Source organism: Bacillus sp. CH_70, assembly GCF_038007045.1.
GTDB classification, from domain to species: domain Bacteria; phylum Bacillota; class Bacilli; order Bacillales; family Bacillaceae_G; genus Bacillus_A; species Bacillus_A cereus.
Genome location: NZ_JBBOWL010000001.1, coordinates 1727915 through 1785585, shown reverse-complemented (window position 1 = coordinate 1785585; position 57671 = coordinate 1727915). Strand labels below are relative to the sequence as shown.

Below are 57671 nucleotides of genomic sequence, written 5' to 3'. Positions count from 1 at the left end.
CTTAGTGCGACTAGTTGATACACATCCGTTACAAACCCCATAAGCGTCATAATAATCGCCATACCGAGGCTAGCACGAATAAGCATCAATTTCCGTCCATGTATATCACCAAGCTTTCCCCATATTGGCGATACGATCGCACCCATTAAAAATGTTACACCAAATGCAAGTCCCGACCACTGTGCAATGCTTGAAGTGCCAGTTACTCCTAATTCCTCAATATAAAAAGATAAGAAAGGAATTACTAAACTCATACCGGCTGCAGTGGTAAAACAACCTAGCCAACAAATCATTAAATTCCGTTTCCAGCTGGCCATTTTCACACCTTCTTTCTTTAGATACCCATTCTACACCCTTTCTTGTAAAAAGTTTAGTAATTTGCTTTATATGCAAGATTTACTACAAAACCCGCTATTTCCCAGTAAAAACCACTACATCTCTACATCATTTTCATAATAAAACCAACTCCCCTAAATGAAGTTGGTTAATAATCCATTAAACCGTAACCATAAATAATTGAAACAATTACACCCACTACCAATATACCTGGAAGTAAATTTGCCACCTTGATTTTAATAATACTAAGCAAGTTCAATCCAATAGCAGATATCATAATGCCGCCCGTAGCCGTCATCTCCACTATAAATTGGTTCATTAATTCTTTCGGGACAAAACTATTAATTTGTGTTGCAAAAACTGCAATACCACCTTCATATAAAACAACTGGAATCGCCGAAAATACTACGCCAATTCCTAGAGTTGTCGTTAATATAATAGAAATAAATCCATCGATAATCGCCTTTGTAAATAAAATATCATGATTTCCGCGAATCCCACTGTCAAGTGCACCAAGTATCCCCATCGCGCCAATTGCAAAAATTAAAGTAGCTGTTACAAAACCTTCTGATATGCTACCTTTCCCTTTCGATCCAACTTTATTTTCTAGCCAATCCCCTAAATGTTTTAACTTTTCTTCTAATTGTAACCATTCTCCAATTACCGTACCAATCACTAAACTCAGTATGACAACAAGAAAGTTTTCACTTTTTAATGCCATTTGAAGCCCAAGCACAGTAACCGCTAAACCGATTGCGTGCATTATCGTCCCTTTCATACTTTCTGGAATCCTACTAAATAATTTACCAAGTAAAGTACCAAATATAATACAAATCCCATTTACAACTGCTCCTAATATAACCATTTCTCATTCTTCACCCTTCGAATTCTTTATTTCTATATTTTGGTTTATACATTGATTTACAGGTTATCTATATGTTAACTTAATATTGAGAATATTAACAAATGTTTTCCACTACATAACCCGCTATTTTTTGTAACTTTAATTACCTTTAATAGATTCAGTGTTAATTTAATTGCGGGATAATATTAAAAGGGAAGGTATATATGAAAACTTTACTAAAACGATTTTTGTTAATAGCCTTTTTCATTACACCGATTGTTTTATTAATCAATTACTCTTTTATTTCAAAAGCAAAAGACAAACCCGATTTGCAAAACAAATCTAGTAAAACCGCTTCAAAAAGCGAAAAGAAAATAGAAGACCAAGAAATCACACTCACCTTCTCTGGTGATACAATGTTTGATTGGCAATTACGTCCTATAATCGAAAAGAATGGGGCTGATTACCCATTCCAACATGTAAAAGAAGAAATAAAAAAAGCTGATATTTCTTTTGTGAATTTAGAGTCGGCATTTACAACGAAAGAAAAGAAAGCACCTGGGCAACTGTTTTGGATTAAAAGTGATCCATCTACACTACAAGCTATTAAAAACACTGGATATGACATCGTAAATATTGGGAATAACCACACACTTGATTATGGGCAAGATGGATTATTAGATACGATTTCTCACGTAGAAAAATTAAAGTTCCCTTACATTGGAGCCGGAAAAAATGCGAAAGATGCATATACAGCACGAGAAATGACCGTAAAAGGGAAAAAGTTTAAATTTCTTTCCTTCGTTCGATTTATGCCTGATTCTAATTGGGTAGCTGGTGAGAATAAACCTGGCGTTGCGAATGGCTATGATTTAAATCTTGTAACAAAAACAATTAAAGAACAAAAACAAGATGCAGACTATTTAATCGTCTATATGCATTGGGGCGTTGAAAAATCAAATCGTCCGGTAGAATACCAAAAGCAATATGTACCTAAAATGGTTGAAGCAGGAGCTAACGCAATTGTCGGAAGCCATCCACATTGGTTACAAGGGTTTGAGTATTATAATAAAGTTCCTATCGCTTACTCATTAGGTAACTTTTTATTCCCGAGTTATGTGAATGGGAAAAGCGCTGAAACTGGCGTATTAACTTTAACTTTTAAAGGAAAGGATGTCCAAATGTCATTCAATCCTTATATCATTCGCAACAACCAAGTTTCCCCTGTAAATGAGGGAGAAAAGAAAAAAGCTCTTCAATATTTACAAACAATTTCAACTGATGTAGAAATTGATGATACAGGGAAAATAAAAAACAAACGAAACTAGACAGCTCAAGATCTATTTCTCTGTAATATACTTTACAGAATAGGTGATAAACATGCTGAAAGACTTATTAGAAAATGTAAGTTTGTTAGAGAACGTTTATAAAATTTCTATAGCAGTTCTACTTTTATGTTCCTTTTATTCTGTGAGACTATTTAAAAAAATAAAGCGAGAGAGAAATCTTACTCCTTTTGAATTTACAATGCATGTAATCATTCGTATTGCGATACTCTTTTGGTTAGCTAGCTTTATTCTTCTTGAATTTAATGAGTACCTAGTTTAACTATAAAAAAGATAGAACAAGCACTATATTCCCTCGCTTGTATCTATCTTTTTTATTTATATTCTAACTCTTTCCTTCTATTAAATAAGCAAATCAAACAAAACAGGGTTTTTATTAAGTTCCATAAATTGAATATTATTTTCTTTAAAGCGAGTAATTAATTGCTCATAATCTTCTTTATGTTTTAATTCTACGCCGACTAATGCTGGACCATTTTCTTTATTATGTTTCTTAATATACTCAAAGCGCGTAATGTCATCTTCTGGTCCTAATCCTTTATCAAGAAATTCTCTTAGCGCACCTGAACGCTGCGGAAATTCAATGATAAAGTAATGTTTCAGTCCTTCATACATGAGCGAACGCTCTTTCATTTCTTGCATTCTATCAATATCATTATTTCCACCACTTAGCGTACATACAACTGTTTTACCTTTTATTTCATCTCTATATAAATCAAGCGCTGCAATAGAGAGTGCACCAGCCGGTTCAGCTACAATCGCATTTTTCTTATACAGTTCTAAAATCGTCGTACAAACTTTCCCCTCTGGTACTAAAATAATATCGTCAATTACATCTTTACAAGTTTCAAATGTTAACTTTCCTACTTTTTTAACAGCTGCCCCATCAACAAAGCTATCTATTTTCTCCAATGCTACATTTTCATTTTGAAGAAAAGCCTCTTTCATAGATGCAGCTCCCATTGGCTCTACACCAATAACCTTTGTAGTAGGACTAACACCTTTTACATATGTACCAACTCCTGATGCTAATCCACCACCACCGATTGCTGTAAAGATATAATCAACCGGTTTCTCCATATCATGCATAATTTCAACTGCCACTGTCCCTTGACCAGCAACTACATACGGATCATCAAACGGATGAACAAATGTCATTCTATTTTCTTCACAATAACACTGTGCTTCTTGGAAAGAGCTATCGAATGTATCACCAACTAATACAATCTCTGCGAAATCACCACCGAAAAATTGTACTTGTGATACTTTTTGTTTCGGTGTTGTTGTGGGCATAAATATTTTTGACGGAATCTTCAATAAATTACACGTATAAGCAACTCCTTGCGCATGATTACCAGCACTTGCACAAACAACACCGTTTTGTAACTTTTCTTTCGGTAAACTTTGAATCAAATTGTATGCACCACGAATTTTGAAAGAGCGAATTAATTGTAAGTCTTCTCGTTTTACATAAACGTCACAATCATATTTCTCAGATAAAACTGTATCACGTTGTAACGGTGTTTTAATAACGATATCTTTCATGCAATTATGGGCCATTAAGATATCTTCAATTTTCACTCTCTCCTTTACCTTTTGCACCATTATATATCATCCTTATCTCTTTTAAATTGGCTCAATCAAAATTCGGGATTTTCAGAACAGCCCCTGTATTCGCCGATGTTACCATTTGTGCATAACGTCCAAGCCAGCCAGTTTTCACTTTCGGTTCTGGTCGTTTCCATTCTTTTTTACGCTTTTCTAATTCCTCATCACTCACCCTTACTTCTAGCAAGCGTTCTTCAACATCAATACATACAATATCCCCTTGTTCAAGAAGTGCAATCATCCCGCCCGCTGCTGCTTCTGGTGAAATATGTCCTACTGAAATTCCACGTGAAGCTCCAGAAAAACGTCCATCTGTTAATAATGCAACCTCAGCACCTAATCCCATTCCAGCAATTGCTGATGTTGGTGCTAACATTTCTGGCATACCAGGGCCACCTCTTGGTCCTTCATAACGAATGACAACTACATCTCCTTTTTTCACTTTCCCAAGCATTATGCCAGCAAGTGCCTCATCTTGTGAATTAAAAATAACGCAAGGTCCTTCAAAACGCTTTACTTCTGTTGCACCGCTTTTAATAACTGCTCCATCTTTCGCAAGGTTGCCTTTTAATATACGCAATCCTCCTTCCTCACTATGAGGGTTTTCGAGAGAGTGAATAACTTCCTTATCTTTAATCTCTGCCTCAGCAATATTTTCTCTTAATGTTTGCCCAGTAGCAGTTATTCGATCAAGATGAAGTACTCCTTCTTTCCGGCTCATCTCTTTCAAAATTGCACTAATCCCGCCCGCACGATCAATATCTTCCATATGCCAATTTGAGGCTGGACTTACTTTACATAAATGAGGTACACGTCTTGAAACTGCATCAATACGGTTCATATCATAATCTAGTCCTGCCTCTTGTGCGAGTGCTAGCGTATGTAATACTGTATTCGTTGATCCGCCCATCGCCATATCAAGTGCAAAAGCATCGTCAATTGCTTCTTCTGTTACAATATCACGCGGCTTAATATCTCTTTCAATTAAAATTTTCAATTTCTCTGCTGCTTGTTTAATTAACTCTTCGCGTCTTGGATCAATTGCTAAAATACTCCCGTTACCAGGAAGAGCTAAACCTAACACTTCACATAAACAATTCATAGAGTTCGCGGTAAACATACCCGAACAAGATCCACAAGATGGACAGCCATGATCTTCAATATCTTTTAATTCTTCTTCTGAAATTTTCCCAGATTGATAAGCTCCTACTCCTTCAAAAACGGAACTCAGATCAACAACTTCCCCTTTAGATGTTTTTCCTGCTGCCATCGGGCCGCCTGAAACAAACACAGTCGGAATATTAATACGTAGTGCAGCCATCATCATACCTGGTGTAATTTTGTCACAGTTTGGGATACAAATCATGCCGTCAAACCAGTGTGCATTTACAACCGTTTCTACTGAATCTGCAATAATTTCACGACTCGGAAGAGAATAACGCATACCGATATGTCCCATCGCAATACCATCGTCAACTCCAATTGTATTGAATTCGAATGGTACCATACCTGCCGCGCGAACTGCCTCTTTTACAAGTTTCCCAAACTCGTTCAAGTGTTTATGCCCTGGAATAATTTCAATAAAAGAATTACAAATCGCTATGAAAGGTTTATCAAAATCTTCATCTTTCAAACCAGTTGCTTTTAATAAACTACGGTGCGGTGCTTTATCAAAACCTTTTTTAATCATGTCACTTCTCATCTTGTCAAATCCCCTCTTACATATTTTTCATTTATACTCTCTTACTCTATTTCTTTACTAATTCTTTCGGTGCATGAATCCAGCTCATCATTTCACGAAGCTCTGCTCCCACTTTTTCTAATTGATGATTTTGTTCTGCTTTTTTCATTGCGTTATACGTCGGACGCCCTGCTTGATTTTCTAAAATCCATTTCTTCGCAAATTCACCTTGCTGAATTTCTGTCAGAACACGCTTCATTTCCTTCTTCGTTTCATCTGTAACAATTCTCGATCCTGTTACATAATCTCCAAACTCTGCCGTATCTGAAATAGAATGGCGCATAGTCGTTAATCCACCTTCGTACATTAAGTCAACAATTAGCTTTAATTCATGCAAACATTCAAAGTATGCAATTTCAGGACGATATCCACCTTCCGTTAACGTTTCGAACCCGGCCTTCACAAGTGCAGTTACCCCGCCGCAAAGTACAGCTTGCTCACCGAATAAATCCGTTTCGGTTTCTTCTTGGAATGTCGTTTCAATTACCCCCGCACGTGTACACCCTACACCTTTTGCATACGCCAGTGCTACATGTAGCGCTGTTCCCGTCGCATCTTGATGCACTGCGACTAATGCTGGAACACCATTTCCTTCTTGAAATACACGGCGAACGAGATGACCTGGACTTTTTGGCGCGACCATCGCTACATCTACGTAACTTGGCGGATTAATTTGTCCGAAGTGAATGTTAAATCCATGTGAGAAAAGTAACATTTGTCCTTCACGAAGATTCTCTTCTACCTCTGCTTTATACACATGAGCTTGCTGTTCATCTGGCAATAACATTTGTACAACTTGTGCGGTTCGAACCGCTTCTGAAACAGACATTACTTCAAATCCATCCGCTTTCGCTACTTCATACGACTTACCAGGACGAACACCAACTACAACCTCTACACCAGAATCACGTAAATTTTGTGCTTGCGCATGACCTTGTGATCCATAACCAACTACTGCAACAGTTTTTCCTTGTAATAACTCTACATTTGCATCTTTTTCATAATATGTTTTCATATTCCATACACTCCTTATAATTTATTTACTTGCAGAACATCAATTAATTTTTTCAACTGACTAACAAGTAATGTCGCTTCATTTTCAGTACAAACTGCTGTGAGTTTCATTTCAGAAACACCACTAGTATCTCTTTCTTTTAAATGTAAAGAAGAAATATAATAACCACGCCGAGCAAAAATCCCACTTATACGTAATAAGACGCTTGGCTCGTTATGAATAACGAGTGAAAAAGTATGACTCATTCTTCCCACCTCTTCATAATCATTTCGTTATTCCCTTTGTTTGGCGGAACCATCGGAAATACGTTTTCACCTTCTTCTACACAAAAATCAACTACGACAGGACCTTCGTGAGCAAATGCTTCTAACATCACTTGTTTTGCCTCGGTTGAATTTGTTGCTCTTAATCCCTTTACTCCATAAGCTTCTGCTACTTTCACAAAATCTGGTGATCCAATTTTTGATTCTGATAAACGATTTTCATAAAACATTTCTTGCCATTGCCTTACCATCCCTAAAAATTTGTTATTTATGATAAATACTTTTACAGGGATGTTATTTTCAGCAATTGTTTGTAGTTCTTGAATGTTCATTTGAAAAGAAGCGTCACCTGCAATACAAATGACAAGTTCTTCTTTTTTAGCTAGCTGAGCACCAATTGCTGCTGGAAAACCAAACCCCATTGTTCCTAATCCTCCAGAGGTAAGGAACGTCCGAGGTTTTCTTGCTTTATAGAAGTGAGCAGCCCACATTTGATGCTGACCTACTTCTGTTGTGACAATCGCTTCACCATTCGTTAATTCACTTACTAAGTTGATTACATGCTGTGGTTTTAACTCAGATTCTTTTTGCTTATAAGAAAGTGGATATTCTTCTTTCCATGTCTTTATTTTCTGAAGCCATTCGTCTGTTTGTGTATAAATAGACATATGTAACAGCATGTGTAACGCTTTTTTTACATCACCAACAATCGGATGTTCTACAGTTACATTTTTATGAAACTCAGAAGAATCAATATCAATATGTACTTTTTTCGAGTGGGGAGAAAAAAGTTCTAATTTTCCTGTTACACGATCATCGAAGCGAACACCTAATGCAAGTAGTAAATCACAATCTGTTACCGCCATATTAGCAGCGTATGTCCCATGCATACCAAGCATCCCTAGAAACAATGGATCATCCGGTGGATATGCACCAAGTCCCATTAAAGTTGAAACGACTGGAATACGGTTCTCCCTTGCGAATTCGAAGAGTTCATCGGATCCACCTGAATGAATGACACCTCCTCCAATATAAAGAAGTGGACGCTTAGATTTTGAAATTGCTTTAGCCACCTCTCTAAGTTTCATGTTGTCTGGTACAAGTTCTGGTTTGTACCCCGGAATATCAACTTCTTCATTAAAGAAACTGGTGACTTTTGCATTTTGAACATCTTTTGGAATATCAATTAATACTGGTCCCGGGCGCCCGCTTTTGGCGATATAAAAAGCTTCTTGCACAATTCGTGATACATGATTCACATCACGAACCTGGTAATTATGCTTCGTAACAGGTACTGTAATTCCGACAACATCCGCTTCTTGAAATCCATCTTTACCAATTAAAGGCGTTGCAACTTGCCCGGTAATGACAACTAAAGGAATCGAATCCATATAAGCGTCTGCTAAACCCGTAACTAAATTTGTCGCCCCTGGGCCAGAGGTAGCAAAGACTACCCCAACCTTTCCAGAAGCTCTCGCATATCCTTCAGCCGCATGAATGGCAGCTTGTTCATGACGAGTTAAAACATGTTTCAAACCACTTTCGTATAACGCATCGTATACTGGTAAAATCGCTCCGCCTGGATAGCCGAAAACGGTCGTTACACCCAATTTCTTCAAACACTGAATCACGTGCCCAGCACCTGTCATTTCTTCATACTGTAATTTCTCATACGCTGTATACTGCTGCTTCATTTCCATTAACTCCTCTCCTTATTTACGCTAAGCTTTCCGTCAGCCCGGGAACACGTACTCCTCTTTCTCTCGTTAATTTTTTAAATTCTTCGGTCAATTGTTTCGTTACACTTCCTGGTTTCCCATCTCCAATTTCTCTGGAATCAACTTTTACAACTGGAATTAACTCCGCTGCTGTTCCTGTTAAAAATACTTCATCCGCTACATATACATCATGGCGAGTGAACGGTCTTTCCTCACATGGAATACTCAGTCGCTCACATAGCTCGATAACACTATTTCTCGTAATACCTTCTAATGCTCCTAAATAGGATGGCGGGGTTAATACTTTTCCATCTTTCACAACGAAAACATTATCACCAGAACCTTCACAAACATATCCTTGTTGATTTAACATAAGAGCCTCTAACACTCCTGCTTGTGCTGCTTCGATTTTTACAAGTACGTTATTTAAATAATTCATTGACTTAATACGTGGATCTAACGCATCTGGCGTATTACGTCTTGATGCAACAGATACAACGCTTAGCCCATTATCATAAAATTCTTGTGGGAATAACTTTAATTGTTCTGCAATGATAATTACGCTCGGCTTCACACAACTTCTCGGATCGAGCCCTAAGTCACCTTTTCCTCTTGAGACAATTAAGCGAATGTAAGCATCAGTATATTCGTTTTTTTGGAGTGTATGTAAAACTGCTTCTTCCATTTCTTCTACCGTCATTGGAATTGTTAGTAAAATAGATTTCGCTGATTCATACAATCGTTTCACATGTTCTTTTAAACAAAATACATTTCCTCCGTAACTACGAATCCCTTCAAATACACCGTCTCCGTATAAAAAACCGTGATCATATACTGAAACAACTGCCTTTTCTTTTTCTACAAATTCCCCATTCATGTAAATGTACTGGTTTCCCATCTCACATCGCTCCTCTTTTTTTCTCTATTTTTTGCAATCTATTTCTACATCGATTGCTGAGATGAGTATTTTTAACAGAATATTCAGTATATAAACCTTAAAAATATACTCGTCTCAACAATCGATTACTTACATACTTGTAGCAATCCATTGCTGAGACGAGGGAATCGTGGTACCACTCAGCTTCCTTATACTTCTCACGAAATATAAGCTCTGCAAGTCCAATTAGACTTTTGTTTTTCTATCGGGAACAACCCCGCTACTTTTTACTAGTTTTCAAAAGTAGTGCTCCAAGGTGATTTTCAATGAGTGAATTGTTACCACCCTCACAGCCTTGGGGCAGCTCTCTGAAACAATCTTTATCATTTACTCTCCTCTTCTACGCATTCTCTTCTTCTATTTTTAAAAATAAAAACTCTCGCCTCAGCAATCAACTACTACAATTTAGTAGCTTTGATTGCTGAGGCGAGAGTTTCGCGTTACCACTCAGCTTCCTTATACTTCTCACGAAATATAAGCTTTGTAGGTCCAATCAGACCTCCGTCCTTTTACCGGAGACGATGCCGCCGCCCTCTACTCAGTTTCCCTTTCGCAAGCGATGCTCCGAGGTGATCTTCAATGATTCGATTGTTACTACCCTCACAGCCTTGGAGTAGCTCTCTGAAACGATCATAATCATCTACTTTCCTCTTCTTTGCATATACAATATATAAAGTTAGAAAATTCTTAATTAACTTTTATTTGTTACACGTATTATAGGACGTTGTTCTTTTCCTTGTCAACATGTTTTTTCAAAAAAATCAAAATTCATTCTATTTATTTTTTCTCAAATCAAAATTGGAATGCATTACTTACATACACTCATATATTACTTAAGTATGTTTGCATTACTACATAAAGAAAAACTTATAAAGTTTATGAGGAGATGAGGAAACTATGTTAAAAGGGAAAGTAGCGTTAGTTACAGGAGCAAGCCGAGGAATTGGACGAGCAATCGCTAAACGTTTAGCAAATGACGGTGCATTGGTTGCTGTTCATTACGGTAATCGAAAAGATGACGCTGAAGAAACTGTTCATGAAATTCAATCAAATGGTGGCCAAGCTTTTTCTATCGGCGCAAATTTAGAATCCTTACACGGTGTAGAAAACCTTTATAAAGCTTTAGATACTGAATTACAAAAGCACACTGGTGAAACACAATTTGATATTTTAATAAATAATGCTGGCATTGGTCCTGGTGCTTTTATTGAAGAAACGACTGAACAATTTTTTGATAGAATGTTTTCAGTAAATGCAAAAGCACCATTCTTTATCATTCAACAAGCACTGCCACGTTTACGTGACAATAGCCGAATTATTAATATTTCATCCGCTGCCACCCGCATTTCTTTACCTGATTTTGTTGCATATAGTATGACGAAAGGCGCTATTAATACAATGACTTTTACGCTAGCAAAACAGCTTGGAGCACGAGGAATAACGGTGAATGCAATACTTCCAGGATTTATTAAAACAGATATGAATGCAGAACTCTTGAGCGACCCGATGATGAAGCAGTACGCTACTACTATTTCCGCTTTCAATCGCTTAGGTGAAGTAGAAGACATTGCCGATACTGCTGCATTCCTTGCTTCTCCAGACAGCCGCTGGGTTACTGGACAATTAATTGATGTGAGCGGAGGATCTTGTTTGTAAAAAACATATATTTTCAAATCTTTTTTATTGCGCAATAAAACAATTTATATAATACTATATAAAACATATACATTTAGGAGGATTACAGCAATGTCCGAAAAAACATACGAACTCGCAACCTTCGCAGGCGGTTGCTTTTGGTGCATGGTAAAACCATTTGATGAACTTCCTGGTATTCATAAAGTACTTTCTGGCTATGCAGGAGGTCATGTAGAAAACCCAACATATGAACAAGTAAAAGCTGGAACATCTGGACATTTAGAAGTTGTTCAAATTACATTCGATCCTTCTATTTTTCCTTATCAGAAATTACTAGACTTATATTGGCCACAAATCGATCCAACTGATGATGGCGGACAATTTTTTGACCGTGGTCCATCTTATCGTACCGCTATTTTTTATCATAACGAAACACAAAAAGGGCTTGCTGAAAAATCAAAACAAGCTCTTGCAGAAAGCGGTATGTTTAAAGATCCAATCGTGACTGAAATTCGTCCTGCTGCACCTTTTTACGAAGCAGAGGAATACCACCAACATTTCTATAAAAAGAATCCAGAGAAATATGCTACTGAGCAAAAAGAATCTGGGCGTGAAGACTTTATAAAAGAAAATTGGCAAAAAAAATAATAAAAACGCATCGTGCTTTTTGAGTACGATGCGTTTTTATTTTTGATAAAAGTACCATACAATTAATAGAACAATTGCTGTTAGTGACCAAAGTACTATCTCGTTTTTCACTCTATTCTTTTTCTTAGTCATTTCATTCCCTCCTAAAAACTATTGAACATATTCAATTTTTTCTTTGTTTAATTGTCCATCTTATATACGTGAATACATCCTTACAAATTCTAATAGCAAGACCACCAATAATTCCGATTGCAATGGAAATTACTAGCATCTGTCCAAAACTAAAAGAATTTGTGTACATTATGTAGAGAACGATACATATAAGTAAAACATCCGGTAAAGAAAGTAAAAACCTTTTAAGCATTCCTTTATCTCCTCTATACTTTTTAATTTATATCTTCTACTGTAATTTTGAAATAAAATTTGTTCAAAAATTCCATTTACACCCTCATTTTATGAAAAATAATAAGAATCCCTTTTCAAAAGAGATTCTTATTCAGCAGATTTAAGTTTAATTATTTTCTACATATCCTATTCCATAATTACCCCTAAAATAGAATAATATTACTAATGATTTATTGTAAATTGACTATTTGCCAGGCAACCGAATGTCGCGCCAGCTACCTACATCGCATTGGCCAAATTCATTATTACCTACCGCGATCACCGTGCCATCTGATTTTAGTCCGACTGTATGTGCACAACCAGCCGCTATCGCTACAATATCTCTCCAATCACTTACGTTACATTGACCATACTCATTCCAACCCACTGCCACCACGGTACCGTTTGATTTAAGTCCGATTGTATGATTCGTACCAGCCGCTATTGCTACAATATCTCGCCAGCCACTTACATCACACTGGTTATGTTTATCATTCCCCACTGCTGTCACCGTACCGTCTCGTTTAAGACCAACAGTATGAAGATACCCAGCCTTGACCGCTACAATACCTCTCCAGCTACTTACATTGCATAGACCATATCGATTATTCCCCACAGTCGTCAATGTGCCGTCCAATTTAAGACCGACTGTATGCCAGTCACCCGCTGTGACTGCCACAATACCTTGCCAACTGCTTACATTGCATTCTCCTTCTTTATTTCGGCCCACCGCTACTACCGTGCCATCCGATTTCAGGCCAATAGTACGACGCCACCCTGCCGCAACTGCTACAATATTATGCCAATCGTTTATATCACATTGTTCATGCTTATTCCAACCCACTGCTACCGCAGTACTGTCACATGTAAGACCGATTGTATGAGCATTACCCGTGTTCGTTGCCATATGAACATTGCCCACTGCGACTGCTTCAATATCTCGCCAGCCACTTACATTACATTCCCCTTCTTTATTCCGGCCCACCGCTACTACCGTGCCATCCGATTTCAGGCCAACTGTATGACAACGCCCCGCCGCTATCATATCTTTGGGCCATCGCTTCACTTTTTCTTTCGATAAAAGGTAATCCATGTTTTACCTCCTTGCATATAAGCAACTGTATCATAATAGATATTTTTATCAAATTTCATTATAAATCTACATTTACAAAGAAAGCTTATTTTACTTCTTCAAAAAATAAAAACCTCCAGTTTAAATACTAGAGGTTTTCTCGTTATTTCTTCAAGCGTTCAATAAAATCGTTCAATTTATCTAGCGATTTCATATTCTGATTGCAAGCTACACCATCTTTGCAAATGTAGTTTCCCTTTTTAACGAAAGTTCCTGGTACATCGCCTTTAATTTCAACTAAAAACATTCCTACTTCTTCATGTCCATGACATAACGAACAAATGCTTTTTTTATTTAAACTTTGGAACGTTCCTTGCAGACCAACAAATTTATTTTTATCATTTTTCGCTATAATAAATTTCCTGCTTGACCCCTTATCAATCCAGCTTAAATAAGATATTTCTTTCATATCCATTTCTTCCATATCAGGAAGTTTTAACTTTTTCGCTTTAGGAAATAATTTTTTTAATGTTTGTGCTGTAACTTCTTGAAACGGAATTACATACGGATTTATTTTCATTAAAAATGATTCTGCATCTTCTCTATTTTGAACTGTTAATACCGTATCAATTAACTCTTTCTGTTCATCCGTTAAATTCTCAAATACATGTATTATCTTTTCAATCGCAAGCGATTTTAACGCTTGAATTACACCTCTATCATTTGCCGTTGCATGCCCGTTTGCTAAAATATAAGCTTGTGATTTTATAAAATTATATTGATCACTTCTAATAAACGCTTCCATCTTTATCACTCCATACAAATTGTTGATCTAGTTTTATTGTATACAATGATTACGTTTTTTGATATGTAAAAGATAACTTAGAAACAAACATTACATATATCACTTATTCTCTACCGCTGCATTTCCTGACAAAAGAAGCCATCATCTGTTTTCCATTCCGCATATAATACGTCTTCAAATTTAGTAATTCCTTTTTGCTTTATTTGTTTATAAAGCCATCCTTCATCAAATCCCGCTTCCCTCAAATTATCCTTAACTACTTTTCCATCACTAATTAATGAAATTGGTAAGTATACAGGCTTATGTTTTAAACTTAAATCATTTATAGTAGGAGATTCGTATTTACTTTTTTTCAGAACGCTTATGTTTCCGTTCGGTTCCAATATCATATATTCAACTTCTCGGATTGAAAATATATCTTTTTGTTGCCTAAGCATTTGTTGTAATTGGTTTATATCCAAATGATTTACGCTTAATTGTTCACGATCAATCTTTCCGTTACGAATAATAATTGAAGGATACCCTTCAAAAAACCTTCTTGTTCCTCTTACTTTTTGTGTTATCACTTCTATAGTATAAATTAAAATTACCCAAACAAATACTGAATATAAAATAGACCATACTTTAATTTTAGGATCATATATTGAATTTCCAACGAGCTCACCTAGGACGATTGCAGAAATAAAATCAAATGGCGTTAGCTGAGATATTTGTGTTTTCCCTAATATTTTTGTAGCAATTAATAGAACAAAAAAACCAACTAAAAGCTCTATCGTTATTTGTCCAATATGATTCATATATGTTCACCTTTCTACTTTTCAAGTGCTCTGTATACCATTTAATAAAAAAACGGCACATTTTTTCTATTATCATGCCCGTTCACACCTCATATATCCAATACACATAAAACAAAAAGAGTCTGATTCAAAGTAATATATGAATCAGACTCTTTTCCTCTTATTTAGAATACACAATCTTTTTAATCGTTTCCCCAGAAAGAAAATATTCTTCTGCAAGTTGATGAATAGCAATCCCACTTTTAAACGCTTCTTTAATTGCTTTATTTCTTTCATCTAGTTGTTTTCTTCCGCCAGATCGTGTACCCCATTTATAATGTTTCGTTTCTTGTTTCGGAATGTAAATTGTTTCACCTTGTATATACTTTTGAATTTCGGTAATTAAACTCTCTGGTAAAACAGCATTAGCTTTTACGTATTTCATTTCTGCTCGCCCCTTATTTTTTATGGTTCATTTCAATAAGGTGCAAAGCCAAATATAAAAAATGATACGAGCTCATATAGGCGATTGTATATTACTTGTCTACCTCACGCAAAGTATCGCCATTTCCATACTTGGCTTTGCATGAGACGTTGCAGTGTCTGGCAATTGAATTATAATCGCCATATAAACACCTCCTAATATACCTTTTGCATTTTATTATATGATAAATTCCTTCTCCTTGCATCCACACCCTTCTTAAAGCACGAAATTACTTAGTTTGATATAATACTTTTTAACTGAATTAAAAATCATTGTGAGGTTACATTATGAAGAAAAAAATTATCATTACAATCGTTACACTATTCTTTATTATCACGGCATTATTCGGAACATACAAATTGATGAACGCAAGAAGCTTTCAATTATTTGGAGATTTAACACAACGCGTAGAAACAAATGAAAAAGTGATTGCTTTAACTTTTGATGATGGCCCTACTAACAATGTAAAACAAATATTACCGCTACTAGATAAATACAACGCTAAAGCTACTTTCTTTTTAATTGGAAATGAATTAGAGCAAAATTTATCGTTAGGAGAAGCTATCGCGCAATCTGGGCACCAACTTGGAAACCATACATATTCTCATAATAGAATGGTTTTCAAAACACCTTCTTTTATTAAAGATGAAATAGAAAAAACGAATTCATTAATCCGCCAAACAGGATTTACAGACGAAATTGATTTTAGGCCCCCTAACGGTAAGAAGTTAATAGGGCTGCCATATTATTTAAATAAAAACAATATCGAAACAATCACATGGGATCTTGAGCCCGATACTTTTTATAAATCTGCGGCTGATAAAATTAAATACGTTAATAAAAATGTAAAACCAGGTTCTATCATTTTACTGCACTCTATGTATGATGAGTCTAATGAAAATTTACAAACGATTGAAGGTATTTTAGATTCTTTATCTAAGAAGGGCTATCAGTTCGTAACAGTAAATGAATTGCAAAAAAGAGCAAAATAAAAAGGTAGCGTATCTTTGTATGATACGCTACCTTTCTTTTTATATAATGCCAAGTACATTTAAGAATACGATAATAATCGCAATTGGTGCGATATAACGAAGTAAGAATAACCATAATACGAATAGTTTATAACCTTTATTTTTACTTACACCTAGCTCTTTCATTAATACATCTTTCTTCATTTTTAAAGGAACAAAGATAGAAACTAATAATACACCAAGTGGCATTAATACGTTACTTACTGCATAGTCCGCTAAATCAAAGACTGTCTTCCCGAAAATCTTCAGATCACTTAATATACCGAATGATAATGCTGATGGTACCCCAACAACGAAGATTAATAACCCTACGATTAAGGCCATTTTTTCACGTTTCCCTTTACCTTTTGATGTTAACGATGCAACACTAATTTCTAACATCGAAATTGCTGATGTAATCGTAGCGAAGAAGAATAGTAATAAGAAAACAATGAAGAATAATTTTCCGAACGCCATTTTACTGAAAATAGCTGGCAACACGATAAATAATAGTCCCGGCCCTTGAGATGGTTCCATTCCAAATGCGAACACAACTGGGAAAATTGCAAGTCCTGCAAGTAATGTAATAACAAGAGTTAAGGCTACGATAGAAAATGCTGAACGTGGTAAGCTTTCTTCTTTCGGTAAGTACGAGCTATACGTTACCATAACGGCTACCCCGACAGATAATGAGAAGAACGATTGCCCCATTGCGTATAATATAACTTCTGATGTTACATGTGAGAAATCAGGTTGTAAGAAGAAACGAACGCCTTCTCCAGCACCATCTAATGTAAGTGCACGAACGATTAATACAAAGAATAAAACGAATAATGCTGGCATGAAATATTTATTTACTTTTTCAACACCATTTTGTACACCTTTACTTACGATGAAAATAGTAATCAGGATGAATAATAGCTGTGATCCAACTGCTAAATATGGATTGGAAATGATTTCACCAAACGTAGCTTCGTATGCTCCATTTCCTTCCCATAGTCTACCTGTAATTGCATTCCATAAATATAATAAAATCCAGCCTCCTACAACACTGTAGAAAGAAAGTAATATGAAACATGTTACAATTCCTAATTTACCTAACCAAGGCCATAACGTTTTAGGAGCAATCTCTCTATATGCATCGACAGCCTCTTTTTGTGTACTTCTTCCAATAACAAATTCAGCTAATAATAGCGGTAAACCAATTAATAATGTGAAACCGATGAAAATTAGGAAGAACGCTCCGCCTCCTCCAATGCCGGCCATATATGGGAATTTCCAAATCGCCCCAAGACCAATTGCCGAACCTGCTGCAGCTAATACGAAACCTAATTTCGATGTCCATTGCTGTGAATTCATTTGTTAATCTCCTCTCTATCTCTTTTTCTTTGTTACAATTCGGTATTTATATTGTTCTATCAATACTCTTTTCTAATACGTTCACTTCCTCCCTAATAAAAAAACGTCCCTACGTAAATACGTAGGGACGACAAAAATATCGCGGTACCACCCTAGTTGTGAAGAACACTAAGAAACCACCTAAATAAAAACGCCCCTACGCAAAAACGTAGGGACGATAAAATATCGCGGTACCACCCTAGTTATGAAGACACACCAAAGTTAGGACCTAAATAAAAAACGTCCCTACGTAAATACGTAGGGACGATAAATATCGCGGTACCACCCTAGTTGTGAAAAAATCTTCACCACTTTATTTGATAACGGTATAAACTACCGTCTTTCATTTCCTCATAATGTGAGATTTATGAAAGATGCTCCAGGACGAACTTCATGAATAATCTATATACTGATTCACACCAACCATCAGCTCTCTGAAATAGGGAGATATTCACTACTATACCCTTTCATTGCCCAAATATTATTTTCCGAATTGATTACTATCATTTTTATCACACATTAAAAATAGTGTCAACTTATATTTCGAATTTTTATGTATTACAATCTATTTCAAAATTCGAAATATAAGTTTTAGTTTAGAAAACAAGTAGCTTAGTACATAACGAATTCTAACAGGCAATAGAAAAAGAATTACGTATTATTGATACTTATTCAATAATACAAATCATCTAGAAACATAACCTGTCTCTCTGTATTCATTTTTTAAGAGTTTGATGGATACCAAGAAAATTTCGCATCACTATCCAGTGGTCTATTTTTCGTTTCTTCTTTAATTACACGAAACCATTCATTTAGAATTTGAGTTTTGGGCAATTGAGCAGCAAGGCTATCTTCCCAAATTATATGTGAGAACCAGGCTTTCGTTTCCCATTCAAACTGCAATTGTGCGAACGAAATTATAGGGTGATCAGCTCCACGAAATTGCTCATTTACTGCATTTGAAACTTCTGGAGCTTGCGGTAACAACTCGTTCTGAATTCTATTTCTTATCGTCTCATTTTCTAGCTGATTCCAGAAATACAATTGCCCATTTATTTGATAAAAAATATCAAATGAAGCCTCACCTTTCTTCAAATTCAATAACACGAAGGCACGTTCCACATCATTGTCAGCCGCTTTTACAGCATTAACAATTATATTTTGTGCCATTGATACCCAGTAACTAGTCGCTTCCTCTACCGGTGATTCAACATACAATTCTTCACTTAATTCATGAAGAGTAGCTTCTTGCTCATTTACTTTTTCAACTTTTTTAAAAAACCTATTAAAAAAACCCATAACTTCCCCCTTATTACTATTTTCTATTTCACAAAATAAAAAATAGATTTTTCTTGCTCATCCACATTTACTCCTGGCGCGTATGTATGAACTTGTTGCAACACTTCTTCTATTAGCAACTCTAACTCCTGCACACTATTATCTGGACTCCCTATTAATGTGTCCGCCATACGTTCATATAAATTTTCAGGTTTAATAGTCATTCGTTCCACATTATTAGGCATCCATTTAAACGCTGGATGATGTACATACATTTTATTCAAACCAAATAAAACACCGAATACGTTCCTTTGTACTTCGCAAATAACATCATAAAGCATAAGCCAATCTTTCCGTTTTAAAAGCGCCTTTCGATTGTGCCAACGATTACTTAACCATAGATTTTCTGAAATCATCCGTTTTGCTAGTTCATCTGGATATGCCGCTACTTTTTCTTTTAATTCATTCACTTTCCCTTCTCCATACAAACTAACACCATCATGAATGGATGATACAACACATTGTTTTTCATAACTTATATCATATTGATCCACCACATCCGAAATCACTTTCTCTACTGTCTCTGTTAAAAAGTTACTAATCTCTAATTTAATTCCCTCTTTCGTTAAATACGTTTCCGACCATTCTTCTTCCTCATACGGATGATACGATAATATTTTCCCATCAATATGATAAATAGGGGCCCTACGATCCTCATCTTCCGGCGGTGTTGACCATAAAATATGTAATTCTATATCTGAATGTTCATCTTCAAGCTTTCTAGCTACTGAACCCGCTAAAATAATAGCTTCTACTTTCGGATTTTTCCTATAAATCTCTGACATCTCTATCGCTTTCTCTTTTAATCCCATTTCATTTCCCCCTAAAATTGCAGTAATCCCCTATATTTTACTTATCCATTTCGATATTACAGCTTGCATTACCTTTTCAAATTCCTACTACATCATATTTCTATCCAAAAGCGCTGAATAACTTCACCAGTACGAGAAGAAACTACTTCATTTTCTAACACACCGCCAACCTTTTGAATCGTTTTAGCAGAACCGATATTGGATTCATCACAAGTTATTAATACTTTCTGCAATCCTAATTTTTGCGCTTCAGCTAATGCAAGTTGTAGTTGTTTCGTAGCGTAACCGTGGCGACGTTTATTTGGATGGACACTATATCCAATATGACCGCTTTCCCGTAATAATTCTGGATTTAATCTATGTCTAATATTCACAAAACCTATAAGTTCCCCTTTTTCAAAACTTAAAAACTGACTAGATGGCACTCGATTAGCTAGTAAATTTTCTCCTAGTTCTTGTTTACTCACTTTTTCAAACCATTCATCAAGAGAATCAAAGTTTTGTAAAGAACTACTTCCATGTGGTTGTTCCCCTGAGTTTAAAAACGCGTGTCTATACGCTGTAATATGCTCACTATATTCATGGGTTGGTTTTAATAGTTTCATTGTTCTTCTCCCCTCTTCATTCCATAAAACAAACACCTTAATAGCAGCTATTCACTATTAAGGTGCTTCTATCCTTTTTATTCAAATAACCCCATACTCAAATAACGTTCACCTGTATCAGGCGCAATACATAAAACTTTTTTACCAGCGCCTAGACGTTTCGCTATCATGATTGCAGCGTAAACAGATGCTCCAGAAGACGGCCCAACTAATAATCCCTCTTGTCTAGCTAAGTTTCTCATTGTCGTTAAAGCCTCTTCGTCTGCAATTTGAATAATTTCGTTATACACTTCTGTATTTAAGTTTTTCGGGATAAACCCTGGGCTTGTTCCTACTAGTTTATGAGGACCTGGCACACCACCTGATAAAACGGGTGATCCTTTCGGTTCCACTACTGCAATATATAAGTTTGGTAATTTCTCTTTTAACGTTTCACCAGTCCCTGTAATCGTTCCGCCTGTTCCTGCCGTCGCAACAAAAGCGTCCAGCTCTCCATCCATTTGTTCGTAAATTTCAAGCGCAGTCGTATAACGGTGAATATTCGGATTAGCTGGGTTTTCAAATTGTTGCGGAATAAAACTATTCGGTATTTGCTTTTGCAATTCTAACGCCTTCGCAATTGCTCCTGGCATTCTTTGTTCTGCTGGTGTTAAAACTACTTCTGCTCCGTATGCTTTCAATAAATTAATACGCTCTTTTGACATATTATCTGGCATAATTAAAATCGCTTTATACCCTTTAGCTGCTGCATTCATCGCTAAACCAATCCCTGTATTCCCGCTTGTCGGTTCAATAATTGTATCTCCTGGTTTGATGAGACCATTTTCTTCTGCAACGTGAAGTAAATTATAAGCAGCACGGTCTTTCACACTGCGCGATGGATTAAACATTTCTAGTTTCACATACACATCTGCTGCGTCTTCCGGAATAAATTTAGATAATCGGACGACAGGTGTATCTCCTATTAATTCCGTAACGTTTTCACACAATTTCATAGCGCATCCCCTATTCTATCGTTTTCTTATCACTTGGCAGTAACCATGAAGTGAGTCCAATTAATGGTAGACAACTACATAATAGCATAATAAATTGCAGGCTATATATATCTGCTAATTTCCCAAGAACTACTGCACCTAATGCTCCAAGTCCAAACGCAAGACCTACGATTAATCCTGACACCATTCCCACTTTTCCAGGTACAAGCTCTTGTGCATATACAACAATTACACTAAAACTACTTGAACTAATAAAACCAATACATAAAAATAACGGTACAACCCACACGAGCGAAACGTGAGGTAATAAAAGTGCAAGTGGAGCTGAGCCAAGCATTGAAAATACAATTATCTTTTTCTTACCGAATCGATCTGCTAACGGTCCTCCGAAGAAAGTTCCTAACACACCAGCAATCATAAATGCGAATACGAAATACTGTGCATTTTTTATAGATAAACCGTAATGCTCTATTAAGTAAAATTGATAGAAATTCCCGATACCAGCACCGTACCAAGAGCGTACAAAAGTAAGAAAAACAAGAAGTATAATAACGAATTTAATGTGTGTACTTACAATTGCATTTTCCGCCTCAAGCGCAGCTCTCTTTTTCCTTCTTACAGCGCCGGTTGCTAATTCATTTTTGTACCAATTCGATACGAAAATTAATAATACAATTCCTACTGCTGCAAATGCTGTAAAACCTAATGAACCAATTTGACCGAGCGGAACGAAAATTAGCGCTGTAAAAATTGGAGCTAAAGAATTCCCCGTGTTTCCCCCAACTTGATAAATCGCTTGCGCTAACCCTCGTTTTGCACCTGCCGCCATATACGCAACACGAGCGCCTTCTGGATGAAAGACTGCGGAACCTAAACCAATAAATAAAACAGAAATAATAACAATAATAAAGTTTGGTGCAAACGCGAGTCCAATCATTCCAAGCATACTTGAAAACATGCCGAGTGGTAATAAAAATGGTGACGGCTTCTTATCTGAATACATACCAAACACCGGTTGCATAATCGATGACGTCATATTTAATGCAAACGCAATCCACCCTACTTGCATATAGGATAAATTCATCGTTTTTTCCAAAATAGGAAACAACGCCGGCACAACTGCTTGCATCGAATCATTTAAAAAATGCCCAAAGCTAATCGCAAATAAAATTCGATATATTGTCGGTGTTTCTACAGTTTTTTTGTGTGAAACTGCCTGCATATGTGAATCTCCCCTTTCTGTACAAAATATATATTTATTACAGTAGGTGTAATAAATTCTGACTTTTGAAACATTTCCATTCTATACTGCTTTCATTTCTTTTTCCAGAAATATAACTTAACTCCCGTCATTGGCTTGCATCCTTGTAACTTTCAGCGGTAAAACAGTACAAAAAAAGACAACCCAATCACATACTGGGTTGCCTCTTACATTAAATTGCAAAATGCTTATACTTCTCGTAATCGCTCGTCTTACATTCTACCTCTAATTTCGTACCTTCGTTTTCGTAACTCGTAGATAAAACGTGTGCATGATTATTGAAATACGAAACTACCTGTCCTTGATCATATGGAATTAACATTTCACACTTCGTATATTCTTTATAAATATGGGAGCGAATCATTTCTACCAGCTCTTCAATGCCAACATGTTTCTTCGCTGATAAATAAACACGATCTTCTTGTACTTTCGGAATTTCAACATCCACCATATCTGATTTGTTATAAGCATAGATCGTTGGAATATTTTCTACTCCAATTTTCTTTAATGTTTCATTTGTAATATCAATTAATTGTTCATAATTTGGATTTGCGTAATCTACGACGTGAATAAGTAAATCCGCTTCCGCTACTTCTTCTAACGTTGAACGGAACGCTTTCACAAGATGATGTGGTAATTTACTTACAAATCCAACTGTATCTGTTAATAAGAATGATTTATTATCTGGTAAATCAATATTTCGTACAGATGTTTCTAACGTCGCGAATAACATATCTTTTTCAAATACTTGCTTTTCTTCTGTACCATTATAAATTTCAAGCATTGCATTCATCGTCGTTGACTTTCCTGCATTCGTATAACCTACTAATGCTACAACAGGTATTTCATTTTTCTTACGTTGCTTTCGCTGCGTTTGACGCTGGGCAACGAGCGCTTCTAAATCTTTATTCAAAACTGAAATTTGTTCTTCAATTTTACGACGGTCTAACTCTAACTTCTTCTCACCGACACCTTTATTTTTCGTACCAACGCCGCCACTCTGTCTCCCTAACGATTCACGAAGACCGATTAAACGAGGCATCATATACTGAAGGTGTGCTACTTCTACTTGTAGCTGTGCTTCTTTCGTTTTCGCACGTTGCGCAAAAATATCTAAAATTAAAATGGTACGATCAATTACCTTACAATCTAAATCCTCTTCTAAATTTCGAATTTGTGAAGGAGATAATTCATCATTAAAGATGACCATATTCGCATCTATTTCTTGTACATACGCTGCTACTTCTTCAATCTTTCCTTTTCCGATATAATGCGATGGATTTACTCGTTGTAAATTTTGCGTTACTTGCCCAATTACCTCTACATCACAAGCTTCCGCAAGATTTGTTAACTCTTCCATCGAATATCCAAAATCATCTTCATTACCTAAATTTACTCCAACTAAAACTGCTCTTTGTAATACTTCTTCCATATATTTATTCCTCCATTTCGATTACGTAAAATAAAAAACACAGGTCGCTGCCTGTGTTTTCGTAAACGGATAAGGGTTCACCAAAGAAATAGAAGAAAGCTATGCTTTCATCCTATTTTATAGTCAAAAAGTCCCAAGATTGTATACGTATCCACAATAAGTGTTCACCTATACAATCCCATTCTATTTATAAAGGCAAAACAAAAAGAGGGCGTATTCGTCCCTCCCTCTTTTTCACATATAAGCTTAATAAAGGGTTCCTTTAAAATAGGCAGACCAATCCCGTTCACTCTGTACACAGACAGAGCCTTTGAGCGCTATTCAATTATTGGCACAAAGTATTGAGACGTAATCTGATTAAGATCAAAGGAAGCCCCTCCGTTCATTTTAAGTTACATAAAGTGTAGCATAAGTAATTCGCTTTCACAAGGTTTAACAACCTATATCACACTAAAGAAAATCTTTATATTTTTACTTTAATCGTCATTTTTTGCGAGTTTTTCTCACAATAAAAATAACAAAAACAATCATCAATAACAAACCAATGGAAATAATAGCAACTTGCCGCCAATTTAAACCGCTCACCATCTCACCTTTTAAATCCACTTTCTTCGTCGGAACAGACTCTTTTGCAATTTGACTTAAAGCTGCTTTGTCCGCCCCTGCCTCATCCAATCTCTTCGTTCCACTACAACTATTTGTGTATAATTGTTTTTCTGATCCTCTTTGAGTAGAAAATACTAAGTACTCTCCTCCTTCTACAAAGCGAAACATACAATCACCACCCTTTGTATATACGATAATTTGCGAAGAAGTTGTCCCTTTCCAAATTTTCTTCACTTCAAATAACACTTCAGTTCCAACCCCTTCTTTCCTTCCAACCTCAATTACTTTTCCCTCAAACACTACATCGTTTTTTTGAAATGCATCTTCTGTTGATACTTTAATACAATCACAAGCATAAGATTTCTCAGGAAAAATAATAAGAATAAAGCTACAAATGATGACGACAGGAAACATGTGTAAAATCCTTTTCAAGGAGCTTAACTCCCTTCATTATCAATTTTAGAAACTTCTCGTATATTATTTTTACAGCACTCGCCAAATTCCTTCATAGTAAGTTAAGTATTATCGTTTTAATACAACAAAAATCTTTATTGACATTTTTATAACCTGATATTAGTATCAGGTTATAAAAATAAAAGTTAGGAGATGTTCCTATGCATTCTAAATCTCGTATTACTGCAATTGGTACTTATGTTCCAGATCAAATATTGTCTAATAACGATTTAGAAAAGATGGTCCATACGAATGATGAATGGATTGTACAAAGAACAGGAATAAAGGAAAGAAGAATCGCTAGCGACGAAGAATACTCCTCAAACTTAGCCATTAAAGCAATTGAAAATTTATGTACAACATATAAGAAAAACTTAGAAGATGTCGACTGTATCATTGTCGCTACTACTACTGCTGATTACGTTTTCCCTAGTGTTGCTTGCCAAATACAACAATACTTCAACATACCTCATACACTAGCTTTTGATTTAAATGCAACTTGTGCTGGTTTTACATATGGACTACACGTCGGTAATAGCTTAATCACTTCTGGATCACATGAAAAAGTACTTGTCGTAGCGACAGAGATATTATCTAAAGTTACTGATTATACCGATAGAACGACCTGTATTTTATTCGGTGATGGTGCTGGAGCTATTTTATTAGAAAGAGATGAAAACACCCAAAGCTTTATCGCTGCTCACATGGGAACAAACGGTGATGGCGGCATTCATCTATATAGAACAAACTTATCTACTACTATGAATGGCACATCACTGCAAACAAATGAAAAAATCGTTCAAAATGGAAGAGAAGTATATAAATGGGCAACACGCACAGTACCAAAAGGCATAAAAAATTTATTACATACCGTAAATATGCAAGTAGATGATATAGACTGGTTCATACCCCACAGCGCTAACTTACGAATGATCGAATCTATTTGCGAAAAATCTCAAATTCCAATACAAAAAACATTAACGAGCGTGGAATATATGGGGAATACCTCTTCAGTCACCATTCCACTCGCTTTAAATTTAGCTATAAAAGAAGGGAAATTAAATAACGGAGACACACTTTTACTATACGGATTTGGTGGCGGACTTACGCATTTAGGGCTTATTGTAGAGTGGAATTTAATTTAAGTGTATAAAAAGAGGCTCTAGTCAGTAACTAGAACCTCTTTTTCATTTAATTTCTTGCCCCTTTTCGAGACCATATCACAACAGGAATAAGTAATAACGCTAACACGCCTCCAGCCAATGACAATGCCGCATAACTTGAATTCGCTACTACCATACCTGACATTGCTCCACCAGAAGCTCCAGCTAGCGCAATAAAAACATCTATTTTCCCTTGTGTTTTAGCACGTGTAGACGGTGTTGTGGAATCAACGATTTGTGCTGTACCACTTATCAATCCGAGGTTCCATCCTAGCCCAAGTAAAGACAGAGCAACGATTAATAATAATAAAGAATCACTTGGCGCTATCGCAGCTATGACACCCGCTGCAAGTAAAATCACTCCACCAGCTATGCTCATTGTAGTTCGGCCAATTTTATCAATTAACATTCCTGTAACGAGAGATGGAAGATACATTGCACCTACATGAAAACCTATCACAAGTCCTACTGCACTTAAACCGTGACCGTGGTGTCCCATATGAACTGGCGTCATCGTCATAATCGCAACCATCACTATTTGCGTAAGTATCATTACGATTGCTCCAACTGTAATACCTCGTTTATTTTCTTTCGCTTCTTCTGTTATTGGTTGTCCTTTATATGTATGTTCCTGTTTATATCTTTCTATAATGTTAGCAATAATCAAAGGATCTGGACGAAGCATAACAAAAAGAACTAGACCCGCCAGTATAAATGCTGCTGCCGATAGTATGAACGGACCTGCAAGTTTAGGAACTCCAATTGAATGAGCAAAACTTCCCATTACCCCTACTAAATTTGGTCCTGCAACTGCACCGAAAGTCGTCATTACCATCGTAATACTAACAGCCGTTGCTCTCTGCTTCTTATCTGCTAAATCTGTACCTGCATAACGAGCTTGTAGATTTGTGGCTGTACCGGCACCATATATAAGTAAAGAAATAAGTAAAAGAATAATACTATTTGTTAAAGCTGCCATTACAACACCAATTGCTCCAAATCCGCCTACTATAAACCCTGTTGCAAGACCTATCCGGCGTCCATATCGTTGCGAAAGCTTCCCTACTATGAAAGCTGCTAATGCCGATCCTAATGTAAACATAGCAGTTGGTAATCCTGCAAATGCATCTGTTCCAAGCATTTGCTGCGCAAGAAGTGCTCCCACTGTAATACCAGCAGCTAGTCCTGCACCGCCAAACATTTGTGAAATGCTGACGATTATTAACGTTCGTTTGTATAGTTTTTGTTGCTCTTCTTCTGTGTACACATGATTATCTATTAAAGCCCCTGCCTTATCTAGCAATTCCCCATCCTCCTTTTAAAATTAATCCTCTTGTTAATGTACTATGTATAACGTTACATATTCAATGGCATTTTCCATTCCTTCCTTTCATTCTAAAAAACTTTCTAATCATACTCGACTTATCCCATGCTATATTAAAAATACTACTATTCACAATATGCAAGGAGAAAACAATGAAAAAAACAGGCTGCTATAGCCTGTTTTTCTTTACGCTTCTTCTACTAATCTTCCCCTTCTCTTTTTACTCAAAGCTTTCCCTTCCCAAAACAACAAACTTACGAAAGCACAAATTAAAATAATTGGCACACTTGCTTTATATAAATCTGTAAAACTCATAGCCATCTGATTCTTGGCATAATGATTCACATCATTTGAAAATGTGAGTACCTCTTTCTTTATACTTTCCTCTTGTTTTTCAACTTCTTTTGTCACTTGCCTCATAACTTCTTCTCTTTTTACATCTCTATACTCTACTGGAACTTTTCTTAATATTTCATCCGTCTTGTCGCGAATCAATTCTTCCTTTTTCTCTTTACTTAATCCCATTGTCATTGCATTTTGTTTCTTATTTATATTCGACTCTAAACTTTGATTCTCTATTTTTTCTTTAGTCATTTGTAAAATTTCAGTTTGCTCAGCACTATTCACATGAATAGTACGCACCTTTTCTTCTGCATAACGATATACTTTTTCTTTATTTACAGTTAAATTGTGAGTTAAGTTAGAGACAAATATTGCGACTGCCAATACAATTCCGACTTGTCGTAACATTGATACAACACTTTGAGAAGCAGTTAACAATTCTCCTTCAAACGAAGACGCACTTAAAACTGTAATTGGCCCCACTACTAAACCATATCCAACACCTAATATCATACATGGAATAATAATTTCTATATTTGTTGAATGAACATCAATCATTTGCAACCAATAGTAGGAAAGCCCCATAATAAGAAATCCTGACAAAATAATAGTTACTTTTCCGAGTTTTTTAATTAAAGTTGCTGCAACTGGTGAGACAAAAAATATCATTGCTGAAATAGGTGTCACTAAAAAAGCCGCTTCAATTTCCGTTCGACCTTGTAGTTTCGTCAAGAACGTTGGAAGCAATACAGTAACTCCAATTAAAAATAAATTACTTAATATAACAACGATAGACGCTCCGACAAACATTCGATCTTGAAATAACTTTAAATTCACCATTGGATTATGAATCTTTCGTTCTACTAAAACAAATAGAATAAGAGAAATAGTGCTAATTGCATAACAAGACAAAGCAATATTACTTTGCCATCCCCATGTATTACCTTTTACTAATATGAGAGTAAATGAAAAAATTGCTGTGCTACTTAATAGTAGTCCTATCCAATCTATTTTTGAGATAATACGTTCTTCATTTTTTATTTGTAGCATGATGCAACATAACACGATTCCTATTATACAAACCGGAACATTAACGAAGAACACCCATCTCCATCCTAAATGTTGCGTAATAATTCCACCTATTACTGGTCCCATAGCAGCTGACAATCCTTGTGTTACTCCTAAAATTGCAAGCGCAACATGCCTCTTAGCTAATGGCATAGCTGATACACCAATTACCATACTTGTTGGAAATAAAATCGCTGCCCCAATACTTTGTATAAAACGAGAAAAAATAAGAAAATCACCTGTATTAGCAAAAGCGCAAAGTACCGATCCACCACCAAAAATCACCAGACCAAGAATATACATCTTTGCTTTTCCAAAGATATCAGCTATCCGCCCTAACGGAATGGCAAGTACTGCAATCGTCATTGTATAAACATTTAATACCCAAGACATCTTTTCTAACGAAGTATTTACACTCGATTGTATTGCCGGTAAAGCTATATTCATAATTGTCGTATCAATCATACAAAGAAAGATACCTAGACACATTAAAAAGACAATCTTAATACCCTTTGATTGCTCCATCTTTATATACCCCTTTATTTATTGTGAACGCGTTTTTCATTCTTCTGTTTTATTGTTTTCTTTCGCCTCTAACTCTTCTAATTTTTTCTTCAAAGTCTCCACTTGTGCACTATACGATGCAATACCTACATCTAGTGAAATTTCTTCGACGAAAGTAATACCTACTCTCCACTTTTCATATTTCAATCGAAGATCTGCAATGTACGCTTCTTTTCTTTCAATTTCATCTTTAATCCATTTTTTTATTGTTACATCATCACTATAGTTACCAAAATACATTCTCATTAAAAAATCCGAACGTAAAACATCCTTCTCTACAGGTGTCTGCATGTATTGATAAAATTCTTCACGCCCCTCATCTGTAATAAAGTACATTTTCTTATTCGGTTTTCCCTCTTGCATGACAACCTCTTTTTTTATTTTCCCTTCATTCTCCAATTGTCGTAACGTTGGATAAATCATTCCAAAACTTCCATCAAAAAAATGAGTAAATACGTCTTCAAACACAATTTTAATATCGTAACCAGACAATTCCTTTTGCATTAATAAACCTAAAACAACATCTCTTCCCTTCAAAGTAAAACCCCCACATAGTATATAATCAATAATCATATTAACAATGTTAATATGATTATTGATTATATACCTTATTCTGTTAATTGTAAAATGTTTCTAAATAAAAAAGCCCCATAATTTGGTTTCACCAATTCACAGGACCATTTTCTTTTTTACTCTTTAACACCTACATCTTGCAAAACTTCAATATCCTCTTTCATTTCATAATAATAAGAAGGCAATTCTATACCATGTTCTAAGAAATAATCCTCAATGAATGAAATAATGATTTTTAACGTTTTCACACGGGCATACAATTTATCGTTACTTTCAATAATATGCCACTTCGCATTTGGCTTACTTGTTTTTTCAAACATGTCTTCCATTGCTTCAACATATTCATCCCATTTTTCACGATTACGCCAATCTTCGTCTGTAATTTTCCATCTTTTCAAAGGATTTTTCTCTCTATCTTTAAATCTCTTTAACTGTTCCTCTTTACTTATATGGTAGAAGAACTTCCCTATTATGTAATGGTCATCTGTTAGTAGTTTTTCAAAATCATTAATCTCATCATATGCTCTCATCCACTCTTCCTTTGTAGCAAATCCTTCAACACGCTCAACTAACACACGACCGTACCATGAGCGATCAAAAATGGTGATTTGCCCGTACTGTGGAATTTTGCGCCAGAAACGTTGCAAATAATGGTAACGTTTTTCATGAGGTGCAGGTGCTCCAATTGGATTTACTTGGAACCCACGTGGGTCAAGATGTTCCGTCACCCGCTTAATTGCCCCACCTTTACCAGCCGCATCCCATCCTTCCATAACAAGCATAACCGCGATTTTTTCTTCTTTCAAAATTTGCTGTAATGCTAATAAGCGCCTTTGATATTTTTCGAGTTTCTTGTTGTACTTAGATTTTGATTCAATTTTTTTCGTTAAATCTACTTTAGCAAGATGTACATTTTCCATAAAACAAAGCCCCCTTGTTGTATGACAATGTTATTTTAACATATTTTTGGTAATTTTTTCATATCCTAAATAGCTGTGTAGAAACATCTCTACACAGCTTCCCTCTCTAATTTCACATATACAAGCACATTTAACTACATTAAAATAAATAATTTATACAGAATTCTTAGTATATTCTTTTTATTAAAACGTAAAAATAGCCCTTTTAAAAAGGGCAGTAATCTAAGTATAGAAAAAACAAATTTATTCTTTCTTACTTCATACGTAATTATGCTAGCTATAAGAGTAGTGAATAAGATATTGATTCACTACTCACAACAACCACTTTACATTATATGGTATATTAACTCATAAAAAGAAGATAATAACAAGTAAATCCATTAAAGAATGGGAGCTCTCAAAAAATGAAACGAAAAATATTAACTCTCTTTACGCTTATATGTTTAGCACTACCAATGCAAGCTAGTGCTTACACATTTCAGTCACTACCGATTGCATCAAAGTCTAAACAATGGTATGTCGAAATTGATAAATCTCATAACTCAAACAAGCAAGCAATCCAGCCGAAACAAGGTGTATTTGATACGTATAGTTTACTCGTAAAAAACATCGGTCATGATGTATCAAACGTATCCGTGGAAATACTTGATAACAATCCTACCTCTAAGGCTACCTTTAAACCTACTACACCTAATGAAAATATTTCTAAAAGTCATACAAGCTTTGACTACATGGTATTCCCATTAGACTTTAATAGTCATAATTTTAAAGTTGTGATCACTTGGGAAGAAAAGAATTTCTCTTATAACGGCCATCCGGTAAATGAAGGTAAAAAAATGAAACAAACATTTGTATTTAATGAAGAATAAGTCCTAATTTCTTTAGGGCTTATTCTTCTTTTTTGAAACCTGCTTGTATCGCTTCCGTCACTTCTTTTGTGATTTCTAATTTTGTTGCTTCCATACTAATTTTTTTGTGCCAAATATGTATGGAAGGCTTTTCATTACAAAGATGTTTTATTAATACTAGTTGATTATATGCTAAGTTATTTTCTATATAGGTCTAGCCCTCTTTTCCCATATAATCAATTAAATCGACGAATACTCGGTACAGACAATGCGATTCCAATTGTTAAAATTACTAAACTAGCTAGTGTTATAATAGTTATCTCGCCACCTATGACAGTAGCTAACCAGCCTACAACTACGTACCCTAATGGTAATAAAGCAAAAGAACCCAACATATCAAGGCTTGCCACTCTTCCGAACGCTTCTTCTGGTACAAGCTCCTGTAAACTCGTTTCCCAAATGAGTCCAAATATCATCATGCCGAATCCTTCAATTGCCATTAAGAATATTAAAGCAGGTGCCCAAGAAATGAATGGCATAATTAATAAAGCAATCCCACTAATTAAAACACCTCCATAAGCCAGTAATCCTCTCTTCTGCCACCGCTCTTTCCCACCAAATATTAATGCAGCAATTACAGCTCCACCACCAGAAAAGGCCATGCCAAGTCCATACACGTAAGCTTCAAAATGATGATGAACATTAAATAACCATGGAATTAATACGACGATAATGCCGGCATAACAAATATTTATAAAAGAAAAGACTAAAATTGTAATCCATAGCCAAGGATGACTTTTTAAAACGAAAACACCTGCCATAAACTCTTGTTTGTAATCAATGTTACTCTTTTCAATAGACTTTACTTTTTTAAACTTAATTTCTTTTAAAAATAATAAACATAAAAATGATAATAAGTACGTTGCTGCATCTAGTCCGAAACCTATCCCTGCAGATGCAACCGATACGATTAACCCACCAAGTGCTGGCCCAATTAATCGTATACCTTGATTACTCATTTGAGTGAGTGCGTTAGCTGCATTACGAATTTCAGGGACGAATACTTTCGCCCTTACAGCAGAATATGCTGGTTGGAATACCCCTTCCATAAGTCCGTATATGGCAACGAGAATATATAAAATCGTAATTGTTAATAAATCCATAAATATAAGCGATGCAAGTAATAGCATTAATATACAGCGGATTATATCCGTAAATAACATTAATTTAACCCGATCAATTCGGTCTACAACTAAACCCGCAAACGGTAAGGCAAGAATATTAGGTAGCATGTACATTGCCATCGTCATCCCCATTACAACTGTTGAACCAGTTAATGAATACACAACAACTGGGAGTATGACCATAGTTATCGAACTACCTAAGACCGAGAGTAATTGTCCAATCCATAAAAATTTAAAGTGTGGTGATACTTTAACCGGTAATAATAATTTACCAACATAACCCAAATTTTTCTCCTTTTGTATTTCTCCTTGCATGTCTCTCCCCTCTTTTCGAATGACTATAGAATTTATAATATATAACTGAAAATTTATAACATTCCATTTCTAATTATATAAGAAACAATTATGTTATGGTAAAATTATCAAAAAAATATAAAGGAGAATACATCATTATGCCTCCAAATTCACATAACATCGAACATCAGATCTATACAATGTGTATGATCCAACGTAACAATGAAATTTTACTCATAAAACGCCCCAGCCATCGAGGTTTCCCTGGCTACATCGCTCCTGGCGGCAAAGTAGATTTCCCCGAAAGTATCGTTCAAGCCGCTATAAGAGAAGTAAAAGAAGAAACTGGATTACTTGTTTCCAATTTAACTTTTAAAGGATTAGATGAATATGTCAATCCGAAAGATAATGTTCGATATATGGTATTTAACTATTGGACAGACTCATTTGAAGGTGAACTTCTTTTGAATCCTCCTGAGGGTGAATTATTATGGATACCAATCGATACAGCACTAAAGCTACCTATGCAAACTTGGTTTAAAGAAAGATTCCCATTATTTTTTGAAACAGGCACTTTTGAAATTCAACGTGTTTGGGATAATGAGCTAAATAAACAAATTTCTATGACAATTACCCATACATAAAAAAGCTTGGAAACCCCTCCAAGCCTTTCTTACTTCTGTGCAATTTTTTCAATCTTATAATGAATATGTAAAAATTCAAGTCCAAATAGCCACATGCTATGATGAGCTGTTAACATTTTATCCTTACCCTCTGTAATGATGAAAGTCTCTGCTAACGGTAAACGGATTGTTAAGAACCGAGTATGTAAATAAATCCCCTCATCTCCCTGGCCATTTTCTCTTAACTTACTAGTAATAATTAAATCATGATTATCATTACATAGCCTCAAAATACCAGTCATATTCGAATAAGGTAAAGGCAAGGCGATATTCATATATGTATCATCCTTATCTGTATGCTTTGAATAAAGAGCTACAAAAATAGATTCACCTGCTTCATTTTTCCTTAGCCAAGCCCTTACATTCTCTCTTCCATCTTCCTCATCCATTACACCAATGATAGAGCCATGCATCGTTTCCCACTTGTCGCCCATTCCTAAATGTATTTGTCCTACATGGTTGCTCATTTTCTCATAACAAAATGCAAATAGGCGGAACCAACGAGCCCATTTAATATTTGATTGCAACTCATACTCTGTTGTATTTTCATAAAAACGAATAATACTTAAAGGTACCTTCGTCACGTCAAATGACTCACTATGAAAATCAGTTATTTGATCAACTAAACCGTTGTATTCCTTACTGCCTACTAAATTGCCGCTATATAAAAAAGCCTCACCAATTGCCACACTTCCTCTTAATTTACTCATTGGTTTCCCATAGTATTTATAATTCGGAACACTCTTTTCGATCATCCAGCCGACAAATGCCGGTAACGCTACTCCAATTCCGTTGAAAACACCGTGAATCCAAACCATTTGAGCAATTGCAATCGTCATTACATGCTTCAAATTCCCGTATGAGTATATAAGTGAGAACATAATTGTAACCATGAGTGTACTAGACGAAACGATTAAAAGAATCTTTGCACTGATAGCATTAAATTTTGCTCTCCAAACGTAAAATCCATATCCATAAATCGCACATAAATATAGGAGCACTGCAAAAAATTCAAATATTCTCGAGTATGTAATTCCTATTGCAACTGTCATAGGTGAAATCATGATTATAAACATAATAGCATCGTATACTTTACTTCTCTTTTCTCTTTTTCTCCCTATTAAACCAGCTGATAATGGCAATAGAAACGCCGAATAATGAAAATGCGCTGCTGTGAGTAAAACAATGTCAGAGCTAAAATGCATAATTGAAAGTTTTGCTACTGAAGCAAAAAACCAAAAACCACCTAAAAACAAATAAATAAACGCACTATCTATGGCGATCTCTTCTAACGGCTTCCATCCTCTTTCTAGCAATCTACTTACACCAAATAACGCAACAATTCCTGTATATACAAACCAAACTAGCGCAAATACATTGTAATTTGTGACGAAAGCTAGCATTGCACAAATTGCTGCGATTGGATATAAAAACGATACGAATTTATAAAATAATAAATAAGATCCATCTCTTTTTCTTTTATCAATAATACAAAGTGACATTGGTATAAATAATAAAACAGATAATAATATAATTGCTTCAACAGGATTTGTATTCGACCGCTCACATAATAGAAAAACAACATAACAAGCAAGCCCAAATATTATATTTTTCATATCGTTTAGTTCCTTTCCATAAATGTTCCCTTATATGAAAAAAGCGAGCCAATTAACGGGTTTCGTACTTGTACATGAATTCGAAAACATTGTAGTTCATCATCATAACTTTCAACAATTTTTGCTTCACCATACAAAAATTTTGGTAACGGAATTTTTCTTCCAAACATATAAAACCATTGTTTCTTTGAAGAAATATGCATTGCACCTAACTCATCGATATGAAAATGCAGTGTAGAAACGAGTAAATGTGGTTCGCCAAAATAATCTACAATTTCATTTTCTTTTTCATCCAATTGCATAACTGCATTAAAATATCTTTTCTTATTATGAAAATAAAAAGTACGGTTCCACCTTACTAATTCTTGTCCATATTCATCTCGCTGAGCTATGTTTTGTATCGTAAATGGAATTTCCTCTCCTCGTTCCGAGAAAAACATTCGAAACTTCGATGCAATTTTTAATATAAATTTCACGAAAAAAGAGCCACCGTAAATTTCATCCATCTTTCCTTCACCTGTAAAACTATTCTCTTCTGTAATCGCATAACGCTTCTGCAATTCAGGATGAAGATTTTTATAGGTATCCCCTAATAATCGTTCATATATATTAGCCATACACTTATCCCTTTCTCGCCCTATTGCAATTTTTCGCTCTTGGTAAATCGAAACTATTTATATAACCGACAATTGATAACCCCATTAGAAGAACATTTAATGTAATCGGATTAAACGGCCCTGTAAAGCTTGCAATATTCGTAAATCCTGCCGCTAATGTTAAAACTAGTAATACAATAATATGCAGTATAAATAATTTTCGTTTTGTTATTGGCAACAGCCATACAACACCGAAAATTATTTCTAACACCCCAATTATTTTAAGTATATATACACTATTTTCATTTGAACCGATTAATACAGAAAGCATCTTTACTTCTTCTAAATGAGTAAAAAGTAGTTTTGGCACTATCCCTTGATATATCCATACAAAAGCAAATAAAAAACATACGAGCCAATACGTCATTGTTCTTCTAATTAGTAACCTAGGATGAAGCCCCTTTTCTAACCATAATTTTAAGGCATCAAAACTCCAAGCAGTCGCCCAACCTAATAACGGACGAAAAATATAGGAATCTATCACATTTCCTATACGACCAAATCTTGTATCATAATCATATTGTGTCTCAAAATGGATGTATTCTTTATTCGGCGTATACTTCCAATAACCACGTCCTATTTGAATAAGAGATAATGTATTATCCGTCCAAAATTTTAAAGAAGAAATTCTTTCACCAGTTTCTTTTCTTATTTCACCTATTGATTCCCCTTCTCCAGCTATTTCAAGCCCAAATCCAATCTTTGTTTTATACAAAAACTTCTGTGGTTCTCCTTCTTTTTTCTCTAAATACGAAATTTCAGTAAAGCGAGCATCCCACTCTGTATGTATATCTGGTTCTTGCGTATATTCCCATAATTTTCCCATTGTCGTGTTCATTTTTGTCGCAACATAAATAGGCTGTTTCCTTTTCATTCTCCCACCTCCTATGCACTATAAGTTTAATGTACATGCAATGAATTTATTTTGCTACATTTTTCACAAACTTCCTCAGAATAAAGAAAAAATTTTTAAAATATATATAAAACACTTGATTCCCCGAAAAATTTAAATTATTATAAAACAAATGTTACCAACAACTTCATAAATCAAACACTCTCGCCTAAAACGTGAGATAGAGGTTGCGATACTTATGAGTATTCTAATGGAGACACAGAGATGTCTATGAACTTAGATGAAAGGAAGTATTGCCGAAATTGATAAGTTTCTCTGCATTTATCAATTGGGGCTGTTTTCGAATAGAAACAGAACTGTCATATGTACAGACGTGTACGTATGAAGAGCTATCTACAAAAAAGAGATATCATTTTTTATGATATTCCTTTTTTGGCGGTTTTTTTATTAGCTCCGTTTTCTGTTTCCCTTTTCCTGTAACAGCACCATCCTCACTTATTTGAGATGGTGTTTTTTGTTTGTCTTTCTGGTAACTACAGGAGTATTGGGATTTATATATTTCCTAATCTATTCTTAAAAATAGACGAAAGAAGGAATTTGTAATGGAAACAATTGTTCAAAAATTTGGTGGCACTTCTGTCGGAAGCGTCGAGCGCATTCAACATGTAGCAAATTTAATTATTGAAGAATATGAACGAGGTCATAGCGTTGTCTCTGTCGTTTCAGCAATGGGAAAAAGCACGGATGAACTTGTCGCACTCGCTAACGCAATTACAGAAAATCCAAGTAAACGCGAAATGGATATGCTTCTATCGACAGGAGAGCAAGTAACTATTTCATTATTAACGATGGCACTACAAGCAAAAGGGTATAACGCGATTTCATTAACAGGATGGCAAGCTGGTATTACGACAGAATCTGTACATAGTAGTGCACGGATTACTGAAATTAATACAGATCGAATTCAGTCTTATCTTACTAAAGGCACGATTGTTATTGTAGCTGGTTTCCAAGGAGTCAGTAAAGATTTTGAAATTACAACGCTTGGGCGAGGTGGTTCTGATACAACTGCTGTCGCATTAGCTGCTGCACTAAACGCAAAAAAATGTGATATTTACACAGATGTGACCGGCGTATATACGACGGATCCACGAGTTGTAAAAGATGCTTATAAATTAGATGAAATTTCTTATGACGAAATGTTAGAACTTGCAAACCTCGGTGCTGGTGTATTACACCCGCGTGCTGTTGAGTTTGCTAAAAATCATAATGTCATTTTAGAAGTTCGCTCAAGTATGGAACAAGAAAACGGAACAATTGTAAAAGGAGAATGTAACATGGAACAACAATCAATCGTTAAAGGTATTGCATTTGAAGATAATATTACACGCATCACAGTGAAAGGATTAGAACAAGGTTCACTTTCAACTGTTTTCTCTACATTAGCAGCGGCACATATTAATGTAGATATCATCATTCAAAGTATTACAAATGAAGGAACTGTTCATCTCTCCTTCTCCATCCATTCTAATGATTTAAGAGAAACATTAGAAGTATTGGAACAAAATCAAGAGGCACTTCACTATGAAACAGTAGAATATGAAAATCATTTAGCAAAAGTATCAATCGTAGGATCTGGCATGGTATCTAACCCTGGTGTCGCTGCAAATATGTTTACTACTTTAAAAGAAGAAGATATTCATATTAAAATGGTAAGTACATCAGAAATTAAAGTGTCTGTCGTTATTGACCGCCTTCATTTAGTAACAGGTGTTGAGGCACTGCATCAATCATTTATGGCGAAAATTGAGCCTTTAGTGCAAATGAGCTAATTTGATATGCTCAGTAACACTTATAAAAAAATCATATTAATCTACTTCCTTCCTAATTAAATAAAAGCTGTTCGTTAACAAGATGCTATATGACATATAAAAAAACACCTTGTCAATTTTTCCTATACTGTGACAAGGTGTTTTTGACTGAAAGGAATTTGTAACTACTTAGTAGTATAATTATGAGGATGATTAAATAATGAACTTTTATACATAAGGAGATAAGACTATGGCAAAAAACAAATTACTACGAATGGACAATGTCAGCATCGTTGTAGAATCTCTTGATAACGCAATCTCTTTCTTTGAGGAGATTGGCTTGAATCTCGAAGGTCGAGCCAATGTCGAAGGTGAATGGGCTGGTCGCGTAACTGGACTCGGTTCTCAGTGCGTAGAGATCGCTATGATGGTCACTCCAGATGGCCACAACCGAATTGAACTTTCGCGATTTCTCACCCCTCCTACTATAGCAGATAACCGAAAAGCTCCTGTAAACGCCCTCGGTTATCTACGCGTCATGTTCACCGTTCAAGATATTGACGAAATGGTATCGAGACTCACTAAGCATGGTGCAGAGCTCGTTGGCGAAGTAGTTCAGTACGAGAACTCGTATCGTCTCTGCTACATTCGTGGAGTCGAAGGAATTTTAATCGGTTTAGCGGAAGAACTCGGTAATAAATAAGCAAGTGACGTTTTATAAAAAGGCACTATCATTGAATAAAACGTAGACTCTTAAGCGATTTTATTATTATATTTTGAACCCCGTCCTAGCTTTAGAACGGGGTTATGCTTGTTTGAGCTTTTAAAATTAAATAACTTTATCATCATTTTACATATAGATTTCAAGGATCTACCCAAATAGCTTTCATATTACCGATATCCCAAAATCATTATAATACAATGAAAATATTCATTATACCCTTTCCTAGGAAATATAACTAACTCTTCTCACTTTTTATCACATATATCTTTTCGCTCTTTCTCTTGAAAAAACGATCTATATTCATTCAAAATAACTTTCTTCACATTCGAATAAAAAACCATCATGAATAGTGCAACTCCTAATACAAATACTTGTATTCCTTCATAATCAATGAATGCACTCATAATTAGCAATCCAAACCCAATATAAAAACCAAAATCATTCTCTTTCTCAAAATCCTCATCTTCTTCATCAATATGTATTTTTTCTTTAATATTCTGTTTCCCTTTTATCAACTCATCTAGCGTAACATTATACATTTCGCTCAGTAAAATTAAATTATCAATATCAGGATAACTTTTATCATTTTCCCATTTGTACACTGCTTGCCTCGTCACACCAATCTTTTTAGCAACATCCTCTTGCGAAAACCCCTTTGATTCTCGTAGTTTTTTTAGCTGCTCTCCTATGCTCATAACGTCCCCTCCTTTAACAAATTATTACATAAAAAGAGATGTAAAAGAAAGAAACCATTAGTAAAATTCACTGTAAACCATTCGTTTACACAATAAAAAGAGAGGATAACTCTTTGAGCTACCCTCTCTTACTTCTATTAAAACAGATGAATGTTTTCTTTCTTGCAAGCTGCACGTAAATCGTCAGGCCATACAGAAGATTGAACTTCACCGATATGTGCTTTACGTAAGAAGTACATGCACATTCTTGATTGTCCAATGCCACCGCCGATTGTTAATGGTAGTACGTCTTCTAGTATACCTTTATGGAAATCATACTCACGTTTGAAGTCTTCACCAGTTTTCGTTAACTGCTCATCAAGTGATTTACTATCAACACGAATTCCCATTGATGATAACTCAAATGAAGATTGTAGTACTGGGTGCCAGAATAAAATGTCACCGTTTAATTTCCAATCGTCATAATCAGCTGCGCGTCCGTCATGCTTTTCACCTGAACGAAGTGCATCACCAATTCCGATAATGAAGACTGCACCGTGTTCTTTTGCAATTGCATGTTCACGATCTTTCGGTGTTAATTCTGGATATTTATCTTCTAATTCCTGAGAAGTAACGAAAACAATTTCTTCCGGTAAATACTTTCCAAGGAACGGATATTTTTCAAATAAGTGATCTTCTAAATCTTTGAATATTCCATAAATTGTTTGTACTGTTTTTTGTAAGTATTCAACAGTACGCCATTCTTTTTGAACGATTTTTTCCCAATCCCATTGGTCAACATAAATGGAATGCGTTGCATCAAGTTCTTCATCACGACGAATCGCGTTCATGTTTGTATATAAACCTTCACCAGCTTCATATCCGTATTCATGTAATGCAAATCGTTTCCATTTCGCTAGTGAATGAACAATTTCTAATTCTTCTCCTGAATGTAACATATCAAATTCAATTGGACGTTCTACACCGTTTAGGTGATCGTTTAATCCTGATTTTTTCGTTACGAATAATGGTGCAGATACGCGGAATAGTTCAAGGCGTTTTGCTAATTGGTCCTCGAAAAATGTTTTAACTTCCTTAATTGCGATTTGAGTCTCTCTTACTGTCATTAATGATTGATACATGGTGGTTTCCTCCTAAAATGTTTGGATGTTGTGAAAAGAAGCCAACAAAAAAAGCCCTTCTTTCCCAAAAAACTGGGACGAAAGGCTTTGGTTCCGCGGTACCACCCAAATTAGCAACAGAGGTTGCTCACTTATACAATACGGAGATGAAATATCTCGATACTGTTCTTCTTGTAACGGCGAAGTTCCCGGCTAAGTCTACTTTCCTATAAAGGATTTCGGTTAGCAACTCCAGGAGGTTCTTCATAATAGGCTTCGTATCAGGCTCACACCACCCCTGACTCGCTTAAACTACGTCCTACTACTACTCGTCCTTTCATAGTCGTTTTGTTGTCACATCTCTGAAACATTTTATTAATGATTATTCTATACAAAAAATAAAGAAAGTCAACAAAAAGTTTTAAAATGTTTTTCAATTCTTTATTTTACGGCTTTATTGATTGTTGTTAATTTAACATCTTTACTTTTTTTGCCTCGTCAATCCAAAAAATGTTTCACTGACCGAAACTAACGTATACACAACAATTAATGTGATCGTTCGGAATATAGAATCTGCAGTATTTCTTATTATTTTCATTTTCTTTATAATTCCTTTCAGTTTACTTGCAAATTCATGTTATACTATAGCATTCAAGCAGTTTATTTTTACTTAAAGCAATCATAGTCATTTATAAAGAGTATTTTCTAAATCATTGACTATTATCAAATAAGATTTTTATATAACGGAGTGATCATATGAGTAAAACGAAAGCAAAACCGAAAAAAGGTGTAGGACAAGGTACAGGAAGTAAAGGATGGAACCGTTGGCAATCAAGTGCAAAGAAAAAGGCAGCTGCCAAACCATACAAAAGTAAAGGTACAAAGAAGTAATTTAAATAACATTTGATTTCTTTACTTTGTACAAAACAAAATATAATTATTACAACAAAAAAGCTATGCCCTCATAAATTTGAAGGCATAGCTTTTTTATATTAAATCATTAAAATATCTCGAATTTCTTCCTCTGTGATTGAGGACAATTTCTCTTCTCCCGGCTCAATCACTTCAGCGATTAAATTTTTCTTACTTTCTTGCAGTTCATGCATTTTCTCCTCAATTGTTCCCTGAGCTACTAGCTTTATAACTTGCACTGTATTTTTTTGTCCCATTCGATACGCCCTATCGGCCGCTTGTTGTTCAACAGCTGGATTCCACCATAAATCATATAATATTACTGTATCTGCACCAGTTAAATTAAGTCCGGTACCACCAGCTTTTAAAGAAATGAGAAATAGATCTCCTTCTCCTTCGTTAAACCGATCGCACAGCTCTACACGATCCTGCGCTGGTGTACTCCCGTCTAAATAAAAGTATGGAATTGCTTGTCGATTTAACTCACGACCAATAATGGAAAGCATCTTCGTAAATTGAGAAAAAATTAATATTCTCTTCCCTGTACTTCTACATTCCTCTAAAATCTCTAACAGTTGTTCAAATTTAGCTGAACTTCCTTTGTAATCATCAACAAATAAAGCGGGATGACAACAAATTTGTCGCAATCTCGTTAAACCAGCTAAAATTCTAATTTTATTTTTACGTAACGTGTCTTTGTCTAAATGCTTTAACGTTTCTTCCCTTAACTTCGCTAAATAAGCAGCATAGAGACTCTTTTGATCGGGTAATAACTCCGATGATTGTAAGTGCTCTATTTTCTCTGGCAACTCATTTAATACGTCCCCTTTTAATCGTCTTAATACGAATGGTTTCACTCGCTTCGCTATATCTTCACGCCTTAAATCACCGAACTCTTTTCTTCCTGGTAATAATTCCGGGAAGACGACATGGAAGATAGACCATAGCTCTTCTAATGAATTTTCTACAGGTGTACCAGTTAGTCCGAAACGGTATTCAGCTTGAATTGTTTTCACAGCTCTTGCCGTTTGCGTTGTAGGGTTTTTAAACGCCTGTGCTTCATCAAGAAATAGTGTATGAAATGGTCTTGCATATAATCTTATATCTCTTCTCAGTAATGGATATGACGTGATTACGACATCAAATTCCGTTATATCTTTCAAAATTTTCCGGCGCTCTGCTTGGTTTCCATCTGCAATAACTGCTCTAATATGCGGGGCGAATTTTTTCAATTCACTAAACCAATTATAAACAAGAGATGATGGTGAAACGACTAATATTGGCAGTTTCTTTTCTCGAATCTCAGTCAAAACAGAATCTATAAAAGCAATGCTTTGCAACGTTTTTCCAAGTCCCATATCATCTGCTAAAATACCGCCAAAACGGTAATGAGCAAGTGTTTTCATCCATTCGAACCCATATACTTGATACTTTCTCATTTCTGCATTTAAAGTATTTGGCACAGCAAACTTTAATTTTTTCGGGTTTTGAATGTTTTCTACTAACTCTTGAACAGAATCATCCAAACTTAAAACATTGCCTTCATGAAGTCCGTTCATCCATTTTACACTTCGAATAAGCGGAACATTTACCTCTTCTCCATGTAAAAATTCTTTCCGAATACCTGATTCTTTTATAAACTGATTAATTTCATTAAACTCTTTACTCTCTAGCGATAAAAACGAACCATTCGCCAATCGATAATATTTACGTTTCTCTTCAAGGGCCGCTAATACACCTTTAATTTCTGCTTCTGGTATTCCTTTTATATCAAAACGAAATGACAACCAATCAATTCTTTCTTTTCTTCTCACTCTAATAAGAGGAACTGCATCCCCTTTACTAATTCGCAATTTGATTGCTGTCGTCGCATAAATATCAACTAAACCTTTTAATGTTGGCACGACGTGATATAAAAAGTTATACTCAGCTTCTTCATTATGCATAAAGTAACCGCCTTCTGTTTTTGCAAAGGCACTTTCACTCATAATGTCTAAAATCTCTTTTTCTTTTTTCTCATCACGATTAAAAACAGACGGCTGTCCATCCTCTTCTAGCGGATTAATCATGACGTTCCCATAGTGAAATTCAAGACCTGCTAATAAGCGATTTTTCACGCGGTCTAAATACAATTTCGCTTTTAGCGAAGGTGTTTCAACACGATCCGATATTACTTCATCAATGTGTACAGTTCCGAGCTTCATTAATCCTGGTACAACTTTCGCGACGAAATGTTCCATCTTACTTTCTGGAATATAAAACTGATTACTATTTGAGCGACTCATCATCTTTTGTAATTCAATAAGTCGCATACAATCTTCAATGTGTAAGTGATATAATTTCCCACCATAAAGTGCATTGTTATACATATCCATAACTTGTACACGATTTAGACCATCTATATGAAGTGTAAATCCGCCATTATTTCCCTTCGTAAATTCAAAGTGTAACGGCAACAAACCTTTTGAAACTTGTAATCCCTGAAACAGTTGTTTATTTTGTTTCAGCTGTACATATTCAACTTTAGAAAGTGAAGAGAGCATATCTTTCCATGAAGCTGGTGGTATAAATATCATACTTTCATCTTGTTTCGCATGTACTTCTAGCGCATCCTCATACATTTTTTCGTTATGATACATTTTAACGAGCTGCTGAATAATTGCATCCGTTTCTTGTTTAAAACTATGTACATCTGGTGTATATGTAAATTCATTTGAACAATGAAAAGACTCTCTTTTCTCCACCTTAGAAAGAAATTCTCTAATATGATTTATGAAATACACCTTGGCAAGTTTCAATTGAATTCCAAGAAGAGCACCACCACTTCTCGTAGCTACTGGTGTACATATAAACTCAATATCTAATATTTCACGTGTATCAAAACGGTGTTGTTTACTTTTTGGCCTCAGTGGTTTGTCTGCAAACAACTGAAACATACCACTTGTCAATTGATCATTTCTGTTACTAGTGGAGCTCATTCCACCTGTTTGTTGATTATAGTTTATTTGTATTAATACTGCTGCAACATGTTGACAGTACGTTTGAAAAGACGCTAATGAAGGACAACTACATTTCGCAACAACATCACCCTTCTTAGCTTTTTCTACTGTAACATGGAAATCCTCGTTCCCTTTTACTGTCGCCTCACAAATTTCTTTATTTTCATCGTAATGATCTATTATCACTTTATTTGATTTATAATAGGTTTCACCTCTTTTATATGAGGTCTCTCCACACACTTCTTTAATAATCGATTTATTCAATGTGAAACTCATCGCTTTGACACTTCCTTAATATAAAACCATTTTCTCTTACTTAACATTTTACATGCTCCACAAGAAAATATAAAATGTTGATTTAACAAAAAAAGATGCTTATTTATAAGCATCTTCTTCACTCTATCTCCATCAACCTCTTCGCCTCAAAATACAACACTTGAATAAACTTCTTCGTATTAATTCGCGTATGACCAGAAGATGCGAGTTCATCTTTCGTCATTTCTGTCATCCGTTTTCTAACTACGGTGAAATCGAAAAATTTTGGAGCATAGCTTTCAAATTTTGGATTTGAAAAGTCTGTTAGTCCTAAAGAAGCCAAATGATTTAACGACTGATAAATAGCTCGACGTACTCTTTGTTCAGACGCTTTTTTCTCTTTATCAATATCCGCACCTAAAGCTAGATTCCCTAATTTCCTTATCGTAATATGATGAAAAATTTCTTTTAACGCAGGAAAGCCAAACTCAAATGTCTGTGCCTTTTCTTGACCATATAAATATTCCAGCATACTAAGTAAATCTTTACTTCCATTCTCTCCCGCAATACCGAGTTCTGATAGTAAAAAGCGTCCTAAATCTCCTATCTTTTTTCCTTCTTGCACTGGTTCAGTACGCAATTGCGGTTTTTCCCACTGAAACACGTTATTCAATGATTTTTGAATATCATGTATAGAACGCTCCAATCTAATACGCTCCATCACTTTGCGTACAACAGATACAACTTCGATTTTATTTAATGGTTTCGTAATATAATATTCTACACCAAGTGTATATGCCTCACCTATAAGCTGCTTCGATTCCACTTGAGAAATCATAATGATTTTCCCCGTGAAAGTTGACGCAATGTGACGAACTGTTTCAATTCCGTCCCTCATCGGCATCAACAAATCAATAAATAAAATATCTACTTTTTTAAAATTTAGTTGATCCGCTTCAATAAAAGCTCCGTCATCCGCCTCACCAATTACTTCTCCAAGATCTCCATCTTCAATAATTTGCGAAAGCATCGAACGGAAAACTTCATCATCGTCTACGATATAATAAAACAAATCTATTCCCCTTCCCGCTTTAAACTACCCTCTGGTAAACAAACGATAAACTTACATCCTCTTTTATTTTCTCGGCCTTCTAATCTCACTTCTCCGCCTAGCTCTGTTACCATTTCATTTATGTAAGAAAGCCCAATACCAGTTGACGGTGTTCCCGTTTGATCATACTTGGAAGTAAATCCTGGCTTAAATACTAATTTCTTATACTTTTGTGCAATACCAGGTCCATCGTCAATTACTTCAAAAAATATATGTTGATCTCTTTTATATAGCTTAATAATAACGACACCTTTATCTTCAATTGCTTCAACTGCATTTGCAACTAAGTTATTAAAAATTGATAACACTGTATACACATGGTATGCAGCATGCTCACCTTCTATATGTTTAGAAAAACGTATATCCTTTTCTAGCATTTCAGCATACTTCTCGTTTATTCTAACAATCATTTCTGCTAACTCATGTCCTTCTACATATTCAGCCACATCTTTATCTAATAACAGTTTAGATAACCCTGCAAATATCCTTTGATTATCCTTTTTTATTTCATGCACTTCCCCCGCTATTTTCAATGCTGTTTTACTACTTGAATCAGCGCTTACTTGTAAATTTCGATATAGTTGATATGCTTCTTGTGTAATTAACTCCGCATTTTGTAACGTCTTTTTCAAATGAACAGATTCCACATATAAATTAGAAAGATGCATTAACATATTTTCATTTTCTTTTCGAACTTGCGATTCTTTTAATTTCGTTTCATATAAATTCATCATATTTAAAAAACCAAGTGCAAAGAAACTACGAAAAATAGCAATAATAATAAGTTTATTCACTTCAGAAATCGTTATTGTTGTACCTAGTACTAACATGTGATAAAACGCAAGTTCTGACATACTTGCAACAATTTCAATTGAAATTCCAAGGCATCCAATAATGATTGGTTTCTGATGGAACTTATTTACCCTACAAAGCGAAAAAAAACTGCCATAAATAAAATAATAGAAGAACACAGGATAACGCAAATAAAATGATTCTGTCATATGAAATGAACCTTGCATGATCCAGTCAAGACATACTCGGAATAAGACTACAGATATACCAACAAGAATACCTGCAACTCCTGCTGGTACTCTTCTTAAAAATAATAATAAAAAGAAGAATAGCGGTGTACCGAAGCTAACTCGAAACGTATCATTAAAGGGATGAAAGTTCAGCTCCCCAGCAATCGGAACAACGACCATTAATATAATTAAAAGGGACATATCTTTCTTCCATAATTGATTCCAATTCAAAGGTGACACTTCCTATACTTTTTTTCAGTAGTAAAAGTGAAAGCCCGCTTATTGTTATAAACGGGCTTTTTTCTATATTCTAACCTTTTCTACCGCTTTTATTTGGCGATACTCTGGCTTCCACATTGCTTCTTGCACTGCCATCTTGATATCGTTATCACTTAAGTTCACTCTTGCAACACCTTCTGCAACTGCAACTTTCGCTACTTCAATTGCAACCATTTCTGAGATATTACGTAATTCTTCGACCTCTGGTAAAATAGGTGCTCCTGGCTGACTTGTATCTACCATACTTGCAACTGCTTCAGCAGCCGCTGCGAACATTCCATCCGTCATGACGCTTGCTCGTACTACAATTGTTCCAAGACCAAGCCCTGGGAAAATAAGTGCATTATTTGATTGTCCAATCACATACGTTACACCGTTATATGTAACTGGTTCAAATGGACTTCCTGTTGCAACTAACGCTCTTCCTTCTGTCCACTCGATTAAATCTGCTGGTTTTGCTTCAGCAAGTGGCGTCGGATTCGACATTGGTAAAATGATTGGTCTTTCTACGTGAGAAGCCATTTCTTTAATAATCTCTTCTTTAAATGCACCTGCAACAGTAGATGTACCAATTAAAATTGTCGGTTTTACATGTTTCACAACTTCAGCAAGTCCGATCACATCATTTTCTTTCCACTCACTTACTTCTGCTTCTTTTCTTGCGTACGGAATTTGGAAATCAAGAAGATCTTCCATATTATCTGTAACTAACCCGTTACGATCAATACACCAGAAACGCTTATATGATTCTTCTTCAGATACGCCTACGCGGACCATCGCATCTCTAACTTGATCTGCGATACCGATTCCAGCCGTACCAGCACCAAATACAACAACGCGGTGTTCACTTAATGGTACACCAGAAGCTTTCACTGCCGATAATACTGCGGCAAGTGAAACTGCACCAGTACCTTGAATATCATCATTAAACGTACAAACGTCATGACGGTATTTATCTAAAATTTTTCGTGCGTTACGAGAGCTAAAGTCTTCCCAATGTAAAAGTGCTTTCGGGAATTGTTTATTTACTGATTGTACAAACGTATCAATAAATTTATCGTAAGCTTCCCCTGTTATACGAGGGTGACGATTTCCAATATAAAATGGATTGTTTAATAGTTCCTCACGGTTTGTACCTACATCTAAAATTACCGGTAATACGCGGCTAGGATCGATTCCAACTGCGGCCGTATAAACAGCTAGCTTTCCGATTGCAATGTTAATACCACCAACGCCCCAGTCACCAATTCCTAATATGCCTTCTCCATCTGTTACAACGACTAAATCAATGTTCTCAGCTGTTGCACCAATATTGGTGAATGCTTCTTCAATACCTGATGGATCGTTAATCGATAAATAAACACCACGTGGTTTACGATATTCATGACTATATCTTTGAATTGCTACACCGACAGTTGGTGTATATACAATCGGTAACATTTCACGTAAATGATCTGTTAATATACGATAAAATAATACTTCATTTCGATCATGTAACGCAGTTAAGTATACATTCTTTAATAAATCATCCGGCTGAGAACTAAATTGTTCGTATGCTCGGCGTGCCTGTTCTTCTAACGTTAAAACTGCTGGCGGTAATAACCCTTTTAAACCTAACTCTTCTCTTTCATTTTGTGTGAAAGCTACCCCTTTATTTAAAAGTGGTGTTGATAATACTTCTGCTCCTCTTAATGTTGTTTCTAATGCACCATTAGAAGCTACTGTAAACTTGCTCATAACATCCCTACCTCTATTCATATATAGCATTTCTATATTGTAAACAAAAAAGAGGGGCTTGTCCCCCCTCTTCTTTTAATTTTTCTTTAAAAGAGTTGCTCCTGCAATCCCTGGGTGCGTCATTTCGAATGGATCTAGAATTAACTCTAAGTCTTCTTGTGACAGTACACCATTTTTCACACAAAGTTCTCGAACGGATTGCCCTGTCGCGATTGCTTCTTTCGCAACGCGAGCTGCTGCTTCATAACCGATATGAGGGTTCACGGCTGTAATAATTCCTACACTCTTCTCAACATACTCTTTTAAGCGATCTTCATTCGCTTCAATTCCTTTTAAGCAATTATCTGTAAAGGCACGGAAACCGTTATTCATAATGCTAATCGATTGCAGTAAGTTGAAAACAAGTACTGGTTCCATAACGTTTAATTCTAATTGTCCTGCTTCTGAAGCAAGGCAAATTGTATGGTCATTACCAATTACTTGGAACGCAATTTGGTTAATAACTTCTGGCATAACAGGGTTTACTTTCCCTGGCATAATAGATGAACCTGGCTGACGAGCTGGTAACATAATTTCTGCTAAACCAACACGTGGACCTGATGCCATTAAGCGAAGGTCATTCGCAATTTTAGACATATTCATCATACATACTTTAAGTGCTGCAGATACTTCTGTGTATGCATCTGTATTTTGCGTTGCATCTACTAAGTCTTCTGCACCAACTAGTGGTAGTTCACTAATTGTAGCTAAATGTTTTACAACTGCTTCAATATATTCTGGGTCTGCATTTAAACCTGTACCAACTGCAGTTGCTCCCATGTTCACTTCATATAAGTGTTGACGTGATTGCTGAATTCGTTTCATATCACGTTCAAGTACACGAGAGTACGCTTTAAATTCTTGTCCAAGGCGAATTGGCACAGCGTCTTGTAAATGTGTACGACCCATTTTAATCACATGATCGAACTGTTCTGCTTTTAATTCAAATACATCGTGCATATAACCCATCGTTTGTAATAAACCTTCTAATGCGTTTAATGTAGCGATATGAATCGCTGTTGGGAATGCATCGTTTGTTGATTGCGCCATGTTTACATGACTATTTGGACTAATATAGTGATAGTCTCCCTTTTCCATTCCTAATAATTCAAGAGCACGATTGGCAATGACTTCATTTGCATTCATGTTCATTGAAGTACCTGCTCCGCCTTGAATTGGATCTACGATGAAATGATCATGCCATTTTCCATCAAGAATTTCTTGAGCAGCCTCTGCGATTGCGCCACCCTTGTTCAATTCCAATCTTCCTACATCTGTATTAGCAAGCGCTGCTGCTTTTTTTACAATTGCGAACGCTCTAATTAAACCTTCATGGATTTTGTATCCTGTAATTGGGAAGTTTTCAACTGCACGCATCGTTTGTACGCCGTAGTATGCATAGTTTGGTACTTCTTTTTCACCTAAAAAATCTTTTTCAATTCGAACACCATTTTTAACTTCAGTTAATGTTGCCATGATTATTCACTCCTTAACGATTTCTTATGCTGCTTTTGTTTCTTTGACTGTTTCTACATATTGTTTTGCTTTCTCATTATCGAATTCGCCTTCCCACTTCGACATAACAATGGCCGCTAATGCATTTCCTAATACATTGACAGATGAGCGAATCATATCTAAAATGCGGTCAATTCCCGCAATTAACGCGATACCTTCTAGTGGTAACCCCATTGAACCTAACGTTGCTAATACAACAACGAACGATGCACCTGGAACTCCCGCCATACCTTTGGATGTTAACATGAGAACGAATAATAACGTTATTTGCTCCGTTAGTGACATGTGCACACCGTACATTTGTGCAACAAACAATGCCGCTAACGCTTGATAAATAGCCGATCCAGTCAAGTTAAATGTATAACCTGTCGGAATTACGAAAGAGGCAACTGCCTTTGGACAACCGAACTCTTCCATTTTTCTCATTATATTAGGTAAAACAGCTTCTGAACTTGCTGTCGTAAACGAAAGAATCAGTTCTTCTTTTAAAATTTTTATTAATGTAAAAATGTTTACTCCAACCATTCGTGCATTAATACCTAATACAATCACAACGAATAGTATAACAGTTACGTATACAGCTAGCACTAGTTTTCCTAGCGGAAGTAATGTTGCTACACCAAATTTTGCAACTGTAACGGCAATTAATGCGAATACACCAAATGGTGCAAATTTCATAACTTGATTTGTAACCCAAAACATTGCTTCGAGTACGCCTTCAAAGAAGTTAAAAACAGGCTTTCCTTTTTCCCCAATTGCCGCAACTCCTAAGCCGAATAATACTGAGAAGAATATAATCGGTAATAGGTCACCTTGTGCAATCGATTCAAATACGTTTTTTGGTACAATGTGAACAATTGTCTCAGCAAAACCTTTCTTCTCCGTTGCATCTGCTGTTTGTTTATAAGAAGAAATATCACTTTGCTGTAAATTACTCATATCAACACCAGTACCTGGTTGGAATATATTCGCTGCAAGTAATCCCATTAAAATAGCAATCGTCGTAATAATTTCGAAATAAAGAATTGTCTTACCGCCCAGTTTCCCAAGCTTTTTCATATCTCCTACACCAGCTACTGCAACAATTAATGCTGAAATAACAATTGGTACTACAATCATTTTAATTAAGTGAATAAATATATCCCCAATTGGTGTGATATAAGAAATCGCCGTTTTATTGCCATAAAAGACTGCCCCTACTACAATCCCTAAAACAAGCGCGACAAAAATTTGTGTTGCCAATCCGAATTTTTTCATTTATGTTCATCCCCTTCATGCGAACGCTTTCAATTTGAATTTATAAAAGCTACTCACACATCTTATAAGCGAACCTACAAAATCATACAAAAACCTACAAGTTCGTCACAAAAAATTCAAATATTTTTCTTCTTTTTTTCATTGACACCATTTTGTTAAAAAACGATAAAATAAACTTGATAAGTAATCAGATTGTTTCGTATAATCAAAAAGATATATACTTAAAACAAATCAAAATGAAAAGGAGTGGATGTTATGAAAAACTATACAAAGCAATTCGTCCTATCTTCTTCTTTTCTTTTTCATTTTCTTAAAAAGGAACAAAGGCATTCGCCTTTGTTCCTTTTTTATTGCGATCTATATAGGGGGAATTGTTATGAGACCATATAAACGTGTCTTAATTAAATTAAGCGGCGGTGCACTTGCCGATCAAACTGGAAATAGCTTTAACTCCAAACGATTAGAACATATCGCAAACGAAATTTTATCCATTGTTGATTTAGGTATCGAAGTATCCATCGTCATCGGTGGCGGTAACATTTTTAGGGGACATCTAGCTGAAGAGTGGGGAATTGATCGCGTAGAAGCTGATAATATCGGTACGTTAGGTACAATCATTAACAGCTTAATGCTTCGCGGTGTTTTAACAAGTAAAACAAATAGAGAAGTACGCGTTATGACTTCCATTCCATTTAATGCAGTAGCTGAACCATACATTCGCTTGCGTGCAGTCCACCATTTAGATAACGGTTATATCGTTATCTTTGGAGGCGGTAACGGCCAACCGTTCGTGACGACAGATTATCCAAGTGTACAAAGAGCCATCGAGATGAATAGTGATGCCATATTAGTCGCAAAACAAGGGGTCGATGGCGTCTTTACAAGTGATCCAAAGCATAATAAATCAGCAAAAATGTACAGCAAACTAAACTATAATGATGTCGTTAGACAAAATATACAAGTCATGGATCAAGCGGCATTACTGCTTGCCCGGGACTACAATTTACCAGCACACGTCTTTAACTTTGATGAGCCTGGTGTCATGAAGAAAATATGTTTAGGCGAACATGTGGGGACGTTGATCAATGATGATGTTACGATGCTGGTGCATGAAAAATAATAATTCCCCACCAAAAAGGGTGCCTTTTGTAGGCACCCTTTCCTAATTCATCATCACAAATAGAAGTCAACCAATCCTGCCACTTTCTCCTTACAACGCTCCCAAAAAGATAACTTTTCAAAAAACTCTTTCGTCATTTCTTTCGAATCATGAAAATCCTCTGTTAACGCCTTATTAACTTGTCCTACAATAGGACCACCATAAATATAAAAATTCATTTCATCATTTATATTGAAGCTACGCGAAGTAAAGTTTGTTGTACCAATAACGGTTAATTCATTATCAATAAGCATTAATTTACCATGGAACATTCCTTTTTTATAACCATATACAGTAATCCCATTATTAACAGCTTGACGTATGTATGGATACGCCGCTTCTTTTATAAGAGGTAGATCCGGTTTATATGACCAAAGTATTTTTACTGTAACACCACGCTTTTGCGCCGCGATTAAAGCATTCATAGATTCTTTATTTTTCGCTATAAAATACGGTGTTGCAATTACAATGGAGTGCTGAGCTTGTTTTATGAGCTCTATATATTTTTCAGCAACGTAATGCCCATTGTAACTAGTCATAGTATGTAATGTATTCCCTTTACTAGCTTTATTCGTACTCCTCTTTATCTCTTCTTTCGTATCTCGTTTCCAATCTAAAGCGAATTGCTGTTCTAAATCTTTTGCTCCTTCTCCTTTAAGCCGCACATGATAATCACGCCAATATCCAAATCGCTTATCTTTCCCTAAGTACTCATCTCCTATATTAAATCCGCCTGTATAGCCAATTTCTCCATCAATCGTCGTAATACGGCGATGATTACGATGGTGAAGTGAATAAAATCCGAATGGTAATGTAGGTTTTCTACTATATGTAAAATGTACACCACTTTCCCGCAATTCATTTATCACCTTTCTTTCAAATGATAAATCATTAATACGATCAACTGATAAATAGACGTTTAATCCTTCTTTTGCCTTCTCTTTTAATAAGTTTAAAAAAGTATGGCTACTTTTATCATCCGACAAAATGAAGAAATAAGTGTAGATGGAGCTTTTAGCTTCTCTTATATCAGTAAATAATTGTTTATAAAAAGGCTTCCCTTCTACATATAATTGAAAGTCACTATAATGAGGCGCATACTCTGTCGGCATGTTTTTCCCAGCTTCCATTTTCCTACCTAAGGTAACATCGATATGCATCCATATTAAAATAAAAACGAAAATAGCAATAGCAATAGAAGTAACTCGCAATATTTTTTTAATCATTTTGATTTCCTTCCGATCATTTTCTTTCCACCTTTCTATTTTGTCATTCAAGTTTAGATTTCATGCTTCATACAAAAAAGGATGTGACTTAACGTCACATCCTTTTCACATTAAACAAAATTCCTCGCATCATTATTTCTTCCAAACTTATAAATCGCAATTAAGAAGAATGCAATCGCGAAAGCGAATAAAATTAAAATGTTTAAATACAACTCAGAGAATGGAATTCCTTGCTGTAGTTTCGATACTGTGTCTAACAACCAGCGCTGTGGAAGAAAATTAGCTACTTTTTGTACTGCACTTGGCATAATATCATATGGGAAATAACATCCAGCAAGTAAGCATGTTGGTACAATGACCATGTTTTGCATCGCATTTGCCGATGCTGAGTTTTTCGAAAAAGCTACAAGAACTAATGATATTCCAATTGCGATTAATGCAAATAGCATTAGTACGCCCATCATCACTATAAAAGGCATATTGATATTCGTATGAAAAACATTCGTTAGGAATAGGATTGTAATCAAAATTTGTACTGTTAGTATTATCATATTTACCCCGACATTAGATAATATGAACTTCTTCCCATCTATCGGCGTTGATAATAGTCTAAAGTACGTTCTATTCTCTTTTTCTTTTAAAATATGACCTGATAAGTTCGCTGCTGAAAACAGCATAAACATAATAAGGTAACCCATCGTTTGATTTGTCATATCTTTATTTTTCGAAGTATCTTCTAGCGTCTCAGTTTTCATTTTAAATGAACTTTTTTGATACCCTGCGTACATATTGTCGAATGTACTTTGATCTGTTCCTGCTACTTTACTAATAGCTGCTATATTATCAATATAATTATATAAATATGATTTTATAAATCCTGTTACTTGATCACCTTTAATCGATGAAATTTCAATATGCTCTGGTTTCCCTTCTCGAACACTTTTTGAAAAACCAGAATCTAATGTAATAACTCCATCAAGTTTTTTGGAAGTGAGTTTATCTTCTACTTCAGACTCCTTAACCTTACTCACATTCACATGATTTAATCCTTCTAAAAACTTTATCGTATCATTTGCTATCGGCTCATTTTCTTTATTTACAATCCCGATATTTAACGTTCCTTGCCCTACATTTCCGTATATCGAGAAGGAAATGAGCGTCCCTATTATCGGCAAGCTAATTATAATGAGTAAACTTTTTTTATTTTTCAAAAGCACAGATAACGTTTTTTGTATGAGCCATAAAATATCCTTCATACTATAGCCCCTCCCGTCTACGTAATGCAATAATTGCAATTAATAAAAAGAGTGCTGAAATTCCAATGTTTAAAGAAATGACTGGTAGTGCTGCCCCTACATCATTCGCATAAATAATTTTCATAACAGCTGTATTTGCCCAAGTTAATGGCGATAAGTTCGTAACGAAATTTTCTTCTACTACGAAATATGCACCTCCAAAAATAGAAGCTAATTGCACAACAACCATAATAATTGCCCTAGACGCTTCAGCTGTTTTCGTAATATATCCGATTCCTAAACCGAAGCTAATTGCTAGAAAGACTTGTGTTAATAAAATAAGAAATATGATTCCAAGATGGTCGCCCCAATTCGCTTGAAAAACAAATTTACTAAATAACATGACGAGTAATATGCACAGGGCATTCGCTACTATGCTACCTAGTACTTTTCCAATGAATATTTCAGCTTTACTTATAGGTGCAGCAATGAGACGATCTCCTGTTTTACGTATTCGTTCTCCTCGAATTAAAGAACTCGCTCCCATCGCAGCATATAGTGCAATCATCGTTGTCATTACAACCGCATAGTAATCCATAGAACCTGGTTTTTTCGCAGCTTGTAAAGATGTTTCTTTTATATAATCATTATGATTTCCATTTGAAATAACCGTACTAACCTTAGTAGGATTTACTTTTGCAACTTCGACCGCTACATTGTACTTATCAACAAATGTTGTAAGCATTCCTTCCACAATACTTCCCTCAATACTACTTTTGTCACTTCCATAAAATTTTGCACCATCTTTATTTAATTCTACATAAGCAGCATATTTATTTTGCTTCACTTCTTCTTTCCCGTCTATACTGCCGGAAGCTTTTTTAAAATGAATACCTGATTTATCGACTTCTTTCGTAAATGCTTCAAATGATTGAGAAAATGTGCTACTCGCTTCATCTTTGTATAGCACTTGTATATCCTTAAT

At 35.5% G+C, this 57671-nt stretch carries 52 protein-coding genes, 1 riboswitch and 3 other annotated features (2 of these 56 running past the window's edge); of the genes, 12 read left to right on the top strand and 40 right to left on the bottom strand.

Going from position 1 to position 57671, the window contains the following annotated elements; all coding sequences use genetic code 11:
- Positions 1–317, bottom strand: partial view of a multidrug efflux MFS transporter gene (locus N2V79_RS09230; protein ID WP_000179302.1) — the beginning only. 898 nt of this gene lie to the left of the window's left edge; 317 of the gene's 1215 nt are visible here — the first part of the coding sequence; it begins with the start codon at positions 315–317; its stop codon lies off the left edge, out of view.
- A 167-nt stretch (positions 318–484) separates the two neighbouring features.
- The gene (locus tag N2V79_RS09225) at positions 485–1201 is read right to left on the bottom strand and encodes a DUF554 domain-containing protein (RefSeq protein ID WP_000236031.1); all 717 of its coding nucleotides are present in this window, start codon (positions 1199–1201) and stop codon (positions 485–487) included.
- Between the two features lie 203 nt (positions 1202–1404).
- Here N2V79_RS09225 and N2V79_RS09220 point away from each other — a divergent pair, with 203 nt between their 5' ends.
- Positions 1405–2508 (top strand): CapA family protein, encoded by a 1104-nt coding sequence (locus N2V79_RS09220; RefSeq protein ID WP_000854539.1) that lies wholly within the window; start codon positions 1405–1407, stop codon positions 2506–2508.
- 52 nt (positions 2509–2560) lie between these two features.
- The gene (locus tag N2V79_RS09215) at positions 2561–2788 is read left to right on the top strand and encodes a hypothetical protein (RefSeq protein ID WP_095691084.1); all 228 of its coding nucleotides are present in this window, start codon (positions 2561–2563) and stop codon (positions 2786–2788) included.
- A gap of 80 nt (positions 2789–2868) precedes the next feature.
- Here the strand turns inward: N2V79_RS09215 and ilvA are convergent, their stop codons facing one another.
- The 6 genes from ilvA to ilvE are packed head-to-tail and all read right to left on the bottom strand — an operon-like array spanning position 2869 to position 9769.
- On the bottom strand, positions 2869–4131 hold the full coding sequence (gene ilvA, locus N2V79_RS09210) for a threonine ammonia-lyase IlvA (protein WP_098127342.1): 1263 nt from the start codon (positions 4129–4131) through the stop codon (positions 2869–2871).
- Between the two features lie 31 nt (positions 4132–4162).
- Positions 4163–5836 (bottom strand): dihydroxy-acid dehydratase, encoded by a 1674-nt coding sequence (gene ilvD, locus N2V79_RS09205; protein ID WP_001255815.1) that lies wholly within the window; start codon positions 5834–5836, stop codon positions 4163–4165.
- Between the two features lie 46 nt (positions 5837–5882).
- Entirely contained in the window at positions 5883–6890 is a 1008-nt protein-coding gene (ilvC, locus tag N2V79_RS09200; RefSeq protein ID WP_000861143.1) for a ketol-acid reductoisomerase, read from the bottom strand.
- A 14-nt stretch (positions 6891–6904) separates the two neighbouring features.
- Positions 6905–7135 carry an ACT domain-containing protein gene (locus N2V79_RS09195; RefSeq protein ID WP_000019909.1) on the bottom strand — a complete coding sequence of 77 codons (231 nt, stop codon included), beginning with the start codon at positions 7133–7135 and terminating at the stop codon, positions 6905–6907.
- Entirely contained in the window at positions 7132–8847 is a 1716-nt protein-coding gene (gene ilvB / locus N2V79_RS09190; RefSeq protein ID WP_142947167.1) for an acetolactate synthase large subunit, read from the bottom strand. Before ilvB ends, N2V79_RS09195 begins: the two co-directional genes overlap by 4 nt.
- Positions 8848–8869: 22 nt before the next feature.
- Positions 8870–9769: a branched-chain-amino-acid transaminase gene (gene ilvE, locus N2V79_RS09185; protein ID WP_000528161.1), complete on the bottom strand. Its 900-nt coding sequence runs from the start codon at positions 9767–9769 to the stop codon at positions 8870–8872.
- Positions 9770–9920: 151 nt separating this feature from the next.
- Positions 9921–10160: a binding site (T-box leader), on the bottom strand.
- Between the two features lie 545 nt (positions 10161–10705).
- Here ilvE and N2V79_RS09180 point away from each other — a divergent pair.
- Positions 10706–11464, top strand: a complete 759-nt coding sequence (locus tag N2V79_RS09180; protein WP_088021945.1) for an SDR family oxidoreductase — start codon at positions 10706–10708, stop codon at positions 11462–11464.
- A 90-nt stretch (positions 11465–11554) separates the two neighbouring features.
- Entirely contained in the window at positions 11555–12091 is a 537-nt protein-coding gene (msrA, locus tag N2V79_RS09175) for a peptide-methionine (S)-S-oxide reductase MsrA (RefSeq protein WP_001291883.1), read from the top strand.
- Between the two features lie 163 nt (positions 12092–12254).
- Here msrA and N2V79_RS09170 read toward each other — a convergent pair whose 3' ends face one another.
- The 5 genes from N2V79_RS09170 to N2V79_RS09150 all read right to left on the bottom strand — a co-directional run bounded on the left by N2V79_RS09170 (position 12255) and on the right by N2V79_RS09150 (position 15573).
- Positions 12255–12455: a hypothetical protein gene (locus N2V79_RS09170; protein WP_000919314.1), complete on the bottom strand. Its 201-nt coding sequence runs from the start codon at positions 12453–12455 to the stop codon at positions 12255–12257.
- Positions 12456–12680: 225 nt separating this feature from the next.
- The gene (locus N2V79_RS09165; RefSeq protein ID WP_340719791.1) at positions 12681–13568 is read right to left on the bottom strand and encodes an RCC1 domain-containing protein; all 888 of its coding nucleotides are present in this window, start codon (positions 13566–13568) and stop codon (positions 12681–12683) included.
- 142 nt (positions 13569–13710) lie between these two features.
- Positions 13711–14352 carry a FusB/FusC family EF-G-binding protein gene (locus N2V79_RS09160; RefSeq protein ID WP_000387074.1) on the bottom strand — a complete coding sequence of 214 codons (642 nt, stop codon included), beginning with the start codon at positions 14350–14352 and terminating at the stop codon, positions 13711–13713.
- A gap of 110 nt (positions 14353–14462) precedes the next feature.
- Positions 14463–15149 carry a DUF421 domain-containing protein gene (locus N2V79_RS09155; protein ID WP_001015543.1) on the bottom strand — a complete coding sequence of 229 codons (687 nt, stop codon included), beginning with the start codon at positions 15147–15149 and terminating at the stop codon, positions 14463–14465.
- Between the two features lie 160 nt (positions 15150–15309).
- Positions 15310–15573, bottom strand: a complete 264-nt coding sequence (locus tag N2V79_RS09150; protein WP_000878325.1) for a CD3324 family protein — start codon at positions 15571–15573, stop codon at positions 15310–15312.
- A gap of 326 nt (positions 15574–15899) precedes the next feature.
- Between N2V79_RS09150 and N2V79_RS09145 the strand changes: the two genes are divergently transcribed.
- The gene (locus N2V79_RS09145; RefSeq protein WP_000726858.1) at positions 15900–16604 is read left to right on the top strand and encodes a polysaccharide deacetylase family protein; all 705 of its coding nucleotides are present in this window, start codon (positions 15900–15902) and stop codon (positions 16602–16604) included.
- 39 nt (positions 16605–16643) lie between these two features.
- Here the strand turns inward: N2V79_RS09145 and N2V79_RS09140 are convergent, their stop codons facing one another.
- From N2V79_RS09140 to N2V79_RS09105, 8 genes are all read right to left on the bottom strand, one after another.
- Positions 16644–17981, bottom strand: coding sequence for a sodium-dependent transporter (locus N2V79_RS09140; protein WP_001088187.1), 1338 nt, complete (start codon positions 17979–17981; stop codon positions 16644–16646).
- A gap of 296 nt (positions 17982–18277) precedes the next feature.
- Positions 18278–18500 (bottom strand) — a binding site (T-box leader).
- A 243-nt stretch (positions 18501–18743) separates the two neighbouring features.
- A complete protein-coding gene (locus tag N2V79_RS09135; RefSeq protein ID WP_069355396.1) occupies positions 18744–19319 on the bottom strand; it encodes a hypothetical protein in 576 nt (191 codons plus the stop codon).
- Positions 19320–19342: 23 nt separating this feature from the next.
- Positions 19343–20170 (bottom strand): DUF4037 domain-containing protein, encoded by an 828-nt coding sequence (locus N2V79_RS09130; protein WP_265938596.1) that lies wholly within the window; start codon positions 20168–20170, stop codon positions 19343–19345.
- A 92-nt stretch (positions 20171–20262) separates the two neighbouring features.
- The gene (locus N2V79_RS09125) at positions 20263–20775 is read right to left on the bottom strand and encodes a GNAT family N-acetyltransferase (RefSeq protein WP_053564776.1); all 513 of its coding nucleotides are present in this window, start codon (positions 20773–20775) and stop codon (positions 20263–20265) included.
- A gap of 77 nt (positions 20776–20852) precedes the next feature.
- The gene (gene cysK, locus N2V79_RS09120) at positions 20853–21770 is read right to left on the bottom strand and encodes a cysteine synthase A (protein ID WP_000762271.1); all 918 of its coding nucleotides are present in this window, start codon (positions 21768–21770) and stop codon (positions 20853–20855) included.
- 10 nt (positions 21771–21780) lie between these two features.
- Positions 21781–22992 carry an MFS transporter gene (locus N2V79_RS09115; RefSeq protein WP_086406592.1) on the bottom strand — a complete coding sequence of 404 codons (1212 nt, stop codon included), beginning with the start codon at positions 22990–22992 and terminating at the stop codon, positions 21781–21783.
- A gap of 211 nt (positions 22993–23203) precedes the next feature.
- Complete coding sequence (hflX, locus tag N2V79_RS09110) at positions 23204–24463, bottom strand: GTPase HflX (RefSeq protein ID WP_098127348.1); 1260 nt, start codon at positions 24461–24463, stop codon at positions 23204–23206.
- Between the two features lie 483 nt (positions 24464–24946).
- The gene (locus tag N2V79_RS09105; RefSeq protein ID WP_142238795.1) at positions 24947–25483 is read right to left on the bottom strand and encodes a cobalamin biosynthesis protein CbiN; all 537 of its coding nucleotides are present in this window, start codon (positions 25481–25483) and stop codon (positions 24947–24949) included.
- Between the two features lie 200 nt (positions 25484–25683).
- On the opposite strand from N2V79_RS09105, the gene N2V79_RS09100 reads away from it, so the two are divergent.
- Positions 25684–26667 carry a ketoacyl-ACP synthase III gene (locus tag N2V79_RS09100; protein WP_098127350.1) on the top strand — a complete coding sequence of 328 codons (984 nt, stop codon included), beginning with the start codon at positions 25684–25686 and terminating at the stop codon, positions 26665–26667.
- 46 nt (positions 26668–26713) lie between these two features.
- On the opposite strand, the gene N2V79_RS09095 is transcribed toward N2V79_RS09100, so the two are convergent.
- The 4 genes from N2V79_RS09095 to N2V79_RS09080 all read right to left on the bottom strand — a co-directional run bounded on the left by N2V79_RS09095 (position 26714) and on the right by N2V79_RS09080 (position 31476).
- Positions 26714–27988: an MFS transporter gene (locus N2V79_RS09095; protein WP_000884513.1), complete on the bottom strand. Its 1275-nt coding sequence runs from the start codon at positions 27986–27988 to the stop codon at positions 26714–26716.
- 207 nt (positions 27989–28195) lie between these two features.
- A complete protein-coding gene (locus tag N2V79_RS09090) occupies positions 28196–29944 on the bottom strand; it encodes an MDR family MFS transporter (protein ID WP_340719790.1) in 1749 nt (582 codons plus the stop codon).
- A 36-nt stretch (positions 29945–29980) separates the two neighbouring features.
- Positions 29981–30520 (bottom strand): PadR family transcriptional regulator, encoded by a 540-nt coding sequence (locus N2V79_RS09085; RefSeq protein WP_000678346.1) that lies wholly within the window; start codon positions 30518–30520, stop codon positions 29981–29983.
- Positions 30521–30672: 152 nt separating this feature from the next.
- On the bottom strand, positions 30673–31476 hold the full coding sequence (locus N2V79_RS09080; protein ID WP_016124383.1) for a polyphosphate kinase 2 family protein: 804 nt from the start codon (positions 31474–31476) through the stop codon (positions 30673–30675).
- A gap of 404 nt (positions 31477–31880) precedes the next feature.
- Between N2V79_RS09080 and N2V79_RS09075 the strand changes: the two genes are divergently transcribed.
- A complete protein-coding gene (locus N2V79_RS09075) occupies positions 31881–32345 on the top strand; it encodes a hypothetical protein (protein ID WP_000823337.1) in 465 nt (154 codons plus the stop codon).
- 215 nt (positions 32346–32560) lie between these two features.
- On the opposite strand, the gene N2V79_RS09070 is transcribed toward N2V79_RS09075, so the two are convergent.
- Complete coding sequence (locus N2V79_RS09070; protein ID WP_340719789.1) at positions 32561–33823, bottom strand: MFS transporter; 1263 nt, start codon at positions 33821–33823, stop codon at positions 32561–32563.
- Between the two features lie 137 nt (positions 33824–33960).
- Between N2V79_RS09070 and N2V79_RS09065 the strand changes: the two genes are divergently transcribed.
- Positions 33961–34446 carry an 8-oxo-dGTP diphosphatase gene (locus N2V79_RS09065; protein WP_197241824.1) on the top strand — a complete coding sequence of 162 codons (486 nt, stop codon included), beginning with the start codon at positions 33961–33963 and terminating at the stop codon, positions 34444–34446.
- A gap of 29 nt (positions 34447–34475) precedes the next feature.
- Here the strand turns inward: N2V79_RS09065 and N2V79_RS09060 are convergent, their stop codons facing one another.
- The 3 genes from N2V79_RS09060 to N2V79_RS09050 are packed head-to-tail and all read right to left on the bottom strand — an operon-like array spanning position 34476 to position 37631.
- Entirely contained in the window at positions 34476–36101 is a 1626-nt protein-coding gene (locus N2V79_RS09060; RefSeq protein ID WP_327886891.1) for a YndJ family protein, read from the bottom strand.
- A 5-nt stretch (positions 36102–36106) separates the two neighbouring features.
- Positions 36107–36718, bottom strand: coding sequence for a DUF4166 domain-containing protein (locus N2V79_RS09055; RefSeq protein ID WP_327886892.1), 612 nt, complete (start codon positions 36716–36718; stop codon positions 36107–36109).
- 4 nt (positions 36719–36722) lie between these two features.
- Positions 36723–37631 (bottom strand): DoxX-like family protein, encoded by a 909-nt coding sequence (locus tag N2V79_RS09050; RefSeq protein WP_089170781.1) that lies wholly within the window; start codon positions 37629–37631, stop codon positions 36723–36725.
- Positions 37632–37823: 192 nt separating this feature from the next.
- A riboswitch (Lysine riboswitch) is annotated at positions 37824–38010 on the top strand.
- 202 nt (positions 38011–38212) lie between these two features.
- Here N2V79_RS09050 and N2V79_RS09045 point away from each other — a divergent pair.
- Positions 38213–39442 (top strand): aspartate kinase, encoded by a 1230-nt coding sequence (locus N2V79_RS09045; protein ID WP_197241828.1) that lies wholly within the window; start codon positions 38213–38215, stop codon positions 39440–39442.
- Between the two features lie 229 nt (positions 39443–39671).
- The gene (locus tag N2V79_RS09040) at positions 39672–40124 is read left to right on the top strand and encodes a VOC family protein (protein ID WP_075719494.1); all 453 of its coding nucleotides are present in this window, start codon (positions 39672–39674) and stop codon (positions 40122–40124) included.
- A gap of 266 nt (positions 40125–40390) precedes the next feature.
- Here N2V79_RS09040 and N2V79_RS09035 read toward each other — a convergent pair whose 3' ends face one another.
- Both N2V79_RS09035 and asnA read right to left on the bottom strand, forming a co-directional pair.
- Positions 40391–40840: a helix-turn-helix domain-containing protein gene (locus N2V79_RS09035; RefSeq protein ID WP_023521645.1), complete on the bottom strand. Its 450-nt coding sequence runs from the start codon at positions 40838–40840 to the stop codon at positions 40391–40393.
- A gap of 137 nt (positions 40841–40977) precedes the next feature.
- On the bottom strand, positions 40978–41961 hold the full coding sequence (asnA, locus tag N2V79_RS09030) for an aspartate--ammonia ligase (protein ID WP_000284916.1): 984 nt from the start codon (positions 41959–41961) through the stop codon (positions 40978–40980).
- 70 nt (positions 41962–42031) lie between these two features.
- Positions 42032–42290: a binding site (T-box leader), on the bottom strand.
- Positions 42291–42696: 406 nt separating this feature from the next.
- Here asnA and N2V79_RS09025 point away from each other — a divergent pair.
- Positions 42697–42831, top strand: coding sequence for a DUF3934 domain-containing protein (locus tag N2V79_RS09025; protein WP_000047588.1), 135 nt, complete (start codon positions 42697–42699; stop codon positions 42829–42831).
- Between the two features lie 101 nt (positions 42832–42932).
- Here the strand turns inward: N2V79_RS09025 and N2V79_RS09020 are convergent, their stop codons facing one another.
- The 6 genes from N2V79_RS09020 to N2V79_RS08995 form a co-directional block, all read right to left on the bottom strand.
- Positions 42933–46127, bottom strand: coding sequence for a DEAD/DEAH box helicase (locus N2V79_RS09020; RefSeq protein ID WP_340719788.1), 3195 nt, complete (start codon positions 46125–46127; stop codon positions 42933–42935).
- A gap of 118 nt (positions 46128–46245) precedes the next feature.
- Positions 46246–47178 (bottom strand): response regulator, encoded by a 933-nt coding sequence (locus N2V79_RS09015; protein WP_069355382.1) that lies wholly within the window; start codon positions 47176–47178, stop codon positions 46246–46248.
- Between the two features lie 2 nt (positions 47179–47180).
- Positions 47181–48479: a sensor histidine kinase gene (locus tag N2V79_RS09010; protein WP_327886894.1), complete on the bottom strand. Its 1299-nt coding sequence runs from the start codon at positions 48477–48479 to the stop codon at positions 47181–47183.
- A 63-nt stretch (positions 48480–48542) separates the two neighbouring features.
- A complete protein-coding gene (malS, locus tag N2V79_RS09005; protein WP_340719787.1) occupies positions 48543–50255 on the bottom strand; it encodes an oxaloacetate-decarboxylating malate dehydrogenase in 1713 nt (570 codons plus the stop codon).
- Between the two features lie 75 nt (positions 50256–50330).
- Entirely contained in the window at positions 50331–51770 is a 1440-nt protein-coding gene (gene aspA / locus N2V79_RS09000; protein ID WP_053564786.1) for an aspartate ammonia-lyase, read from the bottom strand.
- A gap of 24 nt (positions 51771–51794) precedes the next feature.
- Positions 51795–53066 (bottom strand): cation:dicarboxylate symporter family transporter, encoded by a 1272-nt coding sequence (locus tag N2V79_RS08995; RefSeq protein ID WP_000713291.1) that lies wholly within the window; start codon positions 53064–53066, stop codon positions 51795–51797.
- A 376-nt stretch (positions 53067–53442) separates the two neighbouring features.
- Between N2V79_RS08995 and pyrH the strand changes: the two genes are divergently transcribed.
- Complete coding sequence (gene pyrH / locus N2V79_RS08990; RefSeq protein ID WP_001248059.1) at positions 53443–54186, top strand: UMP kinase; 744 nt, start codon at positions 53443–53445, stop codon at positions 54184–54186.
- Positions 54187–54239: 53 nt separating this feature from the next.
- Here pyrH and cls read toward each other — a convergent pair whose 3' ends face one another.
- The 3 genes from cls to N2V79_RS08975 all read right to left on the bottom strand — a co-directional run.
- On the bottom strand, positions 54240–55451 hold the full coding sequence (gene cls, locus N2V79_RS08985; protein ID WP_053564787.1) for a cardiolipin synthase: 1212 nt from the start codon (positions 55449–55451) through the stop codon (positions 54240–54242).
- 110 nt (positions 55452–55561) lie between these two features.
- Entirely contained in the window at positions 55562–56707 is a 1146-nt protein-coding gene (locus N2V79_RS08980) for an ABC transporter permease (protein ID WP_340719786.1), read from the bottom strand.
- Between the two features lies 1 nt (position 56708).
- On the bottom strand, positions 56709–57671 hold the 3' portion of the coding sequence (locus tag N2V79_RS08975) for an ABC transporter permease (RefSeq protein WP_061660329.1). The gene runs 147 nt beyond the window's last position; 963 of the gene's 1110 nt are visible here — the last part of the coding sequence; its start codon lies beyond the right edge, outside the window — the gene reads right to left on this strand; it ends in the stop codon at positions 56709–56711.

Bases quoted from the DNA above. Each gene is read 5' to 3' on its own strand.
- N2V79_RS09225 (WP_000236031.1), bottom strand. From the start codon at position 1,201: ATGGTTATATTAGGAGCAGTTGTAAATGGGATTTGTATTATATTTGGT.
- N2V79_RS09125 (WP_053564776.1), bottom strand. From the start codon at position 20,775: ATGAAACTATTAAAACCAACCCATGAATATAGTGAGCATATTACAGCG.
- N2V79_RS09045 (WP_197241828.1), top strand. From the start codon at position 38,213: ATGGAAACAATTGTTCAAAAATTTGGTGGCACTTCTGTCGGAAGCGTC.
- N2V79_RS09070 (WP_340719789.1), bottom strand. From the start codon at position 33,823: ATGCAAGGAGAAATACAAAAGGAGAAAAATTTGGGTTATGTTGGTAAA.
- hflX (WP_098127348.1), bottom strand. From the start codon at position 24,463: ATGGAAGAAGTATTACAAAGAGCAGTTTTAGTTGGAGTAAATTTAGGT.
- N2V79_RS09220 (WP_000854539.1), top strand. From the start codon at position 1,405: ATGAAAACTTTACTAAAACGATTTTTGTTAATAGCCTTTTTCATTACA.
- malS (WP_340719787.1), bottom strand. From the start codon at position 50,255: ATGAGCAAGTTTACAGTAGCTTCTAATGGTGCATTAGAAACAACATTA.
- N2V79_RS09195 (WP_000019909.1), bottom strand. From the start codon at position 7,135: ATGAGTCATACTTTTTCACTCGTTATTCATAACGAGCCAAGCGTCTTA.
- N2V79_RS09180 (WP_088021945.1), top strand. From the start codon at position 10,706: ATGTTAAAAGGGAAAGTAGCGTTAGTTACAGGAGCAAGCCGAGGAATT.
- ilvE (WP_000528161.1), bottom strand. From the start codon at position 9,769: ATGGGAAACCAGTACATTTACATGAATGGGGAATTTGTAGAAAAAGAA.
- N2V79_RS08995 (WP_000713291.1), bottom strand. From the start codon at position 53,066: ATGAAAAAATTCGGATTGGCAACACAAATTTTTGTCGCGCTTGTTTTA.
- aspA (WP_053564786.1), bottom strand. From the start codon at position 51,770: ATGGCAACATTAACTGAAGTTAAAAATGGTGTTCGAATTGAAAAAGAT.
- ilvD (WP_001255815.1), bottom strand. From the start codon at position 5,836: ATGAGAAGTGACATGATTAAAAAAGGTTTTGATAAAGCACCGCACCGT.
- cysK (WP_000762271.1), bottom strand. From the start codon at position 21,770: ATGAAATTGTGTGAAAACGTTACGGAATTAATAGGAGATACACCTGTC.
- N2V79_RS09050 (WP_089170781.1), bottom strand. From the start codon at position 37,631: ATGAAAAGGAAACAGCCTATTTATGTTGCGACAAAAATGAACACGACA.
- pyrH (WP_001248059.1), top strand. From the start codon at position 53,443: ATGAGACCATATAAACGTGTCTTAATTAAATTAAGCGGCGGTGCACTT.
- N2V79_RS09160 (WP_000387074.1), bottom strand. From the start codon at position 14,352: ATGGAAGCGTTTATTAGAAGTGATCAATATAATTTTATAAAATCACAA.
- asnA (WP_000284916.1), bottom strand. From the start codon at position 41,961: ATGTATCAATCATTAATGACAGTAAGAGAGACTCAAATCGCAATTAAG.
- cls (WP_053564787.1), bottom strand. From the start codon at position 55,451: ATGATTAAAAAAATATTGCGAGTTACTTCTATTGCTATTGCTATTTTC.
- N2V79_RS09150 (WP_000878325.1), bottom strand. From the start codon at position 15,573: ATGAAATACGTAAAAGCTAATGCTGTTTTACCAGAGAGTTTAATTACC.
- N2V79_RS09075 (WP_000823337.1), top strand. From the start codon at position 31,881: ATGAAACGAAAAATATTAACTCTCTTTACGCTTATATGTTTAGCACTA.
- N2V79_RS09020 (WP_340719788.1), bottom strand. From the start codon at position 46,127: ATGAGTTTCACATTGAATAAATCGATTATTAAAGAAGTGTGTGGAGAG.
- N2V79_RS09055 (WP_327886892.1), bottom strand. From the start codon at position 36,718: ATGGCTAATATATATGAACGATTATTAGGGGATACCTATAAAAATCTT.
- N2V79_RS09135 (WP_069355396.1), bottom strand. From the start codon at position 19,319: ATGGGTTTTTTTAATAGGTTTTTTAAAAAAGTTGAAAAAGTAAATGAG.
- N2V79_RS08980 (WP_340719786.1), bottom strand. From the start codon at position 56,707: ATGAAGGATATTTTATGGCTCATACAAAAAACGTTATCTGTGCTTTTG.
- ilvA (WP_098127342.1), bottom strand. From the start codon at position 4,131: ATGGTGCAAAAGGTAAAGGAGAGAGTGAAAATTGAAGATATCTTAATG.
- N2V79_RS09145 (WP_000726858.1), top strand. From the start codon at position 15,900: ATGAAGAAAAAAATTATCATTACAATCGTTACACTATTCTTTATTATC.
- N2V79_RS09165 (WP_340719791.1), bottom strand. From the start codon at position 13,568: ATGGATTACCTTTTATCGAAAGAAAAAGTGAAGCGATGGCCCAAAGAT.
- ilvC (WP_000861143.1), bottom strand. From the start codon at position 6,890: ATGAAAACATATTATGAAAAAGATGCAAATGTAGAGTTATTACAAGGA.
- N2V79_RS09065 (WP_197241824.1), top strand. From the start codon at position 33,961: ATGCCTCCAAATTCACATAACATCGAACATCAGATCTATACAATGTGT.
- N2V79_RS09090 (WP_340719790.1), bottom strand. From the start codon at position 29,944: ATGGAGCAATCAAAGGGTATTAAGATTGTCTTTTTAATGTGTCTAGGT.
- N2V79_RS09215 (WP_095691084.1), top strand. From the start codon at position 2,561: ATGCTGAAAGACTTATTAGAAAATGTAAGTTTGTTAGAGAACGTTTAT.
- N2V79_RS09155 (WP_001015543.1), bottom strand. From the start codon at position 15,149: ATGAATCATATTGGACAAATAACGATAGAGCTTTTAGTTGGTTTTTTT.
- N2V79_RS09130 (WP_265938596.1), bottom strand. From the start codon at position 20,170: ATGGGATTAAAAGAGAAAGCGATAGAGATGTCAGAGATTTATAGGAAA.
- N2V79_RS09035 (WP_023521645.1), bottom strand. From the start codon at position 40,840: ATGAGCATAGGAGAGCAGCTAAAAAAACTACGAGAATCAAAGGGGTTT.
- N2V79_RS09080 (WP_016124383.1), bottom strand. From the start codon at position 31,476: ATGGAAAATGTACATCTTGCTAAAGTAGATTTAACGAAAAAAATTGAA.
- N2V79_RS09060 (WP_327886891.1), bottom strand. From the start codon at position 36,101: ATGAAAAATATAATATTTGGGCTTGCTTGTTATGTTGTTTTTCTATTA.
- ilvB (WP_142947167.1), bottom strand. From the start codon at position 8,847: ATGAAGCAGCAGTATACAGCGTATGAGAAATTACAGTATGAAGAAATG.
- N2V79_RS09115 (WP_086406592.1), bottom strand. From the start codon at position 22,992: ATGCAGGCAGTTTCACACAAAAAAACTGTAGAAACACCGACAATATAT.
- N2V79_RS09105 (WP_142238795.1), bottom strand. From the start codon at position 25,483: ATGTTTCCTGTCGTCATCATTTGTAGCTTTATTCTTATTATTTTTCCT.
- msrA (WP_001291883.1), top strand. From the start codon at position 11,555: ATGTCCGAAAAAACATACGAACTCGCAACCTTCGCAGGCGGTTGCTTT.
- N2V79_RS09170 (WP_000919314.1), bottom strand. From the start codon at position 12,455: ATGCTTAAAAGGTTTTTACTTTCTTTACCGGATGTTTTACTTATATGT.
- N2V79_RS09100 (WP_098127350.1), top strand. From the start codon at position 25,684: ATGCATTCTAAATCTCGTATTACTGCAATTGGTACTTATGTTCCAGAT.
- N2V79_RS09040 (WP_075719494.1), top strand. From the start codon at position 39,672: ATGGCAAAAAACAAATTACTACGAATGGACAATGTCAGCATCGTTGTA.
- N2V79_RS09140 (WP_001088187.1), bottom strand. From the start codon at position 17,981: ATGAATTCACAGCAATGGACATCGAAATTAGGTTTCGTATTAGCTGCA.
- N2V79_RS09025 (WP_000047588.1), top strand. From the start codon at position 42,697: ATGAGTAAAACGAAAGCAAAACCGAAAAAAGGTGTAGGACAAGGTACA.